Annotated in this window: 26 protein-coding genes and 1 pseudogene; 14 read left to right on the forward strand and 13 right to left on the reverse strand. The window is 48.6% G+C overall.

Annotation, left to right across the window (positions count from 1 at the left end):
- Positions 1 to 382 precede the first annotated feature (382 nt).
- From BGO59_RS24155 to BGO59_RS24180, 6 genes are all read left to right on the forward strand, one after another.
- Complete coding sequence (locus BGO59_RS24155; RefSeq protein WP_293687562.1) at positions 383 to 1,003, forward strand: hypothetical protein; 621 nt, start codon at positions 383 to 385, stop codon at positions 1,001 to 1,003.
- Positions 1,004 to 1,694: 691 nt separating this feature from the next.
- Complete coding sequence (locus BGO59_RS24160) at positions 1,695 to 2,114, forward strand: EthD family reductase (RefSeq protein ID WP_293687563.1); 420 nt, start codon at positions 1,695 to 1,697, stop codon at positions 2,112 to 2,114.
- 133 nt (positions 2,115 to 2,247) lie between these two features.
- Entirely contained in the window at positions 2,248 to 3,231 is a 984-nt protein-coding gene (locus tag BGO59_RS24165; protein ID WP_293687565.1) for a lipid A deacylase LpxR family protein, read from the forward strand.
- A gap of 121 nt (positions 3,232 to 3,352) precedes the next feature.
- Positions 3,353 to 4,315, forward strand: a complete 963-nt coding sequence (locus tag BGO59_RS24170; protein ID WP_293687567.1) for a UTP--glucose-1-phosphate uridylyltransferase — start codon at positions 3,353 to 3,355, stop codon at positions 4,313 to 4,315.
- Between the two features lie 56 nt (positions 4,316 to 4,371).
- A complete protein-coding gene (locus BGO59_RS24175) occupies positions 4,372 to 7,722 on the forward strand; it encodes a UTP--glucose-1-phosphate uridylyltransferase (RefSeq protein WP_293687569.1) in 3,351 nt (1,116 codons plus the stop codon).
- A gap of 131 nt (positions 7,723 to 7,853) precedes the next feature.
- A complete protein-coding gene (locus tag BGO59_RS24180) occupies positions 7,854 to 8,297 on the forward strand; it encodes a hypothetical protein (RefSeq protein WP_293687571.1) in 444 nt (147 codons plus the stop codon).
- Between the two features lie 105 nt (positions 8,298 to 8,402).
- Here the strand turns inward: BGO59_RS24180 and BGO59_RS24185 are convergent, their stop codons facing one another.
- The 10 genes from BGO59_RS24185 to BGO59_RS24230 all read right to left on the reverse strand — a co-directional run bounded on the left by BGO59_RS24185 (position 8,403) and on the right by BGO59_RS24230 (position 23,581).
- Complete coding sequence (locus tag BGO59_RS24185; protein ID WP_293687573.1) at positions 8,403 to 9,587, reverse strand: P1 family peptidase; 1,185 nt, start codon at positions 9,585 to 9,587, stop codon at positions 8,403 to 8,405.
- A 200-nt stretch (positions 9,588 to 9,787) separates the two neighbouring features.
- Entirely contained in the window at positions 9,788 to 10,690 is a 903-nt protein-coding gene (locus BGO59_RS24190) for an alpha/beta hydrolase (protein ID WP_293687575.1), read from the reverse strand.
- A 206-nt stretch (positions 10,691 to 10,896) separates the two neighbouring features.
- A complete protein-coding gene (locus BGO59_RS24195) occupies positions 10,897 to 12,243 on the reverse strand; it encodes a Gfo/Idh/MocA family protein (RefSeq protein WP_293687577.1) in 1,347 nt (448 codons plus the stop codon).
- Positions 12,244 to 12,283: 40 nt separating this feature from the next.
- Complete coding sequence (locus BGO59_RS24200) at positions 12,284 to 13,276, reverse strand: hypothetical protein (RefSeq protein ID WP_293687579.1); 993 nt, start codon at positions 13,274 to 13,276, stop codon at positions 12,284 to 12,286.
- A gap of 126 nt (positions 13,277 to 13,402) precedes the next feature.
- Positions 13,403 to 14,824, reverse strand: coding sequence for a RagB/SusD family nutrient uptake outer membrane protein (locus BGO59_RS24205; protein ID WP_293687581.1), 1,422 nt, complete (start codon positions 14,822 to 14,824; stop codon positions 13,403 to 13,405).
- A gap of 14 nt (positions 14,825 to 14,838) precedes the next feature.
- Positions 14,839 to 18,351, reverse strand: coding sequence for a TonB-dependent receptor (locus tag BGO59_RS24210; protein WP_293687583.1), 3,513 nt, complete (start codon positions 18,349 to 18,351; stop codon positions 14,839 to 14,841).
- Positions 18,352 to 18,450: 99 nt separating this feature from the next.
- Complete coding sequence (locus BGO59_RS24215) at positions 18,451 to 19,500, reverse strand: FecR family protein (RefSeq protein WP_293687585.1); 1,050 nt, start codon at positions 19,498 to 19,500, stop codon at positions 18,451 to 18,453.
- A 72-nt stretch (positions 19,501 to 19,572) separates the two neighbouring features.
- Entirely contained in the window at positions 19,573 to 20,184 is a 612-nt protein-coding gene (locus BGO59_RS24220; protein WP_293687587.1) for a sigma-70 family RNA polymerase sigma factor, read from the reverse strand.
- A gap of 589 nt (positions 20,185 to 20,773) precedes the next feature.
- Entirely contained in the window at positions 20,774 to 22,612 is a 1,839-nt protein-coding gene (gene glmS / locus BGO59_RS24225; protein WP_293687589.1) for a glutamine--fructose-6-phosphate transaminase (isomerizing), read from the reverse strand.
- A gap of 162 nt (positions 22,613 to 22,774) precedes the next feature.
- Positions 22,775 to 23,581 (reverse strand): glycogen/starch synthase, encoded by an 807-nt coding sequence (locus BGO59_RS24230; protein WP_293687591.1) that lies wholly within the window; start codon positions 23,579 to 23,581, stop codon positions 22,775 to 22,777.
- 134 nt (positions 23,582 to 23,715) lie between these two features.
- Between BGO59_RS24230 and panC the strand changes: the two genes are divergently transcribed.
- Positions 23,716 to 24,555: a pantoate--beta-alanine ligase gene (gene panC / locus BGO59_RS24235; protein ID WP_293687594.1), complete on the forward strand. Its 840-nt coding sequence runs from the start codon at positions 23,716 to 23,718 to the stop codon at positions 24,553 to 24,555.
- A 5-nt stretch (positions 24,556 to 24,560) separates the two neighbouring features.
- Here panC and BGO59_RS24240 read toward each other — a convergent pair whose 3' ends face one another.
- Entirely contained in the window at positions 24,561 to 25,712 is a 1,152-nt protein-coding gene (locus BGO59_RS24240; RefSeq protein ID WP_293687596.1) for a M28 family peptidase, read from the reverse strand.
- A gap of 65 nt (positions 25,713 to 25,777) precedes the next feature.
- On the reverse strand, positions 25,778 to 26,461 hold the full coding sequence (locus tag BGO59_RS24245) for a M15 family metallopeptidase (protein WP_293687599.1): 684 nt from the start codon (positions 26,459 to 26,461) through the stop codon (positions 25,778 to 25,780).
- 145 nt (positions 26,462 to 26,606) lie between these two features.
- Here BGO59_RS24245 and BGO59_RS24250 point away from each other — a divergent pair, with 145 nt between their 5' ends.
- The 7 genes from BGO59_RS24250 to BGO59_RS24280 all read left to right on the forward strand — a co-directional run bounded on the left by BGO59_RS24250 (position 26,607) and on the right by BGO59_RS24280 (position 40,882).
- A complete protein-coding gene (locus BGO59_RS24250; RefSeq protein ID WP_293687602.1) occupies positions 26,607 to 27,842 on the forward strand; it encodes a nucleoside recognition domain-containing protein in 1,236 nt (411 codons plus the stop codon).
- A 724-nt stretch (positions 27,843 to 28,566) separates the two neighbouring features.
- A complete protein-coding gene (locus tag BGO59_RS24255; protein ID WP_293687605.1) occupies positions 28,567 to 31,755 on the forward strand; it encodes a TonB-dependent receptor in 3,189 nt (1,062 codons plus the stop codon).
- Between the two features lie 18 nt (positions 31,756 to 31,773).
- Positions 31,774 to 33,252 carry a RagB/SusD family nutrient uptake outer membrane protein gene (locus BGO59_RS24260; protein ID WP_293687608.1) on the forward strand — a complete coding sequence of 493 codons (1,479 nt, stop codon included), beginning with the start codon at positions 31,774 to 31,776 and terminating at the stop codon, positions 33,250 to 33,252.
- Between the two features lie 365 nt (positions 33,253 to 33,617).
- Positions 33,618 to 36,767 carry a SusC/RagA family TonB-linked outer membrane protein gene (locus tag BGO59_RS24265; protein WP_293687611.1) on the forward strand — a complete coding sequence of 1,050 codons (3,150 nt, stop codon included), beginning with the start codon at positions 33,618 to 33,620 and terminating at the stop codon, positions 36,765 to 36,767.
- 23 nt (positions 36,768 to 36,790) lie between these two features.
- Entirely contained in the window at positions 36,791 to 38,254 is a 1,464-nt protein-coding gene (locus BGO59_RS24270; RefSeq protein ID WP_293687614.1) for a SusD/RagB family nutrient-binding outer membrane lipoprotein, read from the forward strand.
- A 29-nt stretch (positions 38,255 to 38,283) separates the two neighbouring features.
- Positions 38,284 to 38,802 (forward strand): hypothetical protein, encoded by a 519-nt coding sequence (locus tag BGO59_RS24275; protein ID WP_293687617.1) that lies wholly within the window; start codon positions 38,284 to 38,286, stop codon positions 38,800 to 38,802.
- 118 nt (positions 38,803 to 38,920) lie between these two features.
- Complete coding sequence (locus tag BGO59_RS24280) at positions 38,921 to 40,882, forward strand: S8 family serine peptidase (protein ID WP_293687620.1); 1,962 nt, start codon at positions 38,921 to 38,923, stop codon at positions 40,880 to 40,882.
- Positions 40,883 to 40,902: 20 nt separating this feature from the next.
- Here BGO59_RS24280 and BGO59_RS36465 read toward each other — a convergent pair.
- Positions 40,903 to 41,007: pseudogene (locus tag BGO59_RS36465) on the reverse strand (short-chain dehydrogenase); the annotation flags it as partial.

A 41,007-nucleotide genomic window follows, 5' to 3' on the forward strand; every position in this document is an offset into this window, starting at 1 on the left:
CGTAGCGCAAGTGAAACAGCTACAGATTCGCCAGATCAAGAAAAAGCTGGTTAAATTTGGCATCACCGGAGTAGAATTGGGCCTGATGAGTACTTTTCAAGCTGGCTGATTATCAGTATATTAAAGAGCATGCGTACATCCAAACAGGGCCGGACCGCCGGTGCGGTGTAAAGGTTCAGGTACGGTTGTTTAGTTGAGTTTTGCGCCCACCATCAATCCCTGTGGGTGTTGGGTGGACAAAAAAGCCAATCACGTAGCCGTGGACTCGTATGCGACAAGTGGCACGTCCCGCGATAGAACGATTTAGGCTCGTTCGGCGGGTGGCGTTTGACAGTTTGAACACCCCAATAAGGTAAATTTAGTGCACATTAAACAAGCATATATGAAACAGTTGGTTTACCTGACTATCCTTAGTTTTTTGAATTTTAATGCTATCGCCCAATACTTTGAGGGGCGTATCCTCTACAAGAACAGTTTCTTTTTGCCTAATGGTCAGGACATCACGGCGTCGGCAGCAAAAATGATGGGAACCGAGCAAGATTATTACATCAATGCTAAGCATTACAAATCTTTGATGAACGGACAGATGATAACAATGCAGCTCTATCGAAGTGATGAGAACAAATATTACAGCGTTGACGGTAACAATACTGCTCAAAGTTTTGATGGCAGCACCGAATCAGGTAAGATTACCAAAGTTGAAACATTAGAAGGTACATTTGATGTTTTGGGGCGTAAATGCAAGGGCGTTGTGCTGACAGGCAATTCATCCAAAACAACGTACTACTACGATGAATCAATGAAAGTGAACATTGAGACGTTTTCAAAGCATAAGTTCGGCAATTGGATAGATTACCTACAAGCCTCTAATGGAGCATTACCTTTGGCGTTCATCATAGAAAATCCACAATACACTTGGAAATCTGAAGCTGTCAAAGTGGAACCAAAGAAATTAGATGATTCTGAATTCACTTTACCCAAAGGAGTAAAAATGAAAATGTAATTCTTGGATGTCAGGCATAATTGGTTCGCTCCGCATGGGTTGACTTCCGCTGATAAGAAACCATCTCTCGAAGGTAGAGTACTCAATCCGACAGTCACCGAATTCGCGGGCGAACGAATCCAGAAGAACTGTTAGATTGCCTTTTTAAATAATCCTGACTATCAGATAATTAAAGTTCAATAATACATCTAAATAATGGAGTAAAGGTCAGAGCAACATTGGTTGTTTTGCGTAGCTAATTCGCCATTAACACTCGGGGTGTTGGATGAATTAGCCAAACAAAAAAGCCTGGGTTCCGATTCTGGTATGGCAGGTGAAACCTCTCATTGACGATGCGCTTTTAGCTCGCTACTCAAGTTTCGACTGACGGGTCAACCATTCCGACAAGTCAAGGTTTGCGACAGAGTTAATTTGAATACGTTAAATTTAGACTAATGGATAATATGGTGTATTTCATGTTGGGTTTGCTAGTATTCATCGTCAGCCTAGGGCTCAACTTTCTGGTGCCCCCACAATCAGACAATTAAAATTCGAAAACACAACCGTTAGCCTTTGTGGCCGTTAGGTAGACTGCTTTTCATAATACAAAAGCGGATCAGCGATCCTACCCATTACATTCGGCTGGGCAAGGCCGATTTTCGTTGCATTTTAGTAGCTTCGCGTAGGACAATTTCAAACTACCATTATGAAAATGAAGCTCATACTAGTCTTATTAGTGCTTGGCACCTGTTTTTCAGCATTTGCCCAACAAAAACTCGATTCAAAAACCAGTAGTAAAGCGGATGCTGGCGATAAGGGGTTGATTAAAGTTTCCATTTTTTATCCTTACGCAGAAGGTAAAACCTTCGATATGGACTATTATGAGAAAAGCCATATGCCCTTTGTAGCCGGTTTGTTAGGGGCCAACCTGGTGCGTTATACTATAGACAAAGGTGTTTCAAATGGCACGCCCAACTCGCCACTACCTTTTATGGCTATCGGAAGTTTCTATGTAAAGAGCCTGGCTGACTATCAGGCGGCTATCTCCCCAAATATAAACGCCATACGGGCCGATTTCCCCAAGTACACCAATGTCAGTCCGATGATACTGATTAGTGAGGTAATCAAGTGATTTTTTAGATTTATCGAAATGCCCAAAAGCAAGATTCCTTCAAGCTGAGCAGAAGCTTGAAGGAATCAGTTGCCTGGTGTGAGTTAGTAGGCCAATCAATCCGATAATGTAGGATGGGCGTAGATAGATCATTATGCAGAAACATACGATCTATCTGGCTATTCTGGGATGCTTGCTCCCACTAGTAAATGTGGCGCAACGCATCGATAATACGGCATCGTTTCGGCAAATGGGCTCCGATAATTATTTCCGTTTTCACTACGACAACGACTATTTTACGGCAACAGACCGATATTATACGCAGGGTTACAATGTTGAAGTTGTTAATCCGGCACTCCGAAAAAATCCCCTCACGAAACTGCTCGTTACATTAAAAGGGAATCCGATCCAATATGGCCTGTCGTTGGAGCATTTTGGGTTTACGCCCACTACCCTTGGAAGCGATGCGATCCTGGTAGGAGATCGTCCGTTTGCTGCGTGCATTCTCGTCAAAACGTTTAGCATATCCACTGATACACTGCGTCGGGTTCGCGTGTCATCGTTGCTCAGTACGGGTATGGTAGGGCCGATTGCGTTTGGCTACGAAATGCAGGCGGCTATTCATCGGCTCATCAACGGTGTTGAACCACATGGCTGGCAGCACCAGATTCGCAACGATGCCATTTTGAATTACAACCTTACCTACGAAAAGCAGCTATATGCCTATCGTCATGCGCTATCGGTAAGCGCTACTGCCCAGGTTCAGGTCGGCACATTCCTGAATCGGGCACAAACAGGAGTTGCGGTCATACTAGGTCGATTCGATTCACCGTTTAGCCAGACGACGACCAGTAAGCGCTTGCAATTGTATGCCTATGCCCAGCCTTTAGTTAGTATTGTTGCCTATGATGCTACCCTGCAAGGTGGGTTATTTAACCGCAGTAGCCCGTACGTAATTCCGGCCGATCAACTGACGCGGACTACATTTCAGGCAAATTATGGCGCTGTGTTTCGATACAAAAAACTTTACCTGGAATATTATCAGTCGTTGCTTACCCGCGAATTCGAAACGGGAATGCCTCATCGCTGGGGTGGTATAAAAATCGGTGTAGCTTTCAATGTAACTTCCTACCGCTAAAATGAACCCGACGTGAGTCGTTTAGAAACGTCTACTCTCCTGTCGGATAATAAATCTATACGTACGCATCTTGGTTAAGTGATTGCCGTTACTCTATCTTCGTTGGAAATACATCTGCTACATGAAAATTAGAAAAGCCGTCATTACCGCAGCTGCACGCGGAGAACGTTTATACCCCGTTGCCGATACAATACAGAAAGCCATGCTGCCCATCATCGATACCGATGGGCTGCACAAACCCGTTATTCAGGCTATTGCCGAAGAGGCTTTCCTAAGCGGTATTGAAGAAATCTGCGTGGTGTGTGCCCCAGGCGATGGTGACCGGTATATCAACGCCTTTACTTCTCTGCGTGATAACCTGATCAAATCCTACAAAAACGTTGACTGGGCCCAGGAAGAAGCAGATAAAATAGACAACCTCATCAGTCGGGTCCGCTTTGCCGAGCAGCCAGAACCGCTGGGGTATGGTCACGCCGTTTATTGTGCCAAAGACTTTGTAGCTGATGAACCGTTTCTGCTCCTCCTCGGCGACTACCTGTACATCTCCAATCTGACCAGCAAACGGTGTGCTACCCAACTCATCGAACTGGCTGTACAGGAAAATTGCTCTGTATCGGCCGTTAACCCAACCATCGAGCATCAGATCGGTCGGTATGGCACACTTACGGGCAAGCATATACCCGGCATGAATGGGGTGTACCAGATTGAACGACTTATTGAGAAACCCTCGCTGAGCGTAGCTGAGCTTGAACTCCAGACACCCGGTTTGCGGGTTGGTTACTACCTATGCTTCTTCGGTATGCACGTGTTTACCCCAACAGTATTCAGCCTGCTGGAAATACAGATCGCGCAGGATGGCACCAACATTCCGTTGACACCGGCCCTTCAGGAACTGGCCCATATCGAAAAATACCTGGCGCTCGAGGTCAAGGGAAATCGATACGACTTAAGTGGGCGGCAGGGACTTCTACGGGCGCAGATGGCCCTCGGTCTGGCAGGAGTGGCTCACGACGAAACGCTGACGTCGATGGTCGAACTATTGGCCGAAGCTAATTCGCGAAAGGCACAACTTACTGCTAACTAGCCGATAGCCGAATCCACTGATCCCAAGAAGCGCTATTCTGTTTAGCCGAAATCAACATGAATATATTTATAGAAACCATTACGTCTACAGATCCTGCTATTCGTAATCGATCCTTTTTTGACCTCAGCCGAAATTTATCTGCCAATAGTTTACTAAAGGCGCTGCGCGAACTGGATGCCTTCCGAAAGTCGACTCCAAACCTGTACGATAAAGTCCGAGCCATTCTTTTCCTGTATGCCGGGTTTCGTTTCTTCCTGATGGAAACCAACGAAATTCCGGCTATTGGAAAAATCCCCTACGCTGGTTTCGATGATTTGCTGTCGCGTCGGTTCGAACAGGCTATTGCCACATTTTTGCAGGAACTAGATAAACAAGGCCCAAACGCTACTTTACTAAGTGCGCTAGCCGACAGCTATCATCAACTGTCGTTTCAGACCCTGGCCGATCAGGTTCGTAAAAGCGTCCGTTCCAGCAAAGGCAACCAGTGGATGTTTCGGGTAGGTCATCAGGCTGAGCATCCGATTCGCATTCATCCCCGTCTGCTCCAACGCCCGGACAACTCCCTCTTCTACCCTATTCTGCACGAGCAAACCTCCGTGCGGATGGACTTAACCCATAGCGGTTGGTCAGACATTTTCTTTCTGGGTATGGACTATCCCGAAGGAGCTCGTGTCATCAATATTTCCATCGACTTGGGTGTATTCGGTCGTGACAAAGACATTCGCCCACCGCTGAACTGTTATGTCCGGGCCATTCCTGAACCCGTTCTTCGCCTGACTAGTGTCGATTTGAACACAACCAAAGACATTCACGATCTCGACGATCTGTTCAACTTCGGGAATGACTACCTGAGTCTGGTTAAAGCGGGTGTAATTGCTTCGGGTCTGATTCCGCCTTCGTTCGAAGGAACCAACCAATCGCTGGCCGACATTCTGGCCCGGATTGTGGCACCGGGAATGGGCATTGAACTGGTCACGAAAGTCAACGATATTCCGAAAGGTTCGCGGTTTGCGGTATCGACCAACCTGTTGGGCTCCATTATCAGCCTGCTAATGCGGGCTACCTGCCAAACGCAACGGCTGGAAGGTGGCTTGCAGGAAAATGAGCGACGTCTGGTAGCCTCCCGGGCTATTCTGGGCGAATGGATCGGCGGTTCGGGCGGTGGCTGGCAGGACTCGGGGGGCGTTTGGCCGGGCATCAAAGCCATTCAGGGTACGTTTGCCCAGGAAGGTGACCCCGAATACGGCATCAGCCGGGGCACATTATTACCCCGCCACCGGGTGTTGCAGGGCGAAGACATCCACCCCGACATTCAGGAGAAAATCATGCACTCATTGGTATTGATGCATGGCGGTATGGCCTCCAACGTTGGGCCTATTCTGGAGATGGTTACCGAGAAATACCTGCTTCGGGGTGGTAACGAATGGGATGCCCGCCAGCAAACAAACCAGATTTTCGATAACATCCTGAGTGCCATTAAAGAAGGTGATATTAAGAAACTGGGCCAGAATACTGCCCGCAACTGGGAATACCCGATCAAAACCATTATTCCCTGGGCCTCCACCTATTTCACGGAACAGATCATTGCCAAAGCGAAGAAGCAAATCGGCGACGATTATTATGGATTCCTGATGCTGGGCGGTATGTCGGGGGGGGGTATGGGCATGTTTGTCAATCCGGCCCATTACGAAGACTACAAAGTACAGGTGCTGGAGATGCTTCGGAAAACGAAAAACGAACTTTCCGACTCGCTGCCCTTTGCTATGGAGCCGGTCGTATACAACTGGAGTATCAACAACAAAGGCACCTGGGCCAATCTTCTGGAAGGAAACCAGGCCATGATGCCCGAACAGTACTACGGTATTCAGGTATCGGAACTAGTCCGTAAAGACCCAAAATCAATCCCCTACGTTCGCCGGGCCGAAATCGATTACTTTACAACCTACTGCGACCAAAATAACCTGGCGTATCCATTGTTACGGACCATCGTCAGCAACTTATTTAAGGTATCGGACCCAACTTCACAGGGCAACCGAAGCGTCGAAAATGAGAAAGCCGACCAGATCAAGAAAGAAAACGGGTTCGACTACATTCAGCACAACGAAATTCGGGAAGAACTACAAAAGGGGCGCATTGGCCTATCGCGTAACCGACTATCGGCCGAAACCACGATTGATGACGTACTACCGGGTGACCTTGTCCCGCTCGAATCAATAACATCAGCTGTCCAGACAGGCGAAGCGGCCATACGAGCAGGTAAGGTGGCTATTATGGGCCTGGCGGCTGGCGTAGGGAGTCGATGGACCAAAGGGGCCGGGGTTATTAAGGCTATCAACCCGTTTGTTGAAATTGACGGTGTGCACCGGAGCTTTCTGGAGATTCATCTGGCCAAAACCCGTAAAGTTTCTGAACGGTATAATGCTCCGATTCCCTACATCGTAGCAACGAGTTACCTAACTCACGAACCCATCCGAAAAAAACTAACACAAACGGGTAATTTCGGGTATCAGGGACCTACTTATCTATCGCCGGGCCGTTCGATTGGGCAACGTTTTGTACCGATGGAGCGCGATTTACGGTTTTTGTGGGAAGATATGCCCCAGGAAACCCTCGATGAGAACAAACAGAAGGTTCGGGATGCAGTACGTCAGTCGATGATTGCCTGGGCCAAATCGAAAGGAGAAGGCAGCGATTATGTCGATAATATTGCAGCACAACGATTCTCGCCCCTGGGCCACTGGTATGAAGTTTCGAACCTGTTACGCAATGGGGTGCTGGCAAAGGTACTGGCCGAACAGCCACAGGTAGAAACGATCATGCTGCATAACATCGACACCCTCGGTGCCGACGTCAATCCAGCGGCTTTAGGCCATCACCTTGAATCGGGAAATACGCTTACGTTTGAAGTCGTACCCCGTCGTATCGAAGACCGAGGGGGTGGGCTCGCCCGAGTCAATGGACAACTTCGGCTACTGGAAGGACTGGCTCAGCCCCGCGAAGAGGACGAGCTAAATCTGAGCTATTACAACACCAATACGACCTGGATTCAGGTTGATCCGTTGCTCCAACTCTTCGGCCTTACCCGTGCCGATCTGCAAACCAGCGACGACGCTCAACTGGCCAAAGCCGTACGAAGTGTAGCGCATCGAATGCCAACTTACGTAACCATCAAAGATGTAAAATACCGATGGGGACATGGCCAGGAAGATATTTACCCGGTCGCACAAATTGAAAAGCTCTGGAGCGATATGTCGGCCCTTTCCGATGTAAAATGCGGATATATCGAAGTCCCTCGCTATCGTGGTCAGCAGATGAAAGACCCAGCTCAGTTAGACTCCTGGGTAACCGACGGCAGTAAAGCCCACGTAGCGTCGCTCTGTACGTTTGAACCGGCCGAAGTTCAATAAAAAATAGAACACAGATTTTTATGATGATTATGATCTGTGTAAATCATAATCATCATAAAAATCTGTGTTCTATTTTGGGTAAAACTGTGTATCGATTGCTTTCTTATAAATCATCGCATCGCTCGCAAAACATGAGATTTATCCCTTTATTGCTTGTAGCCATCACTACCCTATCGGCCTGCTCCACCAAACAGCCTGACTCACCGATTATCGGGACCTGGGAGCTGGTATCGGCCACAACGATCGAGAAAGATTCCAGCTTTTCTACGTTCGACCCGACCCACAAAATGATCAAGATTATTAATCCAACACATTTTGCCTTCCTCAATCACGCCATTAACCCACCGAAAGATTCTACGAATCAGTTCACGGCAGGTGGTGGCAGCTATACGCTGAAAGACAGCGTATACACCGAAAATCTGGACTATTTTAGCGATAAGGCTTGGGAAAACCACAAATTCGAGTTTGTTGTCAACATCTCGAACGACACGCTGATTCAGAAAGGAGTTGAGAAAGTAGAAAAGCTGGGTATCGATCACATCATTATCGAGAAGTATAAACGGGTTACGAAGTAGCGTAGTAATCAAGACTGCTATTCTCTAAACCGACGCACAAGGTTTTGAGAAACCTCGCTGTATCGGTTGCAGCAACCGACACCACAGCTACTACAGGAGAATCCTCTACTTACTCAGCCTATTATACTGCTTTAACACCTTGCGGATCGTTTCGTGGGGTAACGCTGGAATGAAGTTGTCGTTGATACCTCTCATGTCTTTGGCCGCTACCAGCGCGTTCAGGATAGCTTCTTCGGTAGCCTGGGCGGTGGCCGTAAACAAGGGGTCAATTTGATCATTCGTTAGCATCTCCACCGACTTTGTCTTAGCTTTTCGATCAAATATGCCGGGGTTTGCCGTCGAAAAGGCCAGAAAAATATCGCCCGAACTATTACCGCCGACTCCACCCATTTTACCAATGCCCAGCGAAACCCGTTGGGCAATGCGTTTTAACTGGTGTGGCAGTAAAGGAGCATCGGTTGCCACAATGGCAATGATCGAACCTCGCTCGTCGGATTGTTTCGCTTTCGGCTTCCCATAAATTTGTTCGCCGTTGAGTTGCCAGGCCAAGGTATCGAGCAACGCCCTACCCACAGGTACACCCGCAATGGTCAATTGCGCCCGGCTCCCGAAATTAGCCTGAACCAATACACCAACGGTATATCCATTTGCTACCCTCGATGATGTACCCGTCCCTCCCTTGAAGCCCAAACAAACCATACCTGTGCCACCGCCAACGGCACCTTCCGCCACGGAACCGCTTTTAGCCCCATCGAGAGCAGTCATCACATGTTCTTTCTTAACGTGGAAGCCATTGATATCATTTAGCATACCATCGTATGTTTCGGCAACAAGTGGGTACGAAAACCAGATATCATTACCTAAGTCCTTGTAAAACTTGTTTTGGGCTTCCCAGGCTACAGTCGCATCCCGGACTACCCCCACACTATGCGTGTTGGTAATCAGAATCGGCGTTTCCAGAAAGCCGGATTCGGTTATCCAGGTGGTACCAGTCATTTCGCCATTTCCATTGAGCGTATGCCAGTTTGCAAAAACAGGATCGCAGGTTTTACCACGCGGCAAAATGGCCGTAACGCCCGTACGAACAGGCCCTTTTCCTACATCCAGTTTGCCATTGCCCGAAATAAGCGTAACCATACCTACTTCAACGCCTTTCACATCGGTGATAGCATTGTATCGCCCTGGTGTTCCATCGAGTGGGATACCGAGATCACGGGCACGAGGAGCCGTCTGTGCCTGGGCTAGTGACAACGTTAAACCTACCAGAAGATATGTCAGAATGATTTTCATTTGCATAGAAACTACTTGTGAGTACGCTTTACAAAGTAGTTAATTTAACAAAAGGGAGTAATCTTAAAAACGCTCTTTTTTGATTTTCCCTAAAAAGCTCAAACGAGTTATCTGCTAGTTTGTGAACCCTGGAGAAACCAGATCGATTACTGATTGAAACGAGATAAACTTACTCCGACCATGGCATCATCTCATCTTGATTAGGGAGTTAGCAAACTAGCATCTTTCATCCATTGATGGATGCGCCCAAACCATTCGTCAAACATTGGGGTTTTGCCGAAGCCGTGTTCGCCTTTCTGATATACATGCAGGTCGGCTGGAACACCATTCTGCTGGAGCGCTTCATAAAAGACCAGGCTATTTTTGACGGGTACCTTCGAATCATCTCCCGCATGAGTGAGGAACGTTGGCGGGGTTGCTTTATCGACGTGCAATTCGTTGGAATAGAGCTGAATTTGCTCCGGTTTCGGTGATTCGCCCAGCAGGTTTTTGCGGTTTTTGGCACTTCCAATGTCAGCCGAAAGGCTAATTACCGGATAAATCAGGATCATAAAATCGGGGCGCAGATTTATAGCTTCCGGGTTGTCGATCACTGGCTTCTGAAAATGTGTTCCGGCCGTAGCTGCCAGATGCCCACCCGCCGAAAAGCCCATAATCCCGATTCGCTTTGGATCGACACCCCATTCGGCTGCTCGTTGGCGAATGATTTTCAATGCCTGTTGGGCATCCTGTAACGGACCAATGGCTGGGTCGATCATGGTTTTCGCATTAGGCAGCCGGTATTTCATCACAAAAGCGGCCACGCCCAGTTTGGTAAAGGCTTCGGCCATGTCGAAGCCTTCTCGTTTCATAACCAGCGTTTCGTAGCCACCGCCGGGGCAGACAATCACAGCAGTTCCGGTGGCCTTTTTCTTAGGAGGTAAGAAGACGGTGAGCGTTGGCTGAACGACGTTGGATACACTCTGATCGGGTCGTTTAATTTCCTTGACGTCCGATTGCTTCGAATTTGGGATTGGCCCGGTATACAAGGAGATTTCGTGCTGGGCCACACTGATGAGGGCAACCAGGCAACAGTAGCCGCTTAGTAGTAGCTTTTTTATCATGCTGAACGTGAAACGTAAACGTAGTTACAAAAGAAAGCAATCACACAAGGTGGCGGTGCTTTACTCAATTACCAACCTATCATATAAGTAAATGGATAATGCGCAATGAATAATGTACAATGATAATAAGATGAATATCACGCATTCGGAGTCGCCCGTGCGGTTCATTTTACATTATTCATTGTGCATTATTCATTGAACAATCTTTACGCTTTAATCGCTTTCGGTTTCAGCCCTGAAACTTCTTCAATACGTACGGACTGACCTGTTTGCTTACTTTTTCGAGCGCAGATGCCGACCAGGATCGCCATGGCCCCATCCCGGCTTCCGGCCGTCTGGCGGAACGCATCCGGCGTGTTGGGGTTCCGAAAAATCTTGTCCCGAAGGCGCGCGTCTCCTCCACCATGCCCCTCGGCCTGAGGCACTTTAATGAACTCGACTTCGCCAAAGTTTTTGGATAGCATGAGTTCATCATAGGGTTCAATCGGCATCTTACCCGTTTCCTTGATCCAGGCCTCCAGTCTTCCCTTCGTTCCGTTAAAGGCAATCCGGTAGCCTTCGTATGGCGAATAAGTGGTCAGCGAATAACTTACATTGACCCCATTGGCGTACTGAATGGTAGCTGCCATTTTATCGTCGATGTTGACATCCTCTTTAAACACACAGCCATCCCGCAGGTAGCCATCATACTTCTCGTTGTCGATGTAGAGCGCCGTCAACCGTTTGTCCTTCGTAATGTCCCAGTAAAAGCTACAGTCGCTCTTGTGGGAACAGCTTCGGCAGTTTTCCGCCCGGAAAGGGCCTTTTTTGCCGTAAAAATCTAGCGTTCCCTGCGCATAAACCTGCTCCGGTTCCGACTCCAGCCACCAATTCAGCAAGTCGAAGTGGTGGCTGGCTTTGTGGACCCATAAGGAACCGCTGTTTTCCTGGAGCCGGTGCCAGCGTCGGAAATAATCGGCCCCATGATGAATGTCTAAATACCAGTGGAAATCAACGGAGGTAATCGTCCCAATGACGCCTTCACGCAACAGCTCATAGAGTTTCTGACGGTGGGGCGAATACCGATAGTTGAAGGTGACAGTCACTTTTTTGCCCGTCCGCTTTTCGGCCTCCAGAATAGCCCGGCATTTAGTTTCATCGGTGGTCATGGGTTTTTCGGTAATGATGTCGGCACCCATTTCCATGCCTTTGATGATAAACTGATCGTGGGTCGCATCGACTGTGGTGACGATCAACAGGTCGGGTTTGGTTTCCCGCATCATTTGTTCAAAATCAGTAAACACTGGGCAGGTTACATTCATCAGTTTCTGGGCTGTTTTCGCCCGGCCAATGTTCTTGTCGCACAGCCCGACAAATTCAACGATGTCGCCAAACTCCTGCACGACCGGTGTCCCCCACATACTGGTTCCCCGGTGGCCAGTTCCGACCATAGCCACCCGACGTTTGGGCGCGTTTAGGGGTAGCGAGGGAAAGGATGAGGCAGTAACTACACTGGCGGCCGCCAGGGAGGATTGGTGTAAAAAAGCGCGTCGGGTAAGGTCGTTCGATTTCATTCAGATATGTTTTGGTTGTATAGAATGGTACAGACATTGGTCAACGGTTTTGAGCGGGCCATTGCCAGGTCAGCAGGTCATCGCTCCAGGCAATGCCGATGGACGCATTTTTGTCGAAGTCGCCCTCCTCTTCACTCAATGGCCCGGAGCCGTGGAACAGCATCACGTATTTACCAAAGGCAGGAATTTGTTTGAGGTTCAGGACCGAACCCGCCGTGAGTCGCCCCTTGGCCCAGGACCAGTCCGACTGACCCAGCGTAATGAGTCCGCCCCAGTCCTGCCAGTTTTTTAAATCCGTTGAGCGTTTTAGGCAGATCCCGTTTTTCGGCGAATGCATCAGGATGTACTGGTTATCTTCGACTAACACACAGGCATTTTCGCCCGACTCCGTATGGCCGACAAAGGTCCAGTTACGCAGATCAGAAGAACTCGACATACTGACGCCATTCTGTTTGTAAAAGCACCACCATTTCCCCGGTTCGTCTTTATCGGCCAGCAGATATGGGTCAATCATTCGCCCCATGTCCTTTTCTGTCACGGAAGGGCCTTTGACCCGAAGTAACTCCGGGCTACTCCAGTGAATCAAATCCCGGCTTCGCATCGTAAAAATCCGGGCATCCTGGGTGGCATACCGGGGCATCTGATCGGTTGTATAATCGGGTCGGGGGTAGGTTTGCAGGCACAATACCCATTCGTCGCCCTGCCGCACAACATTGCCGGGACTGCTGTAGTCGAGCCGTTGGTCGCGGGGAGTTAGGATGCGCAGGGGTGTCCACTGCTGGAGGTCTTTAGTGCGGGTCATCGCTACATAGGAGTAAATTTTATGCTCCTCCTCAATGCGTACCAGGGTAAAAAAGACGTACAGACTATACTGATGATACAGGAATGACGGATCGCGGTAGGCCGTGTGTTCGTCACCCCGAAACAGAATCGGCGATGTCAATGCCGCCAACCGATTGTTAACGGGTGGCTCCGCTGGCCCAGACCAGGCAAATAGCCCGGCGATCAGGTACAAAAACAGAAGTGGTTGCATGAGATTGAAATAATGGACGATGCACAATGCACAATGGATAATGAATAATGGATAATGAAATCCCGCTGGTTACCAGCAAGTTGAATTTATCCATTCTACATTATCCATTATTCATTATTCATTGTCTTAATACCCCGTGTTTTGCTTTAAAAGCGGGTTAATGTCAATCTGCTGCTGGGGAAGCGGGAACAGCAGATCCCGCTCCGAAACGGTTTTACCCGTCGCTTTCATCACCGTCAGGGCGCGGCCTGTTCGGACCAGGTCGAACCAGCGATGTCCTTCAAAGGCTAACTCAACGCGACGTTCCTGTTCCAGCGCGAGCCGGGCATCTGCCTGCGACAGACCCGTGCGGTCTGCAAGCCCGGCCCGAGATCGAATCTGATTGAGATACGGCAGCGCCTGACTGGTTTGTCCTTGTTCGTTCAGGGCTTCGGCATACATGAGCAGTACATCCGCATAGCGCAGCACAATCCAGTTGCCATCGCCATCATAAGCCGTCGCCAAGGGGGTAATGAATTGCTTTTTCACGTAGGGATCATTGTAGACCTGCTTGCCATCGGTCCAGGTTTCACTCAACGACACAGGTTTGCGCAAATCACCCAGCTCGTAGGCGGCAATCATGTTCTGCGTCGGTCGGTTGTAACCCTGCCCATTTCCCTGACCTGTGACATAAACAGCGCCCCGTTTCGGCGAAAAAGTAGTGGCATAGATACTGCCTTCGCCCTGACTGCTGGCTTTATAGGCTACTTCAAAAACCGACTCTTTATTCTGCGCGTTGGCATCCAGAAACACACTCGCGTAGGCAGGCAGTAAACTGTACGTACCGGCATCGATCACCGTTTTCAGCGTCTGGGCGGCCTTATCATATTGCTTTTGAGTCAGATACACTTTTCCCAGCAACGTTGTCGCAGCCCCTTTGGTGGCTCTGCCCACGTTGGCTCCGGTGTAACTTGCGGGCAGTTTTGCGCTGGCATCGGTCAGGTCGCTTCCAATTTGGGTATACACATCCGCCACTGGACTCCGATTGACCTGATAGGCATCGGCTCCGCTAATGGCCGTTGTCACCAGCGGAACATCGCCATACACCCGTACCAGATTGAAATAAGCCAGTGCTCGCAAAAATTTAGCTTCGCCGATCAACTGGTCTTTCTGGGTAGCGTCCGAAAAATTCACCGACGGTATCCGGCTCAGCACGGTATTGCACTGATTGATCAACCGATAATGGGCATTCCAGGCATCGGAGATAAAACTGTTGGTCGACAGCAGGGTAAACGTATCAAAATCGCCATACACCTGTGTGGTGCCCGCATAGTCTTCCTGTTCAGTGTTGTCGGAGCGTTCTTCGGCAAACAAAAACCAGTTTCCGTACATGCCGCCCGTCTGTAAGGTCGAATAAGCGCCTAGAATAGCCGTCTGAAAATCGGCCGGGGTCTGGTAGAATTTATCGATGTTGGCCGACGAAATCGGCGATAGGGCCAGAAAGTCGTCCTGGCAAGCCGAGGAGGCCAGTGCGAGTAGGAGAAGTAAACTAGATGAAAATCGTTTCATAGAAAAGCAGAGAGTTAGAAGGAAGCATTCAAACCAACGGTGAAACTGCGGGCGAGTGGGTAAACTCCATAATCGACCCCTTCGACAAGTGGATTGCCATTGTAGTTTCGGTTGACTTCGGGATTGTAACCGGCGTACTTGGTGAACGTGTAGAGATTCTGGCCCGTCGTGTAGATGCGGAGGCCCTGCATGCCGATGCGTTCGGCCCAACGGGCAGGTAGTCGATAACCCAGCGAAACATTGCGAATCCGTAGATACGAACCATCTTCCACATAGTAGGACGTTACTTGATTGGAGTTACCCGCCGGATAGGCTCGTGGATGTTTGCCATCGCCCGGATTGGCCTCGCTCTGCCACCGGTTTACCACATCCGCATACGAATTGCTGGAATTGACGAAACCGAAGAAACGGCGCTGCAAATACAATACCTGATTTCCCTGCGAGCCTTGTAGTAATATACTGAGATCGAATCCTTTATAGCTAAGGGTGTTCGTTAGACCGAAAACGAATTTAGGATAGGGCGTACCGATGACGGTCCGGTCGTTGGCGTCGATTTTCCCATCACCATTAATGTCTTTGAATCGGAAATCACCGGGCCGGGTAATGACTGGTGCTGCCCAGGTTGGCCCCGCATCAACCTGGGCCTGGTTCTGAAAAATACCATCGACCTGGTAGCCATAATAATTGCTAATGGGCGATCCAATTTGGGTGATGTGCGTATCGGCCACGTCGGTAGAGCTACGAATCGGATCCCCTTTGGGCCCCAGGGCCAGCACCCGATTTCGGTTGAAGGAGATATTGGCATCCGTTGTCCAGGTAAAGGCTTTCCCCACCAGGTTCCGACTCGTCAGACCAAATTCCAGCCCGTAATTCTTCACCTGACCGATGTTTTGCAGGGCATTGGTAAACCCCGTGATCGAGGGCACCGGCACGTTCAGCAGTAAGCCCGAGGTCAATCGGTTGTAATAATCGGCGGTCAGCAGCAGGCGGTTGTTGAACAGACCCACTTCCAGCCCCACATCCACCTGTTTAGACTTTTCCCAGGTCAGATCAGGATTCGCGATGGATGAAGGTACCAGGCCATTGGCCAGCGCGCCCGTACCGGCTCCGGTGATGTAGTTCGACGTGCTGATCAGGCCAATTGAGCCATAATTACTGATGAAATTATTCCCGTTTAGCCCGTAGCTGGCCCGCAATTTCAGGTCACTAATCGCTTTGATCGACTTCATAAACGGTTCGTCGACGATTCGCCAGGCGGCCGCAACCGACGGGAAATTCCCCCAGCGGTTATTCGATCCAAACCGACTACTGCCGTCCCGCCGGAAGCTAACGGTGAGCAGATACCGATCCTGATAATTGTAGTTGATCCGCCCCAGCCAGGACAAAAGTGCCCATTCGTCGCGCGATGTATTGCCACCGTTAATCTGCCCCGCATTGAGGGTCGTGACCAGGTCATTGGGAAAATTGATGGCCGTTAAGGATGTTCCGTAATTCCGGTTTTTCTGAATGGTATACCCTACCAGGGCCGTCAGCCCATGTTTTCCTAACTGTCGGGTGTAGGTAGCGGTGTTTTCGTTCAGCCAGTTATAGCTCATCCCATCATTGGCAAATCCTGACGGTACAGTTGGCGCTGGCTGGCCGGGGTTACCAATCTTAGAGGAACGAAAGCGATCTTCTCGCGAGGCATTCAGGTCGCCACCAACAGTTACGCGCAGATTGAGGTCTTTCAGAAGGGCATAATCCGCATACACCGTTCCCAGCATCCGGTAGAACAACTGCTGCCGATTTTCTTCATTCACAATCACCAGCGGATTTTCGGGCGTCTGAAACCCGTACTGCATGTTGGTCATGGTACTGTAGGTGCCATCCGGGTATTGAACTGGCAATTGGGGCAGGAAATTAAGCGTACCCGTGATTGCCCCCACCGACACGTGACCTTCCACATCGACAACGCGTTGGGTTCGGACGGATGGCAGCAAACTGACCCCAATTTTGAGTCGGTCACTGGCTTGCGATTCGATATTGGCCCGAATGGAATAGCGTAGCAGGTTGGTGTTGGGAATAATACCCTGCTGATTGAAATACCCAGCCCCGACCGAAAACGTGGTCCGTTCATTACCCCCACTGACCGATACGTTGTAACTACTGATGGGCGCGGCACGGTAAAAGGCCTTTTGCCAGTCGGTATCGTAGGGGGTGGGTTGAGTAAAGAAGGGCGGAATCAGGGCTAATCCGGCCGATGTTTTCTTCAATCGCTCTTCGTTGCTATCGGCCGGATTGCCCCCAATGACATCACGGTAGTACTGATTTCGGGCCTCGGTACCGATTTCGGCTAGTTGGGCGGCATTGAGCATCTTGATGGGTCGGTCCAGTGACTGCGTACCGACATAGGCATCGAAATCAATCCGCGTTTTTCCGGCTTTGCCTCGCTTGGTGGTAATGATTACTACACCATTAGATCCGCGAGACCCATAGATAGCCGTTGAGGAGGCATCTTTGAGCACGTTGATGGATTCAATATCAGCCGGATTGAGGGTCGTCAGCGGGTTATAGTTCTGATCAAAGTTTCCCTGTACCGGATAGCCGTCAATCACATACAGCGGCTCGTTGCTGGATGAAATAGACCCAGATCCCCGTACCCGCACCCGCACGCCACCACCCGGTGCGCCCGTCGGTTGGGTAACCTGAACACCCGGCAGTTGCCCAGCTAAGGCCTGATCGATACCGGCAACGGGCTGGGCTTTCAGCTTTTCGGCCGTAATCGTCGAGACAGCACCCGTCAGGTCAGATTTCTTTTGAGTGCCGTAACCAACCACCACCACTTCGTTGAGCGCTTTGGTGTCGGCGACCAGCTTGATATTCAGTAGGGTTTGGTTCTTAACCGAAACCTCCTGAGATATATAGCCAATAAAGGAAAAGACCACGACATCGGCCTGATTGGGGATAACCAGCCGGAACTTACCATCCGTATCGGTAACGGTTCCTTTGCTGGTATTTTTAACCACGACACTAACCCCCGGTAACCCCTGCCCGGATGCGGCATCTACCACTTGCCCCGTCAGGGTACGCTCCTGCACCTGCTCAAAAGCGATTGGGCTTATTGAAGGGATCAGACTGGGCCGGAGGTCGGCTGTATTCGGGGATTCGGGCTTTACCCCTTTTTTTGCCCCACTTATGGGCTGAATTACGTAAGTGCGGGTATCGATCTGGATACACTGCAATTCCTTTGGCGCCAGTATCCGGTTCAGCGTTTCGGGAATATGCTCACTAAACTCGGCTAGTGGGGGTGTCAAAATCGTTACCGAACGAACCAGCGCTGCCCGATAGTTGAACCGAACCCCATACTTGCCTTCCAGTTGGCCAAGCAGGGTTTTGAGTTCCAATGAATTGAGCGCTGGTTGGGTTATACCCGACGGGTTTTGATAACGAGCCAGCGCCAGGGTTTGGGCAGAAACCGAACCGATTCCGCCCGTCAGCAGTGCCAATGCGGCAAAATGAAGGCACTCACGTTGTAAGGGTTTAGGCATTTTTTACGTTCTTTGTTTTAGAATTTATAAATTGAATAGGCCACGCTCGCTGAGTGTGGTTTTATTTTTACAGGCAGTTATGCCTGCATCATGGGAATATCAGTTTACTGGACTGGGAATAAAGTAGATGCGGTTCTGATAAGGCACCGCTTTGAGCCCGAAGGTTTCTGAAAGAATACGCAGGGCTTTCTCCTGATCATCGAGCGGCAACTCCCCGGTAAATTGCTGATCGGCAAAGTCCTCGCCTTCAAGCACCAGTTGCACGCCATACACCTCCCGGAACCGTTGCCCGAGAACCGCCATCGACGCATTTTCAAATACCAGCAGCTTGTCGCGCCAGGCCATCAGTGGACGCTGCTGTTTAGCATTAACTAGGGCGAGTGTATAGCGCGATGCGCCTGTCTGATAGGTGGCTAACTGCCCTGGCTTCATCACGATTGTTTTTTGGCTGACCGGGTCAGTTAAAGCAATACGGCCTTCTTCCAGCAGCACCTGCGTCCGTTGCGACCGGGAATACACCGTAAACCGGGTTCCTAGCACGGCAACATCAGCCCGTTCGGCATGAACAGTAAATTTGCGATAGCTCCCTGTCTGGTCGTTTTTCTGCTTCTGAACCGCAAAAAAGCCTTCGCCTGTAAGCCATACTTCCCGATTCGACCGCCAGTGAAAACGCGAGGGAATACGCAGTTGACTGTTGGCATTGAGCCTCACTTCCGAGCCATCGTACAAGGTAAGTGTCTGAAACTGGGCATTTCCGTTTTGTATGAGCTGTTCCTGGAAGAAATAGAGATAACTCCATACGCCAAGTAGCAATGGGATCAGTGCAGCAGCGGTATAGGTCCAGTACGATACCCGTGGCATTTGTCGAATCGTAGCCGTATCCTCCACCAGATCGGGGGTTCGATTGGCCAGCGTTCGCTGAAATAAATCAGCCGTATACTCCTCGGAGAAGGGAATCCAGGTAGCGGCTAGTCCCTGAGCGAGCAGCCGGGCTTGCTCAAACGAGTCGCGCAGGTGTGGATAGGTTTCCACCAAGCCCTGCCAGTAGGCCGTCATTTCGGGGGTTGGCTTCGCAATCCAGGCCCGAAAGGAAGCATCCATCAGAAATGCCTCGGCATCGTAGGGCAGGTAGTCACTGTATGATTTCATAACACCAGGTTAGTCAATCATACAGTGAAGCCACAGTGGCCTTTTGTAGTATAAAAAAGGTAAAAAATTTTCTTAATTGAAGAAAAATAAAGGCAATAATAGCGATAACTCCTTGTCTTTCAGAAGCATGCGCAATTGTTTCAAACTCGAATAAATCTGTGAGCGGGCGGTCTGATAGTTAATGTTCATCAACTCACAGATCTGCTCATACGATAGGTCGTTAAAATAGCGGAGGTATATAATTTCGCGTTGCCGGGGCGATAAGGCATTCATAGCCAGCCGGATTTTCGCTGCCCGCTCGGAATCAATATCCAGTGCGATGAGCTGCTGTTCGGCAGACGGCTCGATACTAAATGTCGCTTGACCTATTTCATCCCGATCATCATCCCAACCCGATATGAATGGTTGCTCCCGGCGGTACTGGGCTTTGAGCCGGTTGCGAAGTGCCTTCAGCAAATAAAAACGCACCGAAGCCGGTTGGGTAACCCGTTGTCGGTAGTGCCAGAGTTCGGTAAATACATCTTGAATGCAGTCTTCAACGGTTGCTACGGACTCACAAAGACGCAACCCATAGTTGAGCAGATGCCGAATATGGAGCTGATAGAGTTGCTGAAAAGCCCCTTCATCGCCCGACTGGAAACTGAGCCAGAGTACTTGTTCGTTGGTCGGCGGTGTAACACCCATCTATCGACTGGTCTACAGGATTAAAAATCATAGCTTAAGAAGCTATTTGCGTTCGTGGCGTCAGGCTCTTAAACCTGACGCGTTCGGTTTTGAGAAACCGCACGGGGGCAGATTTGAGAATCTGCCCTCACCCTACCTAGACAAACCACTGTAAATTGACTCGCTCAAACAACTTCTTAGAAGTTGTTTGCGTTCGTGGCGTCAGGTTCTTAAACCTGACGTGTGCGGTTTCTTAAAACCGAACGGTTGGTATGACTCGGTTTTGAGAATCTGCCCTCACCCTACCTGGGTAAAACGCTATAAGTTGACTAACTCAAACAACTTCTTAAGCTATTAGTAAGCTTGATTACCGCAAAAGCTAATGCTCAGGAGAAGTATTTAAATCTGTTTTCCCGAAAATCAAAATCGATCTACCAACTATACAACCAGCAGGGCCAAACGCAGTGGATCAGCCCTTTAGCCTGGCCAATGACTGTCTATCGCTCAAAAATAGAAATAGTTACATGAACGCTTTCAGGGCTTCTTGATTACCGAGAAATAGAGCTAACTAGTTTCAGAAAGACGTTTACTGGTCGAAGCATTTTTGTATTTACTCCACCGTAACTGATTTAGCCAGGTTTCGGGGTTGGTCAACGTTGCGGCCACGCATAACGGCAATGTCGTAAGCCAGCAATTGAAGAGGCACTACCGATACTAAAGGCATCAATACTTCATGCACTTTCGGGATCTCAATGGTAAAATCGACCATGCCAGGCAGATGCGTATCGCCCTCCGTCGTGATCGCAATTACACGCCCTTTCCGCGCTTTGACTTCCTGAATATTCGAGACTACTTTCTCGTACGACGAATCTTTGGTTGCAATCACAACCACCGGCATATCTTCGTCGATGAGCGCAATGGGGCCGTGCTTCATTTCAGCAGCCGGATAGCCTTCAGCATGGATGTAACTGATTTCTTTCAGCTTCAGAGCTCCTTCCAGCGCAACAGGGAAGTTTAAGCCACGACCCAGGTAAATGAAATTGCGGGCGTAGGTAAAAATGTACGCGATCTCCTTGATTTTGTCAGCGGCCTGCAACACTTTCTCCACTTTTGCCGGAATACTTTCCATTTCGGCCAGCAATTGCCGGAAGAGCGAGTCCGAAATAGTGCCTTTTCGTTTTGCTGCTGCCAGCGCCATCAACGTCAGGACCGTTACCTGTGCTGTAAACGCTTTGGTACTGGCAACCCCGATTTCGGGACCTGCGTGGGTATAGGCCCCAGCATCCGTTGCTCGGGCGATAGACGAGCCCACCACGTTGCAAACCCCAAAAATTGTGGCCCCTTTCGATTTTGCCAGTTCGATAGCAGCCAGTGTATCAGCCGTTTCGCCCGACTGTGAAATAGCAATAACAATATCTCCTTCTTTAATGATCGGATTTCGGTACCGGAATTCCGACGCGTACTCCACCTCAACCGGAATCCGAGCCAGTTCTTCAAAAATATACTCCGCCACCAGACCAGCGTGCCACGACGTACCACAACCAACGATCACAATCCGTTTCGACTTCGCCAGTTTATCCAGATAATCGCGCAAGCCACCCAGTTGCAAGGTTCCGGCATCGGCCTGTACGCGCCCGCGCATTGAGTCGGCAATAGAACGGGGCTGCTCGAAAATCTCTTTAAGCATGAAATGATCGAAACCACCTTTTTCGATAGCTTCGAGTTCCAGTTCTACTTTATGAACATAAGGCGTTGTAGTCGTATTGTCGAGTGTAACAACTTTCAGTTCGCCATTTTTAATGACCGCGATTTCGTAATCGTTCAGGTAGATTACGTCTTTGGTATACTCCACAATCGGAGTAGCATCCGACGCCAGGAAGAACTCATTGTCGCCGACACCAATAACCAGGGGCGATCCTTTCCGGGCCGCAATCAACTGAGTCGGATCGGCTTCACTCATAATCACAATGGCATATGCACCAACAACTTCCTGCAAGGCTAGCCGAACTGCTTCTTCCAGGCTACCGCCGTTGTTTTCCCAGATATCTTCAATAAACTGCCCTAATACTTCCGTATCGGTTTCGCTGGTAAAGGTGTGCCCTTTTTTGAGCAACGCCTGCTTAATAGCCGCATAGTTTTCAATAATTCCATTGTGAATTATCGCCAGCTTTCGATGAAAGGAGTAATGCGGGTGCGCATTGACATCGTTGGGCTCCCCGTGTGTGGCCCAGCGTGTATGGCCCATGCCAATGGTTGCATGTATTTCTTTACCATCCAGCTCCTGTTCCAGGGCAACAACTTTGCCTTTTTTCTTATAAATTTTTAGCCCCTGTCCATTCATCAGAGCAACACCGGCGCTATCGTAACCCCGGTACTCCAGGCGCTTCAGGCCTTTTATGACGAGTGGACACGCTTCCCGGTGCCCAACATATGCTACAATTCCACACATAATCAGGGGTCGTTTTGATTAACAACGAACAAATTATACCTGGCAGCAAACCGCTGTGCAAGGTATATTCAGGAAGTAAAGTAAATGCAAAAAGCCGGAACGTCCGGCTTTTTGCGTGATTGATTTCACAATCGGCAAGAAAAATAGCACTCCAACTAGCCATTAACCAGCCAGTTGCGTATACAGGTTGTAATAGCGATCAGTCAGATCGTCGGCTTCAGCCAGGTCGAATTTGTGTTCTGGCGTATCATCCAGAATGGCATTCAGGCTTTCGCTCGACTCTTCATCAGCTCGAACTACAGCATCGGCATAAGCACAGCCAATTCGAATAAACCCTTGAAAATCGGCCGTTTTCAACTCGGCCAGCATTTCATCATCAATGTCCATCATGCGGGCTTTTTCGATGATATCGCCCTCGAACCGATGCTCAAACGAATTGTTGTAGACCGTAAAAACTGACTTTGTGTCTTTAAACATCGGGTCGTTTTTGTAGGTCGTCTTCAGATACAGCGGAATCAGGGCTGTCATCCAGTCGTTGCAATGAACGATGTCAGGCGCCCATCCTAATTTTTTTACAGTTTCCAGGACCCCTTTGCAGAAGAAAATCGCCCGTTCGTCGTTATCATCATAGAATCGGTTTTCTTTGTCGTGGAATACATATTTCCGCTGGAAATAATCTTCGTTATCGATAAAGTAAACCTGAAGCTTAGCCGTTGGGATCGATGCCACCTTGATAATCAGGGGCTTTTCGTCGTCACCAACCGCAATGTTAATACCTGACAACCGAACCACCTCGTGCAACCTGTTTTTCCGCTCATTGATCAATCCAAACCGGGGCACCAGAATTCTGATTTCCATTCCCCGCTCCTGCATGGCTTGTGGCAGCTTGCGAACAAAGTCGGCAACCTCAGAAGTTTTTAAGAAAGGATTGATTTCACTAGCGACATAAAGGATGCGTAATTTGCTCATAATCGGGAAGCGTGTGTTGTCTTGAGAGAATCAAAAAACTTGCAAAATTAAACAAATTTTTCCCGTATTTCAATACATTTTCTGCTAAAAAAGAGACGAAACCTGTATCATTGCAGGCTCAAAAAAGTAGCCTCATGAAACGTTTTGAAAAAGCCGATACGATTCGTCAATACCTGCACACATTCCGCACCGAAAGCACCATTGGTTTTGTACCAACGATGGGCGCACTTCACGAAGGGCATATGGCATTGATCGAAACGGCCCGTCGGGAAAATGACGTTGTTGTGAGCAGTATTTTTGTCAATCCAGTCCAATTCAACAATCCTGACGACCTCGCCCGATACCCCCGAACGCTCGAAGAAGATTGCCAGAAGCTAGAAACGGCTGGCTGCGATGTCGTATTTGCGCCCTCCGTCGACGAAATGTACCCTAATCCGCCCAGCCTACGGCTGAATTTTGGGTTGCTGGAGACAGTTATGGAAGGTGCTTTTCGGCCTGGGCATTTCAATGGCGTCGGTATTGTGGTTGCCAAACTGTTTAACATTATTCAACCCGACCGCGCTTATTTCGGGCAGAAAGATCTCCAGCAGGTGGGCGTTATTCGACAACTCATCCGCGACTTGAGTTTTCCCGTTGAGTTGATCCGTTGCCCTATCGTACGCGAAACGGACGGGTTGGCTATGTCGTCACGAAACCGTAATCTTACTGCTGCCGAACGGGACCAGGCCCCAGCTCTGTTTGAGGCTCTCACACGCGCCCACGGTGCTCTGATGGACGAACAAAGCGTTGCGCAGGCCAAAGAAATGGTTACCGATTTTTTCAATAACAAGCCTGATTTCCGGTTGGAATACGTGGACGTTGTCAATGCTAATTCCCTTCAACCCACCGATTATGTATTGGCTCCAGGTCAAACAGCGATTTGTCTCGCTGCCCACCTCGGCAAAGTCCGGTTGATTGATAACCTGGTGTTCTAATTCATCTATTTACCCGTTTCATTGGCAATCAGCCAGGCCGTTTGAAACACCAGGGTAGCCCGCTTTTGGAGCAATTCGTAATCAATTTTATCCGCAGTATCGGAAGGCTGATGATAGTCGGGATGCTCACCATCGGAGAAAAACAGGGCTGGCACTCCTGCTTTAACAAAGTTATAATGATCGGACCGATAGAAGTATTGCTTAGGGTCTGACTGGGTATCGTAGCCGCCATCGTTCAAAGCCAGATGAACAGATAGGTCATTAGCCCGATTGACTATAGAAGCCAGTTCGTTCGTCTGGCTCCCTGTAATCAAATAGCAATAGTTGGGTTTCTTATGATGAAAATCGTCCACCCGACCAACCATATCTACATTTATATCACAAAGGAGTTGATTCAGTGGAATTGGAGAATTCGCCACAAAGTATTGCGACCCTACTAAACCACCTTCCTCACCCGAAAAAAGCAGAAATAATATACTCCGACGGGGCCGAATTCCCTGACGAGCCAGGCTGTCGAAGAGCGATGCTACACTCAAAATAGTCGCAGTACCCGATGCATTATCATCGGCACCATGATATACACGCTTCCCTACTTTACCCAGATGATCGTAATGAGCAGATAGTACAATTACTTCTCGTCGCAGATCCGTCCCCATGAGCAAACCACCTACATTATGGCTGAATGACACGTTGCTACTATCTTTTGCAGTACTAGGCAAAGGAGCTAATTCAAGAGGCTTATAGGTTGAAGGAATTGAGCGATAAGATGAACGACTGAAAGAACTTGGAGATTGATATGCCCGAACACTACCCGATGATGCAGAACCAGGCAATTGTCCCATTCCAAACGGTACGCCACTACGAACAGTGAAAGCAAACGTCTGCCGGAAAGACCCCTGTACCGAATCGATTCGAAAAGCGGCCAGCAGATGACTTTGCCTGAACGATCGGGCGCAATAGATGGAAGCCTGCTGCTGCCCGATAGTACCCGTTTCACGTCCTTGTAAACTATCGGAAGCCAGCATAAAAACGTGTTTACGCAACAAGTCCACTGGCACCATCAATGGCGAAACATCCGACTGAGCAACCACTGATTGACTCACACCCAACAGTATGGCCGATAAGAAATAAATAACTTTTAAACCAGGCAAACGCATACTTGAAAACGAATAAGGAAACTGTCGCCACTATAGACGTACACTTATAGGTATCGTTTCTCGTATTAATCCACAATACGAAACGCCATTTTTGCCTTCTCCCGAGAAAGGGCATTAAAATGCCACCATTCGTATTCAATGGGCGTGAAACCACCCTGGCGCATAGCCGTACGGAGAATTAATCGATTGTCCAGTTGCTTTTGCGTTAGTTTTCCGGCTTTTAACAGAACAGCTTCACGGGAAGGGTAAGCTAGTTCTCCGAAAAAATCATACTTAGTACCCATATCCAGAGGTTTTCCATCTTCAGTAGCCACCGTCAGGTCAACAGCGCATCCATAATTATGAATTGACCCCTGGCGGGGGTCTGCGACGTATTTTCGCCGTTCGCGTTCCGACAAATCAGGCAGCGCATTCCATAAATTCCACTGAGCCGAACGAGGCCGGGCAGCATCATACACCAGCAACCGAAGATTCGGATGTGCCGCCTGGAGATATTTACTAGCCAATGCCAGTTTACGGGCTGCCATTGGTTGCATATATGCCCGTGTGAGGTCGCCATATACATCCTTTCCGACAAAGTTATCTGTCGTTGAATATTTGAGTTCGACCAGAATCGTTGGGTCAACGGTTTGCACATCCACCAACCCCTGTTTGATCATGGCCGCTTCGAAGGGCTGAGCAAGCGCTGGAAAGAGAACGAAAGAGTAAAAAAATGAAAAAGCGATGGTATAGCAGACGATTTTCCTCATGTTATCAGAATATCAGACTTGGTTTGAGCCAAATGTTCATGTAAACTTACAGGGTTCTAAGTAAACGCCCGAGTGAACGGGCTAAATAGCCCAAGTCTGCTCATTCACGCGTTTGCTCTTTTACTCTTTCGCTCTTTTACCACCGATGGCTCTTAATTACATTTGGGTTGCTTTTTTTGTCATTGCTTTTCTGGTTGCGTTGGCCAAGCTCATTTTTCTGGGCGACACCGAAATATTCAAAATCGTTGTTGAAGGGCTGTTCGATTCATCCAAAGTGGCTGTTATGGATATTGCGCTCCCCCTGGCAGGCGTTATGACATTTTTTCTGGGATTGCTTAACATTGGCGAGAAAGCAGGGGCGATCAACTTTATGGCACGCATTATTGGCCCATTTTTCCATAAACTCTTCCCTGAAGTTCCCGAAAATCATCCGGCCAACGGGCAAATGATTATGAATTTTTCGGCCAATATGATTGGGCTCGACAACGCGGCCACTCCCTTTGGCCTGAAAGCTATGGCCAGCTTACAGGAACTTAACCCCAACAAAGACACGGCTTCCAATGCGCAGATCATGTTTCTGGTGCTGCATACCTCAGGTCTACAGATTATTCCGCTGAGTATTATGGCGCAACGAGCTATCCTGGGAGCCAAAGACCCGTCGGATGTTTTCATCCCCTGTGTGATCGGAACCTATGTAACAACCGTAGTAGCGCTGGTAGCAGTAGCCATCAAGCAGCGCATCAACCTGCTTAATACGACTGTATTGGGCTGGCTGGGTGGCATTACAGCGCTGATCGGATTGGCTTTATGGGCGCTGGCAGGCCGCCCAAAAGAGGAAATCGAAACGATTTCGAAAGTATTCGGCAATCTGGTTCTGCTGACCATTATCGTTGCTTTTCTTGTGGGAGCACTCTGGCGAAAAGTGCCCATCTTCGAAACGTTTATTGAAGGCGCTAAAGGCGGATTCGAAACGACAGTAAAGATTATCCCCTATCTGGTAGGGATGCTGGTCGCTATTGGTGCCTTCCGAAACGCAGGCGCTATGGATTACCTGGTTGGTGGGTTCAAGTATTTATTCGCTCTTACAGGCCTGAATACTGACTTTACGGATGCACTGCCCGTTGCGTTGATGAAACCTCTGAGTGGGGCTGGTGCTCGTGCGTTGATGATCGACGCCATGAAGCAATTCGGACCCGACTCATTTGTAGGCCGTCTTGTCTGTATCTTTCAGGGGTCGGCCGATACAACCTTTTATATTGTAGCCCTCTATTTCGGCTCGGTAGGTATTCGTAACTCACGCCATGCAATTCCCTATGGCCTTTTTGCCGATTTTGTTGGCGTCATTGCGGGTATCGCCTTAGGGTATTTCTTCTTCCACTAATTAGCAGATCATTGGTACAGCAGGGCACTGAGGATTTCTTACTATCCTCAGAATGTCCATTTGGCGAGTAAGTACAAAATATAACTTTTCAAAGATACATAACTTGTCGTACCAGCTAGTTACGACCTAATTGCCTCGTAAGTATTTCAACGTAAAATACAACAATAAGTGTTTATACATTTAATTTTATCCTTTACAAAACAAACCTTATTTTATACTATTAAAACATATGAACACGATTTTTTTATTAGAAAAATACCACTTTTAGCAAAATATTATCTGTTTACATAATTTAACTTTTCATACTTTTATTTAAGTAATACTACTATTTAACTACTAGTCACCTGCCTTACTAGCCTGGAAATTCCAAATCAAATTCACCGACCAGGGTCCTATTGGTTATATATACTTAAACAAAAAAAAGCTTGTATACGTCTAGTGACAAAATTGCATCTTCCTCAAACAGTGATAGTTATTTTAATCACTCTCTATAAAATCGTGGATTAGTTAAAAGAATCACAATTGAACAAGATACATTTTTTAAAATTCTCAACAATCAAACAGAATTATTAAAAAATCTATACTCTTCAAAATATCCCCCAAAAGCCATTATTAGAATATTACAAAATTTCTTAACCGAAGGATAGTAGCAATTTGTATTCTGCACCTTAACTTTGTTCGCCAATTTATTGGACGTTTAATATTATTTAATCTCTACTAACAAATGCGGAAAATTTTATTTGGAAGTTGGATGCTTACGTTATTGTTCTGTCTCCCCGGTTTTGCACAGGATATAACGGTAAGCGGCCAAGTCACTTCATCAGATGATGGGTCGCTTCTGCCAGGAGTGACTGTACAGGTAAAAGGTAGCAACCGGGGAACAAACACCGACGCTCAAGGCAATTACCGCCTGACGGCTTCTGCCAATAGCACATTAGTATTTAGTTTTATCGGCTATACGGCGCAGGAAGTTCCGGTCAACAATCGTTCCGTTGTCAATGTCCTGCTAAAGGGCGATATGCAACAGCTCAGTGAAGTGGTTGTCATTGGCTACGGTACGCAGACCCGTCAGGATGCTACCGGAAGTATTTCCTCCGTGAAGGGATCGACAATCGCTCAGATGCCTATTCAAAGCTTTGAATCGGGGCTGGCAGGTCGGTCGGCAGGGGTGCAGATTACGGTACCAAACGGCGTATTGAACAACCCTCCCGTTTTTCGAATTCGGGGTACAAACTCCATCTCGCTGAGCTCCTATCCGTTGATCGTTGTGGATGGTGTTCCTACCTTCACGGGTGACCAGGGCAGTACCAACGCCCCATCAAACCCGCTGGCGAGTATCAATCCCAACGACATTGAAAGCATGGACGTAGCCAAGGATGCAGCCGCTACCGCTATTTATGGTAGCCGTGCCGCCAATGGTGTCGTTTTCATCACCACCAAACGGGGTAAGTCGGGTAAGGTCCGGGTTAATTACGATGGCTGGTTAGGGTTTTCAAACACCTACCGTCTGCCCGAAATGATGAACGCCAGTCAGTATATTTCATTCAAATCACAGGCTGTTGCCAACAACCCAACCGCTTCGGCTGTAAAATTCACCCAAACCAACGATGCCAACGGCAATCCGATTGATACGCGCTGGTACGATTACATCTACCGCCAAGGCGTATCGCATAGCCATAGCGTGAACGTTTCGGGTGGTAGCGAAAATACGAACTATTACTTCTCGGTAGGGTATACTAACCAGAAAGGGGTCCTGAATAAGAACGACTTCGGTCGTATGAATGCCCTGTTCAATGTGGATAGCAAGCTGAGCAAGCTGTTTACAATTGGGGGTAAAATCGCTATTTCGAACGAGAAGAACATATCGGCAGGTACGTCGGGATCGTTGAATGGCGAAGCGTTCAATACCGCCGGTTTAGGTCGTGTGGGTTTGGTACTGCCACCAATCCTGTCGCCATATAATAACGATGGGACGTATAACCTGAATGGGTCAGCTATTGGCATCGCTAATAATATTGTTGGTACGTCGGTTTCTTATCCAAACCCGCTGCCTATGCTGGATCAGAACCGGTCGAATACCGAGAACAACCACATCCAGTCGAACGCGTATGTTCAGTTCAAACCGCTTGACTGGATCACCCTACGGAGCACCTATGGTATTGACTATCTGCTTGTTGACAACGACTTATTCCAGTCGCCACAGTCGAGTGATGGGTACAGCTCAACGGGCAATGCCACCAGCAACTTCCGTAAACTGAAAACCTGGCTATGGACCAATACGGCTCAGTTCGAAAAATCGTTTGGTGGAGCACACAACTTCAACTTATTAATAGGTCAGGAACAACAACGGACCACAACCCTGGGCTATGGTATAAACCGTCAGAACCTGTCTGATCCTAACTACACGGTTATCCAGGCTGGTTATACCGTCAATAACCCATCCAGCATGGCTTATGGCGAAAACTACCTATTATCCGGTTTTGGCCGTTTGAACTATAACTACAAGGAGAGATACTTCCTGAGCGGTAATATACGTCAGGATGAATATTCGGCTTTGGGTGAGAAAAAAGGGGTTTTCTATGGTGTTTCAGCGGGCTGGGAAATCACCCAGGAAAATTTCTGGAAATCGGCTTCGCTGGATAACATTTTCAGCAGTTTCAAGCTACGCGGTAGCTATGGTAAAGTGGGTAACATCGGTGGTATTAACGACTATTCACCTTATTCCCTGTACGCGTCTGGCTTGTATGGTGGTGCCGCTACGCTGGCTTTCAACGTGGTTGGTAACCCAGCCCTTAAGTGGGAAACGAGTACCAAAACTGACATTGGCATTAACTTTGGCCTGCTGAACAACCGGATTTCAGGCGAGATTGCCTACTATAAAAACGATATCAACAACCTGATTCTTAACGTAGCTCAAGCTCCGTCTACAGGGATTCCGGGTACATTGTCAGGTGTTGCTTATCCGCCACAGAACGTAGGTACGATGTACAACAAAGGGTTAGAGCTTTCGCTGAATGCCCGAATCATCAATACCAAGGACTTCCAGTGGAGCTCGAACTTCAACATCACCTTCAACAAAAATGAAGTAACTGCCCTGGCGCCGGGTCTGAATGTTCTACAAACGGGCACATCGGGTCTGGAAACGGTAAACCAAACGCAACCAGGTTATTCGCTGGGTTATTTGTGGGTAGTAAAAACCAATGGTGTTGATCCGGCTACGGGTAAGCGAATTTTCGTTAATTCGGCAGGTCAGAATGTGTATTATCAGTTCTACGCGCCATCGGGTGAATTCAACTATTCGACCACACCCGATGGTAAAACCAGATACGTGAGCCCAACGGGTGGTTCCTCCATTACACAGGCCAACGATGGGGTGATGTATGCCAACGTAGTTCCTAAACAGTATGGCGGCTGGGATAACAACTTCAAATACAAGAACTTCGATCTCGGCGTTCTGTTGACCTATCAATTAGGTTTCTCGGTTTACTACGGTACCAACGCAGGTCTGCACGATCAACGGTTCTGGAACAATGCAACGGATGTGTTGACGGATGCCTGGCAGAAAGAAGGCGACACGGGTAAGAAATACGCGAAACCCGTATTTAACGACAATACGTCAAATGGCTCAGCTTTCCCGCTGGACATTAACGTCTTCAAAGGCGACTTCCTGAAAGTTCGGTCGGTTACGTTTGGCTATACATTGCCAAACAACCTGCTGGCGAAAATCAAGATGAGCAACCTGCGCCTGTATGTCAGCGGTCAGAACCTGGCTGTTCTTACAAAATATCCTGGCCCAGATCCAGAAGTATCGTCAAACGGAGCTACAACATCAGGGAACAGTGCTCAAGGCGTCGACAGAAATACAATTGGTAATGCTCGCACGATCACCTTTGGTATCAGAGCCGGATTCTAATTCAAGCTTAAGAAACACATGAAACGTTATTTCAAATACATAGCCGTTGTTTGCCTGACGCTGTTGGGAGCTAGTTCCTGTAATCGGGATCTGCTGACCCCAATCCCGCAGACATCCGTATCTGACGCATCCGCTTTCAGCACGACAACACGGGTACAAACTCAGCTTCTGTCGCTATACGGAGCTTTAAAAGATGGTAACTTCTACGGTGGCCGTTATGTAATCTATGGCGACATCCGGGGTGAAGAATTTATCAATGAAACCTCCAACCTGGTAACCGGTTCCGACGTTTGGGGCTTAAACGCTACCAACAGCGCTACAGCCGTAGTTAACCTATGGTATTTCGCTTATCTGGCCATCAACAAGTGCAACATCTTCCTGGATGGTATGGCCGCTGGTGGGTCGAACGTGGTTGGTACTGATGCTTCAGCCAAATATATTGCCGAAGCGAAGTTTATCCGGGCACTGAGCTATTACAGTCTGCTTCAGTATTACGCCCGCCCCTATGCCGACGGTAACGGAACCAAGCCTGGTGTTCCCCTGCGTCTGAATGGCATCAAAGGCGTAGGTCAATCCGATCTGGTACGTAGCAGTGTAGCTGACGTATATGCTCAGGTGCTGAAAGATCTGAACGAAGCCGAGGCTAGTTTGCCCTCAACGTATGCTACGGCCGCCGATAATACGACACGGGCTCATAAAAACACAGCCATCGCGTTGAAAACACGGGTATATCTGAGCATGCAGAATTACGCGTCGGTGATTACAGAAGCGAACAAGATTGTAAGCGCAACGGCTCCTTTCAAAGCGCCAACGGGCGTAGCGAATCAGTTGCAGGCCGACATTGCTACCGTGTTTACAAACTACACCACGACGGAATCTATCCTGTCAATGCCGATGACGTCGACGTCGGGTGATTTCCCAGGTACACAAAACCAGTTGGCCTACTACTTCTCGCCCAATACTGCGAATGGTGGTGTGGGCAATGGCGAGTACTCTCTTAATGCCAAGGGAATTATTGCTGAGCCAACCTGGACAGCTACCGACAAACGGCGGTCGTTCATTAAACAATCAGGTTCGGGAGCTAACCTGAAAAACTGGTTGATTAAATACAAAGCTCCAAGCCCCTATACGGATTATGTTCCAGTTATGCGCTATTCTGAAGTGCTGCTGAACCTGGCAGAAGCCAAAGTTCGGAGTACCAATACGGTCGACGCACAGGCCGTTGCTCTGTTAAATGCCGTTCGGAATCGTTCCGATGCAGCTACGACATTCACAGCAGCTAACTTCGCTACGTCAACAGATCTGATCAATGCGATTTTACTGGAGCGCCGAATCGAGTTTCTCGGTGAAGGATTACGCAATAATGATCTGGTACGTCTGCTCCAGACGATTCCGGCTAAAGGAACGGTTCCTGCCAAAACGGCTTCCGAACCTAACTACATCTGGCCTATTTCAGCATCAGAACTGGCGCTGAACAAACTGGCTACGGACAATTAATCTGATTCGCTTAGTACTAAAAAAGGCGGCTACCTTGCTCAGGGTAGCCGCCTTTTTTAGTAACTATACCAACCAGCAAAGGATTAAAAAGCATATAGGACAAGCCGTGCTAGTCCGGAATCCTAGCAAGACAGTAGCAACCAACAAGTTTTTCTACCATTTTTTGTACAAATTCTAGTTTTGGTGCAACATACTCACAGCAAAAATGTCTTTATTGATTTAAGTAAAATCAATCAAATAAATACAATCCTCCGACGCCATTACTGTAAAAAAAAGTGGCTGACATTTATCTACTACTTGAGAAACAGGCAGTATATTTGTTCCCATTTTTGACTATTTTAATATCAATTAATCTCTACTCACAAATGCGGAAAATTCTATTGGGAAGCTGGTTGCTTTCGTTGTTGTTCTGTTTGCCCCTTATGGCACAGGACATTACCGTGAGCGGCCGCGTCACTTCATCAGATGACGGTTCCACCTTACCCGGCGTGAGCGTTCAGGTAAAGGGAACAACTAAAGGTACTACTACCGACGCCAACGGACGTTACCAAATCAGTGTACCGGCTTCAGCCCGGCTTATTTTCAGTTTCATTGGCTATACCAGTCAGGATCTGGCTGTTGGCAATCAAACCACACTCAATGTTGCTCTGGTAGCTGGCTCCCAGTCGCTCGACGAGATCGTTGTAACGGCTCAAGGGATCGAACGCGACAAGCGATCGCTGGGATACGCAACCCAGGAAGTAGGTGGTAATATTCTGGCACAACGCTCAGAACCAAACCTGCTCAACGCCCTTCAGGGTAAAGTCTCCGGCGTACAGATCAACACCCAGAGTGGTGCTCCTGGCGCATCGACCAACATCAACATTCGGGGGATTACGTCGTTCAACGGATCAAACCAACCGTTGATCGTGGTGGATGGTATCATCTTCAGTAATGATGTCAACAACACCCAGAATACGCTGTTTGGCTCGCAACCATCGAACCGTCTGGCCGATGTTAACCCCGAAAGTATCGAATCGGTTAACATTCTGAAAGGGCCAGCTGCTGCCGTATTATACGGTTCGCGTGCATCGGCCGGTGCTATTGTGATCACCACAAAGTCGGGTCGTAACAACAACAACAAAACGGAAGTAACGGTAAATTCGTCGTACAACGTTCAGAACGTATACGGTATCCCTAAATTCCAGAACGACTACGGGCAGGGCGCCAATAACCTATTCAACTCGACATCAACCAACTCCTGGGGCCCTCCTTTTGCCGGAGGACCAACGTCAGTAACGAACACCCAGGGCAATACAGTGCCGTATCAGGCATATCCCAACAACGTAAAAGACTTTTATCGTCAGGGAATGATTCTGCAGAATTCGGTCAATATTGCTTCGGGTGATGCGAACCGGAACTACATTTTGGCGATTGGCAACACGCTACAGAATGGGGTTGTCCAGAATTCGAAGTTTAACCGAACCAACGTTCAGTTAGGTGGTGAAACAAGATTACAGAACGGCTTACGCATCAGTGCACAGGGTAACTATGTACAGACTGTTTCGGTAGGTATTCCAGGCGGTAATGGAGCCAGTGCTTTCGGGCAGATTACGCGTATACCACGCAGTTATGACCTGGCCAATGAGAGCTATCAGGATGCCAACGGCAAAAGCGTTTACTTTACGCCAAGCACCAACAACCCGCAGTGGAGCGTAAACAACGAACGACTGGACGGACAGGTAGACCGTTTCTTCGGTAACTTCCAGGTTGGATACGACATTACCAAATGGTTGAACGTAGCGTACCGGGTTACGGGTGATACCTACGCTGACCGCCGGAAACTGACGCTGCCTATTGGCGCTGGACGTTCTCCGCTGGGTGAAATACAACAGGACAATTTCTTCCGTAGTGAACTTAATGGTGACCTGCTTATTTCGGCTCGTAAAGACAATCTGTTTATCGAAGGCTTGAATGCAAACTTATTGCTGGGTAACAATATTAACCAGCGTAAATCGCAGGAGCTTTATACCGATGCCGCTTCGCTGACGATTCCAGGTTTCTATAACGTGAGCAATGGTACTGTATTTACAGGAAGTGGTGAAACAAGTACCCTCCGTCGATTAGTCGGGTATTATGGTCAGTTGTCGTTAAATTACAACAACTACCTCTTCGTGGAACTGTCGGGCCGGGCCGACCAATCATCGACGCTGCCCCAAGCCAACAATACCTACTTCTATCCATCGGCAGCCGTCAGTTTTGTTCCGACCGATGCCTTCAAGCTTAACTCGGACATCCTTTCGTATGCAAAAGTACGAGCCAGCCTTGCCCGGGTAGGACGTGATGCAGATCCTTACCTGCTTAACTCGGTCTATGTTTCTCAATCGTATGGTAACAACGTAGCTAGTATCACATTCCCGCTGTCAATTGCAGGGGCCAACATTCCGGGTTTCGGGGTTAGCTCACGTATCGGCAATAACAACCTGACACCTGAGTTTGTAACGTCCTGGGAAGTTGGTGCCAATCTGGGCTTCTTCAAGAACCGACTCAGCATTGATGCTACCTACTTCGAATCGCGCAGTACAGACCAGATTTTTAACGTAGCCATATCGAACTCAACGGGCTATAGCACCCGAACAACCAACGTTGGGGAATTGCTGAACAAGGGGGTTGAACTAGTTGTCAATGCAACGCCTGTTCGTGTAAGCGGTTTCAAATGGGATCTTACGCTGAACTATACGCTGATTCGGAATAAAGTAGTTTCGATTGCTCCAGGTGTGAAATCAGCCAATATTACAGGTAACTCGTTTACGGGTATTGCGCCGTCTATCTACGAAGGATATCCCTATGGAGTTATTGTTGGCACGGCCAATGCTCGTGTGCAAAATACTGATCCGACCGCACAATATTATGATGCAACCGGCCAGTATGCAGGTCAGTATGTCGTGAATGGCACAACAGGTGCCTTTGCTCCGGGTATTCCGAACTCAGTTATTTCAACACCACAGCCTAATTATACAGCTGGTCTGACCAACACCTTCTCGTATAAAGGCATTTCGTTGTCTGTGTTGATCGATACACGCCAGGGTGGGCAGATTTACTCATTCCCAATGGTTGACTATAAGAATACTGGCGCCCTGTACGTAACCGGTATCGACCGCGATCAACCCCGTATTCTACCGGGTGTTATTCAGAATGCAGATGGAACCTTCCGGCCTAACAACATCCAGGTACCTGCTCAAACCTATTGGGGCAACGTAGGAGGTCTGGCTTCCGAAGCGGCTGTATTCGATGCCACGGTTTATCGCCTGCGTGAAATCGCCCTGAACTATACGATACCGAAAAGCTGGATTAGCAAAACGCCATTCGGTTCAATCTCGGTAGGTGTTAGCGGACGAAATCTGTACTTCTATGCGCCCAGTTTCCCAGCTGATCCAGAAATCAACACCCAGGGAGCTGGTAACATCCAGGGGCTTGACCTGAACGGTCCGCCAAATACCCGCAACTTCGGCGGCAACATTCGGCTCACGTTCTAATCAACTTATTTTTCCTTTAAGTCATGAAATTCATCAATTATAGACGCTACCTGTTAATACCCTTTTTGTTGGGTATGGGCGCTTGTAGCAAATATCTTGACGTTAACGTCACGCCCAACAACCCCACATCGGTTACCCCAGCCGTATTATTGCCGGGTGCTCAGGCCGGTACTGCTTTTGCCAATGCCAACGAACTGAATCGTTTTGCCGAAGTACTGGTTCAACATTTGGCAGGTGCATCAAACAGTCCATCTACCTATGATGTATATCAAACCAATGGAGCCGATTTTGGTAACCAATGGACGGGAGAAATCTATGGTGGTGCACTGGTCAACTATCAAAAATTAATCGAACTCGGTGACGCAACAGGCTCAAAATCCTACAGTGGCATTGCCAAAATTCTGAAGGCATATACCTTCTCGATTGCCACCGATGTGTGGGGTGATGTCCCTTATTCGCAGGCTCTGCAGGGTGAAAAATTCCTCAATCCCCGTCTCGATAAGCAGGAAGATATTTACAAAGGAAACTCATCGCAGGGCATTCAGAGTCTGTTCGATCTGGTACGCGAAGGCATCAAAGACCTCGACTCTCCATCGGCGCTAAAACCAGGAACAGACGATGTCATCTATGGCGGTAACCTAACCAAGTGGAAGCAGGCCGGCAATACACTGCTGCTCAAATTTGCTACGACCATCAGTCGTAAGGAGCCAGCGCTGGCTACCAGCGTTATCAACGAGGTACTGACAGGTAACAACTACATTACATCCAACGCAAACGACATGAACTTTACGTTTGGGGCCAGTGTAGGTAGCCAGGACCCTCGCTACACGTACTCGTTTATAAGCTCATTCCAGAACGATATCATTCTGAGCACACGGTATCTGAACCTTTTGAACAGCCTGAACGATCCTCGGTTGCCGATCTTCTTCACCAAGCCCAGTACTAATTACGTAACCATCGACAATGGGTTCCGGGGTACGCTACCTACACCTGTAGCAAACTGGTCACGGTATAACAAGTACGTGACGGGTAACTCAGGTGAAGGCCCGGTACGGTTAGTAACGAACTTCCAACGAGCGTTTATTCTGGCTGAAGCGGCCCTTCGTTTGGGTACACCTGGCGATCCTCAGGCTCTCTATACCGAAGGTATCAAAGCCTCCATGACTCTGGCCGGACTTACCGCCGATCAGATCACTGCATACCTGACCGCTAACCCAACAGTAGCGACTCTTTCGGGTACTAATGAGGAGAAAATCGCCCAGATCATCACCCAGAAATACATTGCCTGGACCGGAAACGGACTCGAAGCCTGGAATGATTACCGCCGGACTGGATACCCCGTTCTGCAACAATCTCAAAACGCGGCTGGTATTGATGGTACCCGACCCGTTCGGGCCGTGTATATCAACAATGAACTTCAACAAAACCCCAACTTCCCCAACCCTGCTCCCCAATCGAATGTACGGGTATGGTGGGATGTGGATTAATGGTTAACTGAACTGACATACGCATTTTCATGAAAAAGATATTTTTAAATCTGTTATTGCTGGCCCTGATGGCTGGTGGCAGCTTCTCCTGCAAAGACGATCTGGTCTACAGCGATCTGGTGCGGGACAATCGTCCGGCTATTCCGGTAACGTTTCCAGGGACAACCACCTACGGTTTCAACCCCTTCATCATCAGTTCGCTGGCAGCAGGTGGCCCAATTTCATTCACCTTATCGATACCAGCCAGCAGTGGTCGCACCATCAAGGAGATCACCAAGGTGTTGGGTGGCGGAACAGGGATCACCATTGGCAACCTGAACTCAGGAACGTACACGACTACCCTGCTGAACACAGCTCCAATAGCAGGTAGTGGAACGACGGCTGTATTTACCTCAACGGTTGCCGACTTCAAAAAAAAGTATCCGAGTGTAGTAACTGCTCCGATTGCGCTGCCTAACTACACCGAGATTCAATTTTTATTTCTGGTAACGCTGGACGATGGTACGCAGATTGTTCCCGAGCCTGTCCGCGTTCGGATCGTGAATTAATCGAACAAGTTTCTAGTAGAAAAAGCCCTCCCTTATTCCGGAGGGCTTTTCTGTTTGTATGGATGATGTGTAACTGCCAGTAATTGTGTATTTTGAACAACGTATTCATCAACCTGCTATGATTCTACGAAAAATTGCCTTGTTACTTATTCCAGGATTAGTCGTTTTGGCGATAAGCGCACAGGCACAATTACCCCTTCGGGGCACTGTCTGGACGGCTACTGCCAGTATATCCAATGAAGTACATACCCAGTTGGCCTTTCGACTCGATACCGTCCTGGTAACTACCGAATCAAATCTGTCGCCTATCGAAACCATGCTCTATGAGCTTACTGGCGATACACTCAGGATACAGAAAGTGGATGGACAAAGTCCTTGCGGGGCCACTGAAACAGGTCTTTATAAACTTACGTATAAAAATAACGGGGAGACGTTCTCCCTACTACCCATTCGGGATGAGTGCAGTGAGCGACGACGTATACTGGGCCAGATACCGAAGTTTACCCGGAAGCGGCTTAATCCAAATCAGCCCCCCCGCAACTGGCCCTACCTCGACCCGCAACAGGATTCAATAGCCGGTATAAGTCTTTACCAGGCCTATGATTTACTGAAAGGACGCCCGTCGGTGCCAGTAGTTGTTGGCATTATGGATTCGGGCGTTGATCTGACTCACGAAGACCTGCACGATGTGATCTGGGTGAACAACAAAGAAATTGCTGATAACCAGACGGACGATGATAAGAATGGATATACCGACGATGTGAATGGATGGAACTTCATGGGCGCTAAAGACGGAACCACGTACGAATCTGATCAACCCGAAGCCACACAGATCTATATCCTTTTTCGGGAAAAATACGATAAAGCCAACCCTGAAAAGCTAAGCCCCGTCGAAAAACGACAGTACAACACCTACCAGCTTGCCAAAAAGCAGTTTCTACAACGCTATAAAGCTATTCAACCCCGACAACTCGCCTTTGCTGATACAGCGCAGTTTTGGAACGTAGCGAATCAAATTCGGTCAAAATTACCCGACACCACTACCAACCCAACAGCCATACGGCATATCGATTTTGGAACCGACTCCGTAGCCAACGCCGTCCGCACCATTCTGGCCGACGCCTATATTCCGCAGTACGGCAGTTTTCGCAACTATCTTGTACTTGTCCGAAAGAACTGGCCCAGATTCCGACAGATTATGGGTAATGAAGCCGACATAGCGTATAATCTTACGTTCAATCCAAGGCAAGCCGTGGGCGACGACCCCGCCGACCCGAACGAGCGCTACTATGGTAGCCCACGCATGCTGATTGGCCAGTCGCAGGAACTGGCCCTGCACGGAAGCCATGTGGCGGGGATCATCGGCGCCAAACGAAACAACGGCCGGGGAATCGATGGGGTAGCCGATCATGTTCAGATCATGCCGGTTTCGGTAGTTCCGTCGGGGGGCGATGAACGGGATAAAGATGTAGCCAATGGTATCCGATATGCGGTTGAAAACGGCGCTAAAGTGATCAACATGAGCTTTGGAAAACGATTGTCGCCCTACAAAGAACAGGTGGATGCTGCCATTCAATTTGCGGAAGACCATGACGTACTGATCGTTCATGCCGCAGGCAACAACGGCGAAAACTATGACTCGATCCCAGCCTACCCAACGGCCCGGTACGAAAACGGCCAGATCGCTAAAAATGTATTAGTCGTGGGTAACAGCACCTGGCGACTCAATGAAGACTTACCCAGTCGATCATCTAATTATGGCATTCAAACGGTCGACCTGTTTGCGCCGGGTACAGCTATTCTATCAACACTACCCCGGAATCAGTATGCCAGCCTGTCCGGCACCAGTATGGCTTCACCCATGACAGCAGGGGTAGCCGCTCTACTCCGGTCTTATTTCCCGAAACTGACCGCCATACAGGTTAAAGAAATTCTAATAAAAAGCAGTTACCGCCCCAACTTCATCGTTCGTAAACCGGGTCGTTCCATACAGAAAATGCCCTTCAGCGAATTGAGCCGAGCGGGTGGTATTCTCAATGCACGAAATGCCGTAAAAATGGCCATGGAGATGACGAAGTAGCGATGTAGCACTATCGCGCTTCACCAATCTACCTCCTGCTTATCGTGCCAGAATTTACCCGTTTCCGATTGGGGCGCATCGGTTGCCAGCCAAACGATGGTTTCCGCGCCTTTCTCGACGGGGCG

Origin of the sequence: Spirosoma sp. 48-14, from assembly GCF_001898575.1 — a bacterium.
Taxonomy (GTDB): Bacteria; Bacteroidota; Bacteroidia; order Cytophagales; family Spirosomataceae; genus Spirosoma.

Excerpts from the sequence above, each read along its gene's own strand:
- BGO59_RS24280 (WP_293687620.1), top strand. The coding sequence starts at position 38,921 with ATGATTCTACGAAAAATTGCCTTGTTACTTATTCCAGGATTAGTCGTT.
- BGO59_RS24230 (WP_293687591.1), bottom strand. The coding sequence starts at position 23,581 with ATGAGCAAATTACGCATCCTTTATGTCGCTAGTGAAATCAATCCTTTC.
- BGO59_RS24275 (WP_293687617.1), top strand. The coding sequence starts at position 38,284 with ATGAAAAAGATATTTTTAAATCTGTTATTGCTGGCCCTGATGGCTGGT.
- BGO59_RS24220 (WP_293687587.1), bottom strand. The coding sequence starts at position 20,184 with ATGGGTGTTACACCGCCGACCAACGAACAAGTACTCTGGCTCAGTTTC.
- BGO59_RS24190 (WP_293687575.1), bottom strand. The coding sequence starts at position 10,690 with ATGATAAAAAAGCTACTACTAAGCGGCTACTGTTGCCTGGTTGCCCTC.
- BGO59_RS24215 (WP_293687585.1), bottom strand. The coding sequence starts at position 19,500 with ATGAAATCATACAGTGACTACCTGCCCTACGATGCCGAGGCATTTCTG.
- BGO59_RS24170 (WP_293687567.1), top strand. The coding sequence starts at position 3,353 with ATGAAAATTAGAAAAGCCGTCATTACCGCAGCTGCACGCGGAGAACGT.
- BGO59_RS24260 (WP_293687608.1), top strand. The coding sequence starts at position 31,774 with ATGAAACGTTATTTCAAATACATAGCCGTTGTTTGCCTGACGCTGTTG.
- BGO59_RS24180 (WP_293687571.1), top strand. The coding sequence starts at position 7,854 with ATGAGATTTATCCCTTTATTGCTTGTAGCCATCACTACCCTATCGGCC.
- BGO59_RS24245 (WP_293687599.1), bottom strand. The coding sequence starts at position 26,461 with ATGAGGAAAATCGTCTGCTATACCATCGCTTTTTCATTTTTTTACTCT.
- BGO59_RS24265 (WP_293687611.1), top strand. The coding sequence starts at position 33,618 with ATGCGGAAAATTCTATTGGGAAGCTGGTTGCTTTCGTTGTTGTTCTGT.
- BGO59_RS24200 (WP_293687579.1), bottom strand. The coding sequence starts at position 13,276 with ATGCAACCACTTCTGTTTTTGTACCTGATCGCCGGGCTATTTGCCTGG.
- BGO59_RS24195 (WP_293687577.1), bottom strand. The coding sequence starts at position 12,243 with ATGAAATCGAACGACCTTACCCGACGCGCTTTTTTACACCAATCCTCC.
- BGO59_RS24255 (WP_293687605.1), top strand. The coding sequence starts at position 28,567 with ATGCGGAAAATTTTATTTGGAAGTTGGATGCTTACGTTATTGTTCTGT.
- panC (WP_293687594.1), top strand. The coding sequence starts at position 23,716 with ATGAAACGTTTTGAAAAAGCCGATACGATTCGTCAATACCTGCACACA.
- BGO59_RS24165 (WP_293687565.1), top strand. The coding sequence starts at position 2,248 with ATGCAGAAACATACGATCTATCTGGCTATTCTGGGATGCTTGCTCCCA.
- BGO59_RS24250 (WP_293687602.1), top strand. The coding sequence starts at position 26,607 with ATGGCTCTTAATTACATTTGGGTTGCTTTTTTTGTCATTGCTTTTCTG.
- BGO59_RS24270 (WP_293687614.1), top strand. The coding sequence starts at position 36,791 with ATGAAATTCATCAATTATAGACGCTACCTGTTAATACCCTTTTTGTTG.
- BGO59_RS24185 (WP_293687573.1), bottom strand. The coding sequence starts at position 9,587 with ATGAAAATCATTCTGACATATCTTCTGGTAGGTTTAACGTTGTCACTA.
- glmS (WP_293687589.1), bottom strand. The coding sequence starts at position 22,612 with ATGTGTGGAATTGTAGCATATGTTGGGCACCGGGAAGCGTGTCCACTC.
- BGO59_RS24160 (WP_293687563.1), top strand. The coding sequence starts at position 1,695 with ATGAAGCTCATACTAGTCTTATTAGTGCTTGGCACCTGTTTTTCAGCA.
- BGO59_RS24155 (WP_293687562.1), top strand. The coding sequence starts at position 383 with ATGAAACAGTTGGTTTACCTGACTATCCTTAGTTTTTTGAATTTTAAT.
- BGO59_RS24240 (WP_293687596.1), bottom strand. The coding sequence starts at position 25,712 with ATGCGTTTGCCTGGTTTAAAAGTTATTTATTTCTTATCGGCCATACTG.
- BGO59_RS24175 (WP_293687569.1), top strand. The coding sequence starts at position 4,372 with ATGAATATATTTATAGAAACCATTACGTCTACAGATCCTGCTATTCGT.
- BGO59_RS24210 (WP_293687583.1), bottom strand. The coding sequence starts at position 18,351 with ATGCCTAAACCCTTACAACGTGAGTGCCTTCATTTTGCCGCATTGGCA.
- BGO59_RS24205 (WP_293687581.1), bottom strand. The coding sequence starts at position 14,824 with ATGAAACGATTTTCATCTAGTTTACTTCTCCTACTCGCACTGGCCTCC.